The sequence below is a fragment of the Streptomyces sp. NPDC047130 genome (assembly GCF_040643475.1).
In the GTDB taxonomy this organism is placed as follows: domain Bacteria; phylum Actinomycetota; class Actinomycetes; order Streptomycetales; family Streptomycetaceae; genus Streptomyces.
The window spans coordinates 55108-111506 of the sequence record NZ_JBEYUK010000017.1 but is presented as its reverse complement, the minus strand read 5'-3'; the positions used below and the strand labels follow the sequence as shown (position 1 = coordinate 111506).

Annotated in this window: 46 protein-coding genes, 3 pseudogenes and 3 riboswitches (2 of these 52 only partly in view); of the genes and pseudogenes, 21 read left to right on the top strand and 28 right to left on the bottom strand. The window is 73.5% G+C overall.

Annotated features, from left to right (window positions below):
* Positions 1-42, bottom strand: the beginning of a protein-coding gene (locus ABZ836_RS20920) for a trypsin-like serine protease (protein WP_356139063.1). The gene continues 666 nt to the left of window position 1, outside the view; 42 of the gene's 708 nt are visible here — the first part of the coding sequence; the start codon lies at positions 40-42; its stop codon lies beyond the left edge, outside the window.
* Between the two features lie 220 nt (positions 43-262).
* On the bottom strand, positions 263-478 hold the full coding sequence (locus ABZ836_RS20915; protein ID WP_361144249.1) for a hypothetical protein: 216 nt from the start codon (positions 476-478) through the stop codon (positions 263-265).
* Between the two features lie 599 nt (positions 479-1077).
* Here ABZ836_RS20915 and ABZ836_RS20910 point away from each other — a divergent pair.
* Positions 1078-1833, top strand: a complete 756-nt coding sequence (locus ABZ836_RS20910; protein WP_361144246.1) for a Clp protease N-terminal domain-containing protein — start codon at positions 1078-1080, stop codon at positions 1831-1833.
* A gap of 807 nt (positions 1834-2640) precedes the next feature.
* Here the strand turns inward: ABZ836_RS20910 and ABZ836_RS20905 are convergent.
* Complete coding sequence (locus tag ABZ836_RS20905) at positions 2641-4071, bottom strand: vanadium-dependent haloperoxidase (protein WP_361144243.1); 1431 nt, start codon at positions 4069-4071, stop codon at positions 2641-2643.
* 213 nt (positions 4072-4284) lie between these two features.
* Between ABZ836_RS20905 and ABZ836_RS20900 the strand changes: the two genes are divergently transcribed.
* Positions 4285-5379, top strand: a complete 1095-nt coding sequence (locus ABZ836_RS20900; RefSeq protein ID WP_361144240.1) for a GDSL-type esterase/lipase family protein — start codon at positions 4285-4287, stop codon at positions 5377-5379.
* Between the two features lie 83 nt (positions 5380-5462).
* Here the strand turns inward: ABZ836_RS20900 and ABZ836_RS20895 are convergent, their stop codons facing one another.
* Positions 5463-5723 carry a hypothetical protein gene (locus ABZ836_RS20895; protein WP_356139071.1) on the bottom strand — a complete coding sequence of 87 codons (261 nt, stop codon included), beginning with the start codon at positions 5721-5723 and terminating at the stop codon, positions 5463-5465.
* A 238-nt stretch (positions 5724-5961) separates the two neighbouring features.
* Here ABZ836_RS20895 and ABZ836_RS20890 point away from each other — a divergent pair, with 238 nt between their 5' ends.
* The 3 genes and pseudogenes from ABZ836_RS20890 to ABZ836_RS20880 all read left to right on the top strand — a co-directional run bounded on the left by ABZ836_RS20890 (position 5962) and on the right by ABZ836_RS20880 (position 9407).
* Positions 5962-6768: a helix-turn-helix transcriptional regulator gene (locus ABZ836_RS20890; RefSeq protein WP_361144237.1), complete on the top strand. Its 807-nt coding sequence runs from the start codon at positions 5962-5964 to the stop codon at positions 6766-6768.
* A gap of 636 nt (positions 6769-7404) precedes the next feature.
* A pseudogene (locus ABZ836_RS20885) lies at positions 7405-7563 on the top strand (DUF2332 family protein); the annotation flags it as partial.
* Between the two features lie 602 nt (positions 7564-8165).
* Positions 8166-9407, top strand: a complete 1242-nt coding sequence (locus ABZ836_RS20880) for a PQQ-binding-like beta-propeller repeat protein (RefSeq protein ID WP_361144234.1) — start codon at positions 8166-8168, stop codon at positions 9405-9407.
* 125 nt (positions 9408-9532) lie between these two features.
* On the opposite strand, the gene ABZ836_RS20875 is transcribed toward ABZ836_RS20880, so the two are convergent.
* Both ABZ836_RS20875 and ABZ836_RS20870 read right to left on the bottom strand, forming a co-directional pair.
* The gene (locus ABZ836_RS20875) at positions 9533-10039 is read right to left on the bottom strand and encodes a hypothetical protein (protein ID WP_356133336.1); all 507 of its coding nucleotides are present in this window, start codon (positions 10037-10039) and stop codon (positions 9533-9535) included.
* Positions 10040-10086: 47 nt separating this feature from the next.
* The gene (locus ABZ836_RS20870) at positions 10087-11181 is read right to left on the bottom strand and encodes a hypothetical protein (protein WP_361144231.1); all 1095 of its coding nucleotides are present in this window, start codon (positions 11179-11181) and stop codon (positions 10087-10089) included.
* Positions 11182-11511: 330 nt separating this feature from the next.
* Between ABZ836_RS20870 and ABZ836_RS20865 the strand changes: the two genes are divergently transcribed.
* The 4 genes from ABZ836_RS20865 to ABZ836_RS20850 all read left to right on the top strand — a co-directional run bounded on the left by ABZ836_RS20865 (position 11512) and on the right by ABZ836_RS20850 (position 16966).
* Positions 11512-12231, top strand: a complete 720-nt coding sequence (locus ABZ836_RS20865) for a hypothetical protein (protein WP_361144228.1) — start codon at positions 11512-11514, stop codon at positions 12229-12231.
* Between the two features lie 70 nt (positions 12232-12301).
* Positions 12302-14149 (top strand): FG-GAP-like repeat-containing protein, encoded by a 1848-nt coding sequence (locus ABZ836_RS20860; RefSeq protein ID WP_361144225.1) that lies wholly within the window; start codon positions 12302-12304, stop codon positions 14147-14149.
* Positions 14150-14791: 642 nt separating this feature from the next.
* Positions 14792-15310, top strand: a complete 519-nt coding sequence (locus ABZ836_RS20855) for a PDZ domain-containing protein (RefSeq protein ID WP_356133329.1) — start codon at positions 14792-14794, stop codon at positions 15308-15310.
* A gap of 129 nt (positions 15311-15439) precedes the next feature.
* Positions 15440-16966, top strand: a complete 1527-nt coding sequence (locus ABZ836_RS20850; protein ID WP_361144222.1) for an RICIN domain-containing protein — start codon at positions 15440-15442, stop codon at positions 16964-16966.
* Between the two features lie 198 nt (positions 16967-17164).
* Here the strand turns inward: ABZ836_RS20850 and ABZ836_RS20845 are convergent, their stop codons facing one another.
* Together ABZ836_RS20845 and ABZ836_RS20840 are read right to left on the bottom strand one after the other, a co-directional pair.
* Positions 17165-18154, bottom strand: coding sequence for a GNAT family N-acetyltransferase (locus tag ABZ836_RS20845; RefSeq protein ID WP_361144219.1), 990 nt, complete (start codon positions 18152-18154; stop codon positions 17165-17167).
* A gap of 306 nt (positions 18155-18460) precedes the next feature.
* Positions 18461-18829 (bottom strand): peptidase inhibitor family I36 protein, encoded by a 369-nt coding sequence (locus ABZ836_RS20840; protein ID WP_356133325.1) that lies wholly within the window; start codon positions 18827-18829, stop codon positions 18461-18463.
* A gap of 434 nt (positions 18830-19263) precedes the next feature.
* On the opposite strand from ABZ836_RS20840, the gene ABZ836_RS20835 reads away from it, so the two are divergent.
* Positions 19264-20472, top strand: coding sequence for a PP2C family protein-serine/threonine phosphatase (locus ABZ836_RS20835; RefSeq protein ID WP_361144216.1), 1209 nt, complete (start codon positions 19264-19266; stop codon positions 20470-20472).
* Between the two features lie 463 nt (positions 20473-20935).
* A complete protein-coding gene (locus ABZ836_RS20830) occupies positions 20936-21328 on the top strand; it encodes a DCC1-like thiol-disulfide oxidoreductase family protein (protein ID WP_356133321.1) in 393 nt (130 codons plus the stop codon).
* Positions 21329-21752: 424 nt separating this feature from the next.
* Here ABZ836_RS20830 and ABZ836_RS20825 read toward each other — a convergent pair whose 3' ends face one another.
* On the bottom strand, positions 21753-22109 hold the full coding sequence (locus ABZ836_RS20825; RefSeq protein ID WP_361144212.1) for an STAS domain-containing protein: 357 nt from the start codon (positions 22107-22109) through the stop codon (positions 21753-21755).
* Positions 22110-22750: 641 nt separating this feature from the next.
* Between ABZ836_RS20825 and ABZ836_RS20820 the strand changes: the two genes are divergently transcribed.
* Positions 22751-24817, top strand: a complete 2067-nt coding sequence (locus ABZ836_RS20820; protein ID WP_361144209.1) for an Ig-like domain repeat protein — start codon at positions 22751-22753, stop codon at positions 24815-24817.
* Positions 24818-24826: 9 nt separating this feature from the next.
* Here the strand turns inward: ABZ836_RS20820 and ABZ836_RS20815 are convergent, their stop codons facing one another.
* Positions 24827-24997, bottom strand: coding sequence for a hypothetical protein (locus ABZ836_RS20815; protein WP_356133315.1), 171 nt, complete (start codon positions 24995-24997; stop codon positions 24827-24829).
* 127 nt (positions 24998-25124) lie between these two features.
* Between ABZ836_RS20815 and ABZ836_RS20810 the strand changes: the two genes are divergently transcribed.
* Positions 25125-26309 carry a CaiB/BaiF CoA-transferase family protein gene (locus tag ABZ836_RS20810; RefSeq protein WP_356133313.1) on the top strand — a complete coding sequence of 395 codons (1185 nt, stop codon included), beginning with the start codon at positions 25125-25127 and terminating at the stop codon, positions 26307-26309.
* Positions 26310-26339: 30 nt separating this feature from the next.
* Here the strand turns inward: ABZ836_RS20810 and ABZ836_RS20805 are convergent, their stop codons facing one another.
* From ABZ836_RS20805 to ABZ836_RS20790, 4 genes are all read right to left on the bottom strand, one after another.
* Positions 26340-27692: an MFS transporter gene (locus ABZ836_RS20805; RefSeq protein ID WP_356133311.1), complete on the bottom strand. Its 1353-nt coding sequence runs from the start codon at positions 27690-27692 to the stop codon at positions 26340-26342.
* Positions 27693-28094: 402 nt separating this feature from the next.
* On the bottom strand, positions 28095-29054 hold the full coding sequence (locus tag ABZ836_RS20800; protein ID WP_361144205.1) for a sugar kinase: 960 nt from the start codon (positions 29052-29054) through the stop codon (positions 28095-28097).
* Positions 29047-29766 (bottom strand): bifunctional 4-hydroxy-2-oxoglutarate aldolase/2-dehydro-3-deoxy-phosphogluconate aldolase, encoded by a 720-nt coding sequence (locus ABZ836_RS20795; protein WP_361144202.1) that lies wholly within the window; start codon positions 29764-29766, stop codon positions 29047-29049. The genes ABZ836_RS20800 and ABZ836_RS20795 overlap by 8 nt, the downstream gene beginning before the upstream one ends.
* Before the next feature lie 277 nt (positions 29767-30043).
* The gene (locus ABZ836_RS20790; protein ID WP_361144199.1) at positions 30044-30787 is read right to left on the bottom strand and encodes a metallophosphoesterase; all 744 of its coding nucleotides are present in this window, start codon (positions 30785-30787) and stop codon (positions 30044-30046) included.
* Positions 30788-30949: 162 nt separating this feature from the next.
* Between ABZ836_RS20790 and ABZ836_RS20785 the strand changes: the two genes are divergently transcribed.
* Complete coding sequence (locus tag ABZ836_RS20785) at positions 30950-31567, top strand: ABATE domain-containing protein (RefSeq protein ID WP_361144196.1); 618 nt, start codon at positions 30950-30952, stop codon at positions 31565-31567.
* 182 nt (positions 31568-31749) lie between these two features.
* On the opposite strand, the gene ABZ836_RS20780 is transcribed toward ABZ836_RS20785, so the two are convergent.
* From ABZ836_RS20780 to ABZ836_RS20770, 3 genes and pseudogenes are all read right to left on the bottom strand, one after another.
* Positions 31750-34164, bottom strand: a complete 2415-nt coding sequence (locus ABZ836_RS20780) for an excinuclease ABC subunit UvrA (protein ID WP_361144292.1) — start codon at positions 34162-34164, stop codon at positions 31750-31752.
* Between the two features lie 103 nt (positions 34165-34267).
* On the bottom strand, positions 34268-34435 hold the full coding sequence (locus ABZ836_RS20775; RefSeq protein ID WP_361144295.1) for a hypothetical protein: 168 nt from the start codon (positions 34433-34435) through the stop codon (positions 34268-34270).
* A 71-nt stretch (positions 34436-34506) separates the two neighbouring features.
* Positions 34507-34991 (bottom strand): annotated as a pseudogene (locus ABZ836_RS20770) (enoyl-CoA hydratase-related protein); the annotation flags it as partial.
* Positions 34992-35414: 423 nt separating this feature from the next.
* On the opposite strand from ABZ836_RS20770, the gene ABZ836_RS20765 reads away from it, so the two are divergent.
* The 5 genes from ABZ836_RS20765 to ABZ836_RS20745 all read left to right on the top strand — a co-directional run bounded on the left by ABZ836_RS20765 (position 35415) and on the right by ABZ836_RS20745 (position 43581).
* Positions 35415-36833, top strand: a complete 1419-nt coding sequence (locus tag ABZ836_RS20765) for a condensation domain-containing protein (protein WP_361144193.1) — start codon at positions 35415-35417, stop codon at positions 36831-36833.
* A 7-nt stretch (positions 36834-36840) separates the two neighbouring features.
* Positions 36841-36973: riboswitch (cobalamin riboswitch) on the top strand.
* Between the two features lie 41 nt (positions 36974-37014).
* Positions 37015-40596 (top strand): cobaltochelatase subunit CobN, encoded by a 3582-nt coding sequence (cobN, locus tag ABZ836_RS20760; protein ID WP_361144289.1) that lies wholly within the window; start codon positions 37015-37017, stop codon positions 40594-40596.
* Positions 40593-41336, top strand: coding sequence for a precorrin-6A synthase (deacetylating) (gene cobF / locus ABZ836_RS20755; RefSeq protein ID WP_361144190.1), 744 nt, complete (start codon positions 40593-40595; stop codon positions 41334-41336). The genes cobN and cobF overlap by 4 nt, the downstream gene beginning before the upstream one ends.
* A complete protein-coding gene (locus ABZ836_RS20750) occupies positions 41333-42814 on the top strand; it encodes a cobyric acid synthase (RefSeq protein ID WP_361144187.1) in 1482 nt (493 codons plus the stop codon). Before cobF ends, ABZ836_RS20750 begins: the two co-directional genes overlap by 4 nt.
* On the top strand, positions 42811-43581 hold the full coding sequence (locus ABZ836_RS20745) for a cobalt-precorrin-6A reductase (RefSeq protein ID WP_361144184.1): 771 nt from the start codon (positions 42811-42813) through the stop codon (positions 43579-43581). Before ABZ836_RS20750 ends, ABZ836_RS20745 begins: the two co-directional genes overlap by 4 nt.
* Here the strand turns inward: ABZ836_RS20745 and ABZ836_RS20740 are convergent.
* From ABZ836_RS20740 to ABZ836_RS20710, 7 genes and pseudogenes are all read right to left on the bottom strand, one after another.
* Positions 43551-43928: a signal peptidase I gene (locus tag ABZ836_RS20740; RefSeq protein ID WP_356133293.1), complete on the bottom strand. Its 378-nt coding sequence runs from the start codon at positions 43926-43928 to the stop codon at positions 43551-43553. The two genes, ABZ836_RS20745 and ABZ836_RS20740, sit on opposite strands and share 31 nt — an antisense overlap.
* Before the next feature lie 11 nt (positions 43929-43939).
* The gene (locus ABZ836_RS20735; RefSeq protein WP_361144181.1) at positions 43940-44908 is read right to left on the bottom strand and encodes a cobalamin biosynthesis protein; all 969 of its coding nucleotides are present in this window, start codon (positions 44906-44908) and stop codon (positions 43940-43942) included.
* The gene (gene cobC, locus ABZ836_RS20730; protein WP_361144286.1) at positions 44890-45885 is read right to left on the bottom strand and encodes an Rv2231c family pyridoxal phosphate-dependent protein CobC; all 996 of its coding nucleotides are present in this window, start codon (positions 45883-45885) and stop codon (positions 44890-44892) included. Before cobC ends, ABZ836_RS20735 begins: the two co-directional genes overlap by 19 nt.
* A complete protein-coding gene (locus ABZ836_RS20725; protein ID WP_361144283.1) occupies positions 45872-46228 on the bottom strand; it encodes a hypothetical protein in 357 nt (118 codons plus the stop codon). Before ABZ836_RS20725 ends, cobC begins: the two co-directional genes overlap by 14 nt.
* Positions 46198-47490: pseudogene (locus tag ABZ836_RS20720) on the bottom strand (cobyrinate a,c-diamide synthase); the annotation flags it as partial. The gene ABZ836_RS20725 and the pseudogene ABZ836_RS20720, both read right to left, overlap by 31 nt.
* 53 nt (positions 47491-47543) lie before the next feature.
* The gene (gene cobO / locus ABZ836_RS20715) at positions 47544-48158 is read right to left on the bottom strand and encodes a cob(I)yrinic acid a,c-diamide adenosyltransferase (RefSeq protein WP_361144178.1); all 615 of its coding nucleotides are present in this window, start codon (positions 48156-48158) and stop codon (positions 47544-47546) included.
* Positions 48158-50323: a VWA domain-containing protein gene (locus ABZ836_RS20710; protein ID WP_361144175.1), complete on the bottom strand. Its 2166-nt coding sequence runs from the start codon at positions 50321-50323 to the stop codon at positions 48158-48160. Before ABZ836_RS20710 ends, cobO begins: the two co-directional genes overlap by 1 nt.
* A 26-nt stretch (positions 50324-50349) precedes the next feature.
* Positions 50350-50488: riboswitch (cobalamin riboswitch) on the bottom strand.
* Positions 50489-50543: 55 nt separating this feature from the next.
* On the opposite strand from ABZ836_RS20710, the gene cbiE reads away from it, so the two are divergent.
* Positions 50544-51794: a precorrin-6y C5,15-methyltransferase (decarboxylating) subunit CbiE gene (gene cbiE / locus ABZ836_RS20705; protein WP_361144173.1), complete on the top strand. Its 1251-nt coding sequence runs from the start codon at positions 50544-50546 to the stop codon at positions 51792-51794.
* On the opposite strand, the gene ABZ836_RS20700 is transcribed toward cbiE, so the two are convergent.
* The 4 genes from ABZ836_RS20700 to ABZ836_RS20685 are packed head-to-tail and all read right to left on the bottom strand — an operon-like array spanning position 51766 to position 55635.
* On the bottom strand, positions 51766-52533 hold the full coding sequence (locus ABZ836_RS20700) for an SAM-dependent methyltransferase (protein ID WP_356133282.1): 768 nt from the start codon (positions 52531-52533) through the stop codon (positions 51766-51768). The two genes, cbiE and ABZ836_RS20700, sit on opposite strands and share 29 nt — an antisense overlap.
* Entirely contained in the window at positions 52530-54080 is a 1551-nt protein-coding gene (locus ABZ836_RS20695; protein WP_361144170.1) for a precorrin-2 C(20)-methyltransferase, read from the bottom strand. The genes ABZ836_RS20700 and ABZ836_RS20695 overlap by 4 nt, the downstream gene beginning before the upstream one ends.
* A complete protein-coding gene (locus ABZ836_RS20690; protein ID WP_356133278.1) occupies positions 54077-54760 on the bottom strand; it encodes a precorrin-8X methylmutase in 684 nt (227 codons plus the stop codon). The genes ABZ836_RS20695 and ABZ836_RS20690 overlap by 4 nt, the downstream gene beginning before the upstream one ends.
* The gene (locus ABZ836_RS20685) at positions 54757-55635 is read right to left on the bottom strand and encodes a precorrin-3B synthase (protein ID WP_361144167.1); all 879 of its coding nucleotides are present in this window, start codon (positions 55633-55635) and stop codon (positions 54757-54759) included. The genes ABZ836_RS20690 and ABZ836_RS20685 overlap by 4 nt, the downstream gene beginning before the upstream one ends.
* A 63-nt stretch (positions 55636-55698) precedes the next feature.
* A riboswitch (cobalamin riboswitch) is annotated at positions 55699-55904 on the bottom strand.
* A gap of 268 nt (positions 55905-56172) precedes the next feature.
* On the opposite strand from ABZ836_RS20685, the gene ABZ836_RS20680 reads away from it, so the two are divergent.
* A protein-coding gene (locus ABZ836_RS20680) for an FAD-dependent oxidoreductase (protein WP_361144164.1) crosses the window boundary here: on the top strand, positions 56173-56399 show its 5' portion. It continues 142 nt past the right edge of the window; only the first 227 of its 369 coding nucleotides appear in the window; the start codon lies at positions 56173-56175; the stop codon falls past the right edge of the window.

Here is a 56399-nt window from a genome sequence, read left to right as displayed (position 1 = left end):
CACCGACAGCGCTGACAACAGCACCACCATCACCCGACGCACTGCTGCTCCTGCGTGCATTGACGCACCTACTCTCACTCAAGGGGGACAGGCCAGGCGGTGGGTTTCTCCGGGCACGGCCGCTGGAGCCACGTCTGCCGGCAACGTGTGTGCCAGGTCCTGCACGGCCCGGCCGCCGCGCTTCCACCGGACAGGCGCCGGAACAATCCCACCAGCGGCACCATGCCGCTGACACCTGCTCACCTTCCAGCCCAATCGATGCTCAAAAGCCGCTCACCATGGCCACCTCGGTGCAATGGCACGCCTCGACAAGGTGACACGGCACCTCCCCCACGCACGCGACGACGTCGCGCAGCAGGGTGCCGGGTACCTCGGTGCCGAGCTCCTGGTCGCCGCTGATGTCGACGATCGCGCGGTCCAGGCGTTGCGTCTCGCCCGCGGTGAGCTGCGTCAGCCGGGTGAGCGCGGGCTCCACCATGGTGACGCGCGGGCGGCGCGCGCTGTGTTCAGGCGACGCGGGGCTGCTCGTCGGCGAGTCGGGCGAGGTGGGTGTCGCGGTCGGTTCCGCGCAGCATGGCCGTCAAGCGCGGGCGGCCGTGGCAGGACAGTCAGGCGGGCGCGGCAACCGGGCAAGGAGGTGCCGCGCACCTGCCTTGTCGGTGTCCGGGGCGACGGACGGTAGTTGCGGCCGGCCATCGTCATCCGCCATGTCAGCTGCCACTGCCCGACCGCGCCTGCCCGTACCGCCGATCCCGCCGACCTGGTGCGTCGGCGGGTGGCTGTGCCGGGCACCGGCCACCTTGGTCCCTGCTGCAGCAACTGCCGCGCCGTCGCCTACCCGTGCCGGTCAGAACGCTGGGCTGCTGCTGCGCTCGAGCCGTGCTGCCGGCCCCGCAGTTCCCTGTCTGCCGGCGGGCATGACGTTCCCGGTTGCCGCACGGAGCGTCTCGTTCATTTGCTGCATCGCCCCGGCGCCGGACGGGGCGTCATCGGGCAGCGACGCGACGGTGTTTCACCCACCCGACCGAGCGTCAACTTTTGGTTGACAGTCGCGGCGATGCAACCTACGGTTGACACATGTCGACGAATCCGGGCATCACGTCATCCATCCGTCTCGACGACCTGATCACGGCCATCAAGCAGATCCGCACCGAGCCGCTCGAACAACTCCAGGACGCGGTCATCGCCGGGGAGCACCTCGGTGAGGTCGCCGACCACCTGATCGGCCACTTCGTGGACCAGGCCCGGCGGTCGGGCGCGTCCTGGACCGACATCGGCAAGCGCATGGGCGTCACCCGGCAGGCCGCGCAGAAGCGCTTCGTGCCCAAGGAGTCCGCCGACCTCGACGCGAGCCAGGGCTTCAGCCGGTACACGCCCCGCGCCCGCAACGCCGTGATGGCCGCGCACAGCGAGGCCAGGACCGCGCGCAACACCGAGGGCACACCCGAGCACCTCGTCCTCGGCCTTCTCTCCGAGCCCGAGGGGCTCGCCGCGAAGGCCGTCGCCGCACAGGGCGTGCCCATGGACGCGGTCCGTGCGGCGGCCCTCGCCGCGCTGCCGCCGGCCGCCGAGGAGGTCCCGGAACTGGTGCCCTACGGTCCCGCTGCCAAGAAGGTCCTGGAACTCACCTTCCGCGAGGCCCTCCGGCTCGGCCACAACTACGTCGGTACCGAACACCTCCTGCTCGCCCTGCTCGAGTACGAGAACGGCGACGGCGTGCTGAGCGGTCTCGGCCTCCGCAAGAACGAGGCGGAGGACTTCGTCGCCGACGCCTTGGCCCAGTTCGTCGCCACGACCGGCGAGAGCACCGCGCAGGACCCCGCGCAGGGCTGAACCCAGCCGGCCCGGCGGAAGCGCGGAACCCGCTCGCCGGGGTGTCGGTGTCAGTGGCCCAGCGATACCCACGGCGTGGCCGGCGGGCAGGCACTCACCGCGACCGGGACCCAGGTCGGTCCGGGTATCACCGGTCCAGTCCAGCGGGCCGGATCACCGGAGCGGTGGGCGTGCAGAGCCCGGCGCCGAACTGCCCAGCTCGGCGGCAAGCGCGAGGCAGACGCCAGTCGGCCGAGGCCGACGGCCAGGAGAACCGTCCCGGTGAGACGGGGCGGGTGCGGCTTTCGCCCACCACTTCGGGGCACGGCGAGCTCACCGCGGAGCAGCGCGCCGCCTTCACCGCGCTGGGGATGGACTGGACCGGACAACCGCCGGGGCGCTGGCGCACCGTTCCCGCCACGAGCCCGCTCGTCGGGGTCGATGATGTCGGCCAGGAGGACCTGATCCTTCCGACACCATGTCCGCGCCGGCGCCGGCAGGCGCTGCGCGAGTCGGATGCCCTGTCCCGTCCCCACGCGATCGATCTGTCCGACGGATACATGATCCGCCGGCCGGGCTTGCGCCGGGGCGACTTTCCCCTGGTTGTGCCGCAGTACGAGGTCGCGTTCCGGCTGCCGGTGGAGCCGGAGGAAGGAGTTGCCTTCACGTTGCACGTCGAAGCGAACCTCCGGCGGGCGGCGACGGCCAGGTCACCATCACCTGGCACGCCACGCCCGAGCCCCTGCCCGAGTCCGAGTTCGAGCCCGTGCCCGTGCCCGTGCCCGAAGATGAGTAGTCCCGAGAACCCGTCCCCCGCAGTCCCGGTGACTAATGCGCGACCAGCTTGGTCGTGAAGACGTGGTTGGCGATCTTGTCTCCGAGGTCGAGCCCGTCCGTCGCGTCCCACGGGTAGTGGACGCCGAGCCAGACGCGGCTCTGCGCGTCCTCCTGGGCGGCCTGGCTGAAGCTGGTGAACGAGCGCGACCTGACCGGGGACTGCGGGTCGTCGGTGGTCATGGTGAAGGCGATGTTGGCGTTGTCGAAGTAACGCTTCATCACCCCGGCCCACGCTCCGCCGAAGGTGGCGTGTCCGGAGGCCCACGCCGGGAAGCACGGGTTGACGTTGACGCCGGCGCGGGTCTTGAGCAGCGGCTTCCACTGCGGGTCGAGGCCGCCCTCGCGGATGGCGGAGACCGGCCGCCACAGGTCGATGTCCGTCAGGAACTTGACGTCGCGGACCGCGATGCCGGCGTCGGCCATCGCGATCGAGACGAGCGCGAACAGCCGCGCGTTCTGGTAGGTGGAAAGTCCGCGCTGGGTGGCGATGTCACGGGTGGCCTGAAGGAGCTGGCCCGGAGGCTTGTAGGTGCCGTCCTCGTCATTGGCCCAGAACCAGGCGGCCGCCTCCTGGTCGAGGGTGCGGTTGACGACGGGGGTCGCGGTGGTCGGCTCGTCGGCGCCGGCGGACCGGACCGCCTCCACCTGTCGCCGGTAGTCGTCGCTCGCCAGCAGCTTGGCGTACGTGCCGTACAGGCCCGGGGTGGCCGGGCGGAACTGTGCACCGGAGGTGAGGGCGAACGGCCTGACCTGCCCCCAGAACGGGGTCACAGCCTGACTGTCCTGAGTGCAGCCGGGGTCGGCCATGTCGGGGTAGCTGGTGGGCCGCCACGCGCCCGGCACGTTGTCGCCGGTGTAGACCCTGGGATCGTCGGAGCCGTCGTTGGCGCGGGCGGTACGCATCTGCCGCACCATCGGGCCCACCACCGTGGTGTCGAGGATGTCGAACGCGGTGGGCTCGGAACCGAAACGCTCACGGAAACGCGCGTCGAGGTAGTGGACCTGCCCGGGGTAGAGGTCGAGCAGGATGTTGTAGGCGGTGCGGCCGATGACGCGCTCCTCCTCGTCGGCCCCTTCGATGATGCCGGCGTACTTCTGCGCGCCGATGTAGGGCGCCGAGGTGATCTGACCGTGCCACTTCAGCCGGTAGGAGGACTCGGCGTCGTAGACGGCCGCGTTGAGCATGGCCGCGGCCCTCGCCATCGGACCGGGCCCGCCGCCCTCTCTCCTGACGACGCCCAGCAGCACGTCGTTCCAGTAGTGCACCGGATCGGCGATGGTCTGGGGCGGCAGAGCGGCGTACGCCGGCTGCGGTAACGCTGTCAGCGTGGTGCCCGCGGCTGCCAGTACCGCGAGCGCCGACAGCACCCGCCGCCAGGAACCCCTGCGCTGCCTTCGGACGGTTCGGACCTGTGTGGGCATGGCGGTATCCACTTCCGGAGGACTCGGCCGTTCACCGCCCGAGCGGCGGCAGTGTGATCGTGCCGGCGGGGAATCGAGTGACGGTGGTGGGCGGACGGTGCCGGGCTTTGACCGGACTGCCGGACGGCCTTGACGTGCCGTGCGGGGAGTGGCTGGATGGAGGCGGATGGGAGCGCTCCCATCCGCCTCCATCCATGGACAGAAGGGACCGAGATGCTCGGCAACCGATTACGTCTTCCCCTCGTAGGCCTGTTCGCCGTCATCCTGATGACTCTCGGCGGCCTCGCCCCCCACGCCGCGGCCGCGCCGGCGGCCGAGGAGGCGGACCCGGTGCGCGTCATGCCGCTGGGCGACTCGATCACCGGTTCGCCCGGTTGTTGGCGAGCGGTGCTGTGGAACCGGCTGCGGGACGCCGGGTACACGGACGTCGACTTCGTCGGCACCCTCGGCCCGCAGGGGTGCGGCCAGGCGTACGACGGCGACAACGAGGGTCACGGTGGGGAACTGGTGACCAACACCGCCGCGCAGAACCTGCTGCCGGCGCGGCTCGCGGCGACCCGCCCCGACATCGTCGTGATGCACTTCGGGACCAACGACGTCTGGAGCAACATCGCGCCGGACCGCATCCTGGCCGCGTACACCAAGCTGGTGGAGCAGATGCGCGCCTCCAACCCGGACATGAGGGTCCTGGTCGCGCAGATCATCCCGATGTACCCCAGCACCTGCACGGAATGCGCCCGGCGTGCCGTCGAGCTGAACGCGCGGATACCCGCCTGGGCGCAGGCGACCACCACGAGCCGCTCCCCGGTGACCGTCGTCGACCAGTGGACCGGCTTCAGCACGGCCACCGACACCTACGACGGCGTGCACCCCAACGCCGCGGGCGACGCGAAGATCGCCGCCCGCTGGTACCCGGCGCTGGCCGCGCTGCTCGACGCGGGGGTGCCGGAGGAGCCCGGGGAGCCGGAGGAGCCCGGTGGCCCCGGGCCCTCGTGCAGCGCCACCTATCGGGTCGTCTCCAGCTGGCAGGGCGGGCAACAGGGCGAGGTGACCGTCACCAACACCTCGCCGGCGCCCATCGCGGGCTGGGCGGTGAGCGGTGCGCCGTCCGGCGGCGCGCGGATCACCCAGGTGTGGAACGGCAGTCTCACCACCGCCGCGGACGGCACCTTCAAGGTCACCGACATGGCGTGGAACGGCACTCCCGCCCCCGGGGCGAGCGTCACGTTCGGCCTGATAGCCGCCACCACCGGCGCGTCCGGCACCCCGCCGGTGACCCTCACCTGCTCCGCCAGGGCCGCCTCCTGACACGACCGCGGACGACGACGGGCTGCGGTCCACCGCCGGTGGCTCCCCTCGGCCGAGGGGAGCCACCGGCGGCGTGGGGCCGGTCAGCGGTTGGTCCACAGGTTCCAGAAGAAGGTGCCCTCGGCGCACTGGTAGCGGTCCCAGTGTCCGCGCTCGATGCCCTGCTGGCCGGCCGTCTGGCAGCCGCCCAGCGTGACGTACTTGCCGCGGTGGACGTCGAGGCCGTCGCCCGCCCGGACGACGGCCACATCGCCGGGCGCGGCGAGAGCGGGCGCCGCCGAGGCGGCGCCGAGCGCGACCGCGGTGATCGTCGCGAAGGCCGTGAGAGCTGTGCGTACACGCATGGTGCATCCCTTTCGGTGAGGGGTTCGGACGGCCGGGCGCTCACCCTCGGGGGTGATCCGCCAGGCCGGTACGCCGAGTTTGCGCAGGCTGGAGCGCTTTCACCACCGGATCCCGCTTGATTCGCGGATGTCGGGACAAATAGGGTTCTGACCTGCTGGGACGTCCTTCGTCCCGGGAGACGGGACGGCCGTGCGGGACACGTCCTCCCGCTGCTCCGCTCGGCAGAAAGGCCCTTCGATGACCGGTTCGCGGCCGGAGCGCGACGAGGCGGTACGGAGGCTGGCGAACGCACTGCGGGGTCTCCAGCAGAGGTCGGGGTGCACGCTGCGCGGGCTGGAGACGCGGGTCCGCATCAGCGACTCGTCCCTCTCCCGCTACTTCCGGGGCGAGAGCGTGCCGGTCTGGCCCGTGGTGCGGGACCTGTGCCGGGCGATGGGCGCCGACCCGGCCGAATACCGAGCCCTGTGGGAGGCCGCCGACCGCGCCCGCCAGGGGGGCGAGAACGAGGACCGTACGCTCGCCGCCGCCGCGCCGCAGGCCCGTGACCAGGCCTGGTGGCGCCGTCCGACCGGAGGGCTGTCCCGCGCCGGGGTCGTCGCGGTGGCCGTGGCGGCCGCTGTCGCGGGAGGCGTTCTGACCTGGGTGGCGGCTGTCTTGCTCCTCCAGCCCGCCGGGGTGGCCGGGGCCGGTGGCCGGTCGGCCGAGGGCCGGGCGGGCGGGGAGGGCGACGTCGGTGTCGTCGTCCACAACGCGGAGAAGGCGTGCCGGAAGCCGCGCACGCACGACTGCGCCCTCGCCCTGGCCTACGACCCCTACCGTCCCTACGTCCGGTCCAACGCCGCGGGCCGCGTCTGGCACCACGACCTGCTGCAGGCGCACTGCACGGTCGCCGACGGCATCAGCGTCACCGACGAGAACGGGAAGCACAGCACCATCTGGATCCAGGTCACGCACCACCGCGACCAGGTCTGGCTTCCCGGAATCCGCGTCACCCCCGACGACCTCGACCAGCTCGCCCGGCTGCTGCCCCACTGCGCCCCGTGAGCGCCGCGGTGGCCGCCGCCGCGACGCCGCTGCGGTCCTGTGGAGGCGGCGCCGGCGCGCGGCGGCGGTCCTGCACAGCACGACGAGGGGCGGCCACCCTGGACCTGGCCGGCCAAGCAACCTCCGGGCCGCGTCGGGCGCCCGCACAGCACGGAGCGGCGGCCGGCGCGACCCGCCGCGACGGCCGCGGTGCGGCACGACCGCGAGCCCGACGCCTTGAGCCGGGCCCAGCAGCAGCGTGCCCGCAGCGCGGCATCGAACTCCACCAACCGCGGCCTCGAGCTCCGTCACCGCTCGCGGTCCTCCACGGTAGGCGTCGCGTGGAAGCGCTCCGGCGCCGCGGCTGTCTCCACTCCTCCATGGGGATCATGTGCTCGACCCCGAGTTCACCGGGCCGGCCGACGCCATCGAGGAGTACCCCCACGGGCTGCGCCTGCGTCCCCGCGCCCTCTCCTGACGTCCACGCCCCGGCCCCGGCCCCGCGCCGTCCCGGTCTGGTCCCGGCCGACATCGACTCCGTCAACGTCGACCCGGCAGGTGGACGGGCCCGGTCCTGTCTCCATCCCGGTACGCATCGGCCAGGGCCTCGAACCCCCTACGGCGATGCCGGACATCGTCTGACGCGCGGGCCTCGACCTGAATCCCCTCGACCCGGCGGACCCCGACACCCTCACCTGGCTGCGGGTCCTCGTGTGGCCTGAGCACCAGGACCGCCGCGACCGCCTCACCGCCGCCGCGGCGCTGACCGTGGCCCAGCGGGTACGCGTCCGGCAGGGTGACCTGACCGGCGACCTGGCGGCGCCGGCCGCCGAGGCCCCGGACGACGCCACCCTGGTGGTCGCCCACTCCGCCACTCGCCTACCTCGACGGACCGGCCCGACACCGGGCCGTGGAGCGCATCGCACACCTGGGCGCCCGCCGCATCGGCTTGGCGGGCGGGTGCAGGACCAGGCCGCCGACGTGGTACGCCGGCACCTTCCCGTCCTGGACGTCGACGACCACGAGCGGCCCGTTCTCGAACCGCGGATCCGGGCCTGCCGGGGTGCCGGCCGGGGCCGCCTTCCGCGCCCCCGGGGGGGCGCGACGTGGTCGAGCAGGTCCGCACGCGCCTTGCCTCCGACTTCGGGGAGGCCGGAAAGCGGGCGGCCGATCGCGGCGACGCCGACGCCGCGATGGCCGGCCTGCTGCGCCGGGCCCGCGCCGGTCGGGCTCCTCATCAGCGTCCGCACCGGCGCCGCTCAACGTACCGATTGGTTCACGGCCTCGTCCCGGCCCGGTCCCGGCATCGCCGCGCCCGCACGGCAGCGGCTAGCCTCCCGATCTCGAGAACGTGCACTCGTACGAGCGTGCGGTCCTGCTCAGCCCGTTACCCGCACCACTCCATGGGGGCCATCACCATGCCGAACAACCAGACCGTGCCGGACACCGGGCCTTCCCGGAGAAGGATGCTGCGGCTGTCCGGAGGCGGCCTCGCCCTGGCCGCTCTGGGTGCGGGGGCGAGCGGCTGCCGCGAGGACGTGCCCGACGACCCGGACACCGGGGACGGTGCCGATCAGCCCGGGTCCGCGGACCCGTCGGGCGGCATCTCCCGCGAGGACGAGCAGGCCCCCACGCCCCTGTGGACGAGGACGACCTCTGCGACGACGTACGGGAACAACGACGAGCTGGTGGCCGTCGACGACGTGGTGATCACCAGCGGTGATCCGCTCACGGCCCTCGACACGAAGACCGGCGAGCCGAAGTGGTCCCAACAGGACGGCGCCATTCCCGGAGCGCCGCTGCTGCTCGGCAACAACACCCTGTATCTGGCGAGCAGCAAGTACGACGGCACGGTAGGCGGGTACGAACCGGCGTCCGGGAAGGAGGTCTGGCGCAGCCGCCTGGGCAAGGCGTACCGGCAGCCGAGGCCGGTCGCGGTGGACGGGCAGCAGGTCTACGTCGTTGCCGAGATCCTCGAGGCCGACGGTTCGTCGCACACCAATGTGATCGCCGCGCTGGACAGCGGCACGGGCAAGGTGGCGTGGAGGGAGCAGCGGGATCCGGGCACCGAGCAGAACGGCATCCACGCCGCCGTCCAGGGCCGCCACCTCGTCTACACCGACTTCAGGAAGAACCTCACGGTTCGTGACACCGTCACGGGCCAGCAGGTGTGGACGCGGAAGACGACGCAGACGAACTGGGTTTCCTTCGCCGTTCACCAAGATCTGGTGATCGTCCCGCAGGGGCGGAAACTCCAGGCGTTCCGTCTCTCCGACGGCAGCGAGAAGTGGTCCGTGGAGACCGAAGCATACGGTTCCTTCAAGGTGCCGGCCGTCGTGGAGGGGGTGCTCCACGTCGCCGACAGCGGCAAGACGCTCCGGGCCCTCGAACCGCAGACCGGCAGGGAGATATGGCAGTCCACGGCCCTGGCCGACGCGGGCGTCCACGAGCCCTGGCAGTTCGTCAAGGCTGGTGGCACCCTCTACGGAGCCACCCAGCTCGACGAGGGAGGCGGCGTGCACGCCATCGACGCGAAGACCGGCGAGCTGCTCTGGACGTTCAACGACAAGTCCGGTGACCATCACGCGTGGCTGGTGGCCACCGACGGCAAGCGGGTCTTCGCCCTGCACGGCAAGAAACTCCACGCCCTGCCCGCGTGAGTGGAGTTCGGGCGTCCGGGGCCTTGTCGGCAGGGTGAACCGCGGACTCACGCGGGAGGGGGGCAGGGGCGCTCCCGGCCCTCCCCTCCCCTCCCCCTTCCGCGTGAGTCCGCGGTGGCCGGTTTCTACTCGGACCGGGACGGCTTCTCCGCGGTCGCCTTGGGTGCCTGGGGCGCCTGGGGCGCCTCCGGGGCCTGCGGGGTCCTGGGGGGCTTCGTGAAGTCGCTCTTGCTGGGCCTGTTCCGCAGGTCCTCGTCCTTCTTGAGGTCGCCGTGCTCCTTGACCGTCGCGCTGGCGTGCTGCATGCCCGCGGAGGCCGCTTCGGTGACCGAGCCAGGGTCGCCGGCGTACTGGGCCTGGGCCCCGGCGGACGCCTGGGTGGTCTGGATGAAGGAGCCGAGGAAGCCCAGGACCGCGCGGGCCTCGGGCGAGGTCTCCTGCACGATCTTCGCGCGGGAGGAGGCGCCGTGGATCGCGGTGCTGAACAGGCTGGTGCTGGTGTCGTCGTAGGTGCCGTCGTCGGAGTCCTCGAAGTCGACGTCCTCGCCGGGCCGGGGCTTCGCGCTGTCGGTGGTCACGGAGAACAGCCCCGCACCCCTGCCGGCGGAGTTGAAGATGTTGTCGAACACCATGGTCGTCACCTCGGGTCGTCTCGGTTCGCGGCGGCGGTGCCGCGTGGTCAGGGCTGCTTGTAGAGCGTCTGCTGGCTGACGGTCAGGGCCTCGACGTCCAGCATGGTGTGGTGGACGTCCAGGGCGGAGACGACCTCGGCCAGCCCTTGCATGCGGAAGCCGCCGGGGGCGAGGTCGATGTCGTTGATGTCGCGGGCGACCAGGTGGCTGAGGCCGGGATAGGTGCCGGGCTGCGGAGGAGCAAGCACCGCCACCGGCACGGCGTACTGCACGGCGATCAGTCCGGAGAAGGTCACCGGGATCTCGTAGGTGTACTGCTTGCGGGTGCGCCGCTGGCTGACGACGGTCTGCACGCGGGAGTTCGCCGGCACCTTGCCGGAGATCTGCGACTTCGAGGCCCAGCTGGTGTTGAGCGATCCCCCGACGGTGGCGGCGATGCCCAGGGCCAGCTGGGCGTTGAGGGACGCGTTGCCGGTGGCGCTGCCCGAGGTCGTGAACCCCACCGAGTTGGTCATCGTGTTCGACGAGGAGTTCGTAGCGGAGCTGCTCGTGGACGTCTCGGTGGTGTTGGCGTTGTCGACGCCGACGCTGTCCTTGCTGTTCTTGTTGGTGACCGTGTTGGCGTTCTTGTTCGCCGTCCCGTTCTGGCACGAGGCCGCGAGCTGCGACTGCAGGTCCAGGCGGAGCTGGTTCTGCAGCTGCAGCTGCAGCGAGGCACCGACGCTGCCGCCGAAGGTGAGTTTGGCGTCGCCGTGCAGTGACCAGGTGACCCCGTTGGAGACGGTGAAGTCGACCGAGTCGGTGAAGGTCATCTCATCGCTGCTGCGGTTGACGTAGGTGCGGGAGGAGAACGTGTCGGGCGGGGGCTGGGCGATGTCACCGCGCACCTCGATCAGCGGCTCCCCGAGGTTCATGTAGGCGAGCCAGCCCCGCTCGAACGCGGTCCCGGAGAAGGTGCCGAAGCTCGACTTGTTCACGGAGAACCCGACGGGCTTGTGCTGCACACCGGAAGGGTCGGCGTAGACCAGGTTGGGGTGGCTCAGGATCGACTGCCAGGCCTGCTCGATATTGAGTTCCCGCAGGTTCTTCTTCGTCAGTGGCTGACGCCTGGCGTCTACCAGGCTGTATGCGGTGGAAGGCATCTACCCGTCCTCGAATAATTCCGGCCGAACCGCGCTCGATGTCATGCAAACAGAAGTCTGCGCACGTTCCGCCGAGCGAAATTACCGCGACAACTCCCGTACAGGAAGGGCAGATTCACATGTCACGCTCAATCGAGTGATCGGTTTTCGGCAATCGCTTCCGAAACGCCGGTGAAGTGACCTTTCAGCATCCCATTCACCCGAACGATTACTTTTCGCCCCCCACTCCCCCGGGTAGCGTGAGCTCGGATGTTGCCATGGATGGAATTCCACGTTCAGCCATGGAACGGATTTCCGTTCTCTCCCGTTCGGAACAGGTGAGGTTTCTCGATGTACACACAAGAACGCACAGCGATGTCGAATTTGGTCGTCGGCGGCCCGGTGGCGGTGAACAGCTACGACAACGCGATCGTGGCGGCGCTGGTCGAAAACCGTCCGGTGATGCTCGTCCATGCCTTCAACGGCGGCTACCTGCGGCCCACGGAGCTGGGCGAGGCGAGCCACGACAAGGGAGTTCAGCTGGCCACCGCCCTCGACGAGACCGTCAAGGAGGCCAACGGCCACCTCTGGCACATCACTCCTGCCGGCTTCTTCGGGCAGCGTCCCCTGTACTTCATCGAGAGCGCCGCCGGCCAGGCGGTGGCCCAGCCCGCCGTCGCGGGCGGAACCGACGCAGGACGGGGCGACGACGGCGCGCCGAAGCCGCAGCGCAGGCGCATCACCGTCCACCAGGACGCCCCCAAGAGCACTGCCGACACCGTCCAGGTCGGACTGCCCGGCAAGGTCGGCGACAAATGGCGGGGGAAGAACGGCGCGCCCGAGGACACCCAGCTCTGGGTCGTCACCGTCACGCCGTGGGGCGGCATCACCTTCGTGCCCATCACGCACCCCGACACCATCCTCGGCTTCAAGGACCACTCGGTGACCGCCGACAGCGAGGTCAGGCTCACCTACAACTGGGGCGGGGACTTCACCGGGACGGTCATCAACACGTTCTACCCCCGCCTGCCGAACGAGTGGAACGTCCCGTACCACCACGTCTTCACGTGAACGGCGGCGCGCACCGCCGCACTCCGCCCGTCCCGAGTCACCGTCCGCACCGCCTGGAAGAGGCACCACGATGCCCGTGCCCACGCAAGAAGTGAAACTGGAGATCGTCAACGCCGCCACGGGGAAGACCCTCGGCCCTCGAACCGTGCCCGGCACGGGCGGGGTGCTCGTCGTCCGCGAGTTCCCCGAGGACGGCCCGGCCCGGCAGCAGTGGCAGATCGTCCCCGTGCTACCGGCGCGCGACGAGCAGGTCTACGTGATCCGCAGCACGGGAGACAGGGAAGTGCTCGAGCAGCCCGCCGCCGCGGGCGGCGGCGTCCGGCGCGAGGCCCCCACCGGCAGAACCACTCAGCAGTGGCGCCTCGTTCCCGTCGACGGCGAAGCCGCCCTCTACGTGATCGAGAGCGCGGCCGACGACACCGTCCTCGACCTTGACCTCGACGCGGATCCGGGCACGTCCGTCGAGGACGCCGTCCCGGTCGTCGTGCGGGCCTACGACGAGGACGCGGAGAGCCAGCGGTGGCGTCTCGTGCCGGCCGAGCCCGAGCGGGTCAGCGATCCCGCACTGCGCTGGGCCCGTCTGGCGCACTGGAACGGACGGCAGTCCTGGCGGCTGTCCTCCTCGGCGGCGCTGCGGCCCGCACCCGGCGCGACACCCTCGTTCAGCGACCTGCTGCTGGTCCTCGACCGGTTCGGCAGCGACCAGGAGGCCGGCGGCTGGGAGACCGAAGGGGCCGCGCCCCACCCGGGCGCACAGCCGGGCTCGTTTGCCGGGCTCGGCGCGCGCTTCGTCGCCGGAACCGCCGGAACGGCACCGGCGGACATCGTCGCGCTCGAGCCGGCCAAGGGGGTGGTGTCAGCGGCTGCCAGGGGTGACGGCACGTTCGAGGACGAGGAGCGCGTCCTGCTCTCGCCCGCGCCCTCCCCGAACCCCGCCGACCTGTGGACCCTCGCGGACATCACGGGCGAGGGAAGGCCCGGCATCGTGGTCCTGACGGCCGCCGGTGTCCGGGTGTACTTCCAGGAGGAGGACGGGACGTTCAGGGCCGCGGCCGACGGGCCGGCCCTCCAGGCGTTCGGCCACGGCGACCAGGCCGGCGGATGGCGTGTGGACAGGCATCCCCGCTTCCTCGCCGACACCACCGGCAACGGCCGCCTCGACATCGTCGGCTGCCACGACGACGGCGTCTGGATCTCCCTCCAGGACGCGGACGGCAAGTTCGCGCTCCTGGCCGACGCGCCCGCTCTCCGTGCGTTCGGCCACGGCGAGAAGGCCGGCGGGTGGCGCGTGGACAGGCATCCCCGCTTCCTCGCCGACACCACCGGCAACGGCCGCCTCGACATCGTCGGCTGCCACGACGACGGCGTCTGGATCTCCCTGCAGGACGAGGACGGCGTCTTCGCCGAACCCTTGTACGTCCTGGACGAGTTCGGGACCGACCAGGGATGGACCTCGTCCGAGGAGCACCCCCGGTTCCTGCTGAAGACCATCGGCGACGGGGCCACGGACATCGTCGGCTTCGGCCCCCACGGCGTCGTGGTCGCCCGCGGTCTCGACGACGGCACCTTCGAGCGCTCTCAGCTCGTCCTGAACGACTTCGGCACCGCCCAGGGATGGACGGCCCGTAAGCACCTGCGCTTCTTCGCCGATGTGACCGGCGACGGCAACCCCGACATCGTCGGCTTCGGCGACGAGGGAGTCTGGGTGGCGCACAACCGCGGCGACGGCATGTTCGGACAGGCCCAACTGGTCTGCCGGGGCTTCGGATACGACGACGACGCCGGCGCATGGCGGGTCGGTCACCACCCCCGCTTCCTCGCCGACATCACCGGCGACGGACGCGTCGACATCATCGGCTTCGGAGGACCGGGCGTGTACGTGGCCCGCAACCTCCACCGCCGTTTCCGAACCCGGTGAACCGTGGGCGAGGGTGACGGCGACGACGGGATCGCGGCAATGGGTTACCGGACCGCCGTCCTGTGGAGGGCGTCCGGATGCGGCCCCCGGCGCGGAGCCCCGGGGGCCCCGGCCGGCCCACCGCTCCGGCACGGTTCGTCATGGTTGGGCTCGGTTCAGCACGGTTCGTCCGGCCGGAGCGTCTCGCTGCCCGCGCGAACCGGGAACCGCTCCCACGGGCGACGGGCCCGGGGCACAGCGCTCCCGGCAGTTCGCCGGTGACCCACCGCCGGAGCCGTTGCCCGACCCAGGGCGCACCACTCCTGCTCGGCACTCCCGCTGCCGCAGTGCACGACCCGTGGCGTGCTCGAGGACGTCCGTCCGCGCATGCGCCCAGCCAGTGCAATCGATCGATCAACCACACCGCGTTAGCAGAGGAGAGAACTCATGCGTAGGTCCATGGCGGCATGCACGGTGCTCGCGCTGGCGAGCTTGTTGCTCGGAGGGCTGGCACCCGTGGCCACTGCCACGGCCGCCCCTGCCGGGGTCACGACGCTTCAGGCGCCGACGCCTCCGACGTCCGTCCCTGACCTCGATGCCCCGGGTCCGGCCAGGACGGTCGAGTTCCCGCCGGACGGGCGGGTCCGCTCAAGTCCGGGGCATGTGCAGATCCAGGCTCCGCAGTACACGCGCATCGTCCGGGTGGACCCCTGGTGCAGCGGCATGAGCTGCCCCGTGTCCATCGCCCCCGACGGCTCGTCCGCCAACTTCTCGTTGGGCGGCAACAACTGGATCTGGAGCCGCCCCTGGAAGGTCGACGTGGTCGCCACGGACGAGGCCCCGATGGCGGGTGGCCGGTACACCGGCACTCTCACCTTCGAAGGGGTGACGGTGGACTGGAGCGTCACCATCACCCAGGGCACTCCCGGAGCGTTCGGCGGGTACGTCAGCAGCGTCCCCGGCGGAGGAGGCGCCCGGGTCCGTTTCGTCGACCCGGATCTGAACGCCGCCGCCGCGGGGTTCCAGGACAAGGACGTCATCACCTCGGTCGACGGTCAGCCCGTCACGTCGGCGGCAACCCTCGGCGCCGTCCTCGCCGGCAAGCGCGCCGGAATTCCGGTGCCCGTGGGCATCACCCGCAACGGCACCCCGATGACCTTGCAGTACACGGTCGACGAGTGATCGCCACGACGTCCACGCGCGGGCGCACCTGCCGCCTGCCAGTTCCGCGGTCCTCGGACACGAGCGGTCTTCGCACACGGTCGGCAGGGCCGTCGTCCTGGCCGACCGTCACACGGTGAGGGGTTGACGATGAGCAAGGCACAGACAGCAGTGGGGGGCGAAGACCTCGCCCCACGGATCACCACGGTCGCCGGCACCGGAGATGCCGGGGCCGGAGGAGACGACGGTCCCGCCGTCGCAGCCCGCCTCGACCGTCCCTACGGCCTGGCGATGGACAGCACGGGCACCCTCTACCTCTCCGACCACAACAACCACCGAGTCCGCAGGATCACCACGGACGGCAGGATCCGCACGGTGGCGGGCACCGGCACCGCCGGGTTCGGAGGCGATCACGGCCCGGCCCTCTCGGCACAGCTGGACTGCCCGCGTGAGGTGGCGGTGGATCGTGCCGGGAACCTCTACATCGCCGATTCCGAGAACCACCGGATCCGCAAGGTCACGGCCGACGGACAGATCCACACGGTCGCCGGCACGGGCACTGCCGGGTTCAGCGGTGACGACGGACCCGCCACCTCCGCCGAGTTGAACTGCCCCTACGGGGTGGCGGTGGACAGCAGCGGCAACCTCTACATCGCCGACACCGACAACCACCGGGTCAGGCAGGTCACACCGGACGGACGGATCCGCACGGTCGCCGGAACCGGAACCCCGGGCTTCTCCGGCGACGGCAGCCCTGCCGCCGAGGCGCGGCTGAACGGCCCGTACGGCCTTGCGGTGGACGCCGCGGGCGACCTCTACATCACCGACGCCGACAACCACCGGGTCCGGAAGGTCGCCGGGGACGGCACGATCAGCACGGTCGCCGGCACGGGAACCGACGGCTTCAGCGGTGACGGCGGTCCCGCCACCTCCGCCCGACTGGACTTCCCTCTGGGCGTGGTGGCCGACCACACCGGTGCCCTCTACGTCTCCGACCACAACAACCACCGGGTCCGCAAGGTCGCCGGGAACGGCACGATCAGCACGGTCGCCGGCACGGGAACCGACGCCTTCGGAGGTGACGGCGGCCCCGCCACCTCCGCCCGGCTGAACTTCCCGTTCGGGCTCGCGGTCGACTGCGTGGGCGCCCTCTACATCGCGGACTACGTCAACAACCGCGTCCGGAAGGTCGCGGCGGCCGCCATGGCAGGACTGCCCGCGTCAGGCACGGTGGTCTCCTGGACGAGCATCCGCAGCCGGCTGCGGATCGGGGTCACGCGCGAGTCGCTCAAGGACGGGGCCCCGATCCGGCAGTCGCTCGCCGCTCCCCGCCGGTCGCAGCGATGGCGACTGCTGGTGGCCGGGAAGAGCGACAGCGGCGACACGGTCTACACGATCGAGAACGTGCGCAGCGGGAAGGTTCTGGAGGTCGACGAGGCCCGGGTGGCGGCCGGCGCGGTGGTCGCGCAGCGCGCCTACGAGGGTGACGAGGCGCATCATCAGCAGTGGCGGCTGATCCCGGTGGATACCGTCGCCGATGGCTGCCTGGTGTACGAGATCGCGAACCGGAGCAGCGGCCTGCTGCTGGGCGTCGGAACCAACGCGCCCGTGGTGATCACGCAGCGCTGGGCGGAGGGCGACCACCGGGGCCGGCAGTGGCAGTTGCTGCCGGTGTGACACACCAACGGGGGCGAAGATCGCGACGCTGCCCTCGGGTGGAGGGGGCGTGTCGCGGTCGGAGTAGCGGCAGGCGACGCCAGGGGCGGGGCGTGCGGGGCTGGCCTGGGCGCGGGCCGTACTGCGCATGCCCCCCCAACCCAGGCCATCGCGAGAGCTGGACGGTCAGGGTGACCCTGCCGTCGGCCAACTCGGCGCTCACGGCGTGAGGGTGTACACGACCTCGGTGCGGGCGACGGTGAAGCCGACGCGCTCGAAGAGGCCGACCGCCTCACGGGAATCGGTGTCCACGTCGAGGCTGACCCGGTCGAAGCCGGCGTCACGCGCGGCCCGCAGGGCATGGCTGAGCAGCGCGGAGGCGACTCCGCGGCGGCGACAGGCGGGGCGGGTGCCGACCCGCATGAGATGGAGGTCCCGGACACCGGTCGCCTCGGTGTCCGCGTCCCAGGAGAAGGCCAGCAGCATGCCGACACCGGTGCCGATACCGATGCCTGTGTCGCCGCCGGTTCCACGCAGCAGGAAACTGAGGGCGGGGCGGAAAGCCTGCCAGCCGAGCAGGCCGCGCCACTGCTCCAGGGACTGCGGAACCCCGCCCCTCCTCTGGAGGAACGCCTCGTTGCTCACCGCGAAGAAGTCGGAGTCGTTGTCCTCGGTATACGCCTCGATCGCGTACCCCTCGGGGACCGCGGTGTCGACGACGGCGGCGCCAAGTGGATGCCGCATGTGCGATGACGACCTGGACGGCGTCATGCCCGCCGCCCGGTAGCAGGCGAGGGCGCCGGCGTTGCGCACGTTGTTCTGGACGTCGACGGCCAACTCCAGACCGGGGTGGTGGATCGCGTGGAGTGCCTTCGCGCACGCGATGCCCGCCGCGAGCAGCTCGGTGCCGAGTCCCCGTTGCCGGTATTCCGGGTGAACGCCGCCGCTCAGAGTCACCCGGTGCACCCCCTCGGCCCGTTGCTTGTGCGCTGCGGAGGAATAACCGACCATCGCCTCTCCGTCGAACACGCCGATCGTGCCGCGCTCCAGGTCCAGCACCGGCGCAGTGATCTGCTCCACGGCGTCCGCCTCGGAGTAGTACTCCCCGAAGACGTCGACGACTTCGATGGCGTTGAGCAGCTTCGACAGGGCGGCGGCGTCCGACAGGGCGATCGGTCGGCGGGTGAGGTGCGCAGAGGAGGGAGACACCTGAGCGAAGGTAGAGGGTACGGACCTCGACGTCACTCCCATTTCTGCGACGCTGCCGAACGCGTACGCCGTGAGGGAGCCGCCCTGTCTCCCAGGGAGGTGTACGGCATCAGCACGGCGGGAGTGCAGGGAGCTTCCTCCCGCGTTTGCCGTGCGCGGCTCGAGCGGACAGCTCCTGAAGTAGCCATGAAGGAGAACGGCCCCGACGGCCGGACCGGTGACAGTGGGCTCGACGGCTGCGGGTCGCAGCGGCGAAGCGAACGACCCGGACCGGACGCCTGCGGCTTGGTCGGCCCGGCGGTCGGCTCAGCCTCCGCAGCCGCTGACCGAGATGGAGGACACCGCGTTGTCGTAGAGGAACAGCAGCTCCTGCTTCGCTCCCGCGGGAATGCTGAAGTAATAGCCGCGGTGGTCGATGTCGGTCCAGATGCAGACCTGATCGTTGCTGAGGTTCCACACCGAGCTCGCCCGGTCGTTCCACGCCCAGCCGATGTTGAGGATGTCGGCCGGCTCCAGCTGCAGCACGTCCCCGGTGTTGTTGTGGCCGTCGAAGAGGTAGATCTTCCCCGCGACGAAGCCGTCCTTGGGGTCGGCCGACGCAGTTCCCGGAGCCGCCAGTACGACGGTGGAGGCGATGGTTGCCGCTACCGCGGCGGCCTTCAGTGTCAGTTTCATGAGGACCCTTCCGGTCGTGTCCCTGAAAAGCGCGATCGTGGCCGCCCGCGTCCGGCTTTCGCTTGTCGCAGGCACCCGGTCGTAGGACGCCGCCCCGCGCTCAGCAGTTCGCACAGATGACGATGATCACAATTTCCCGGATGGGCGAGCGCGTCGGCTCTCTGACGGTTACCTCGATCGTTTCGGAACCGTCCCCGAGGCAGCAGGTCGAGTCCCGCCTTGCTTCGGACGGTCCGCGGGTTGCAGGAAGTGTCGCGGCTGGACCTCGTGCGCGTGCCGTCGTTCCGCACTGTCACATCACGCGCGGCAGGAACTCCCGCCGGTCGGAGCCGAGGGAGGCATGCCTCCGGATGGTGGGCATCCTGGTTGGGGCATTGGAGGGCTGGCGCGCGGCTTGGCCGGGCGTCGGACCGGGCGATCGGCAGACTGGGCCCATGGATCGATCATCATCGGCTGACGCCCGTCCGAGAGGCGGGGGTTCTTCGGAGGCGGTCCCGCTCGGCCAGGACGGACGGCAGGGACCTCTTCTGCTGCGCCTGGCGCGGTGGGGATGGCTGGTACCCGGGGCGTTCCTCGTCGTGGTGATGACGCTCGGCCTCTGGCTGGGGCCGACTCCTGACACCGAGAACTGGCTGCTGATGGTCCCCCTCCTGGCCGCAGCCCTGTGCTCGGGGAGGGTGACCGCCCTCTTCGGGTGCGCCGTCCTGCTGATCAACCGCCTCCTCACGGTCGTCGTGCCAGGGCAGGCACTGCGACTGAGCGGGTTCCTTCTGGATCTGTGCGTGGTGCTTCTCGCGGTACTGGTCGCCGTGCTGCGTTCCCGCACCCGGTCGTACATGGTTCGGCTGCAGAACGCGCTCCTCGCGGCCCGCGAGGTCGTCGTGCGGCCCATCCCCTACGGCTGGGGCGGCCTGGAGACCTCCACCGCCTTCCTCCCCGCCGACACCGAGTCCCGGATGAGCGGCGACTTCTACGACATCCTGGCGTCCCCTCACGGCACACGCGTCGTCCTGGGCGACGTCCAGGGCAAAGGGCTGGCCGCGCTGTCGACGGCCGGAGCGGTGGTCGGGGCCTTCCGGGAAGCCGGCTACCACGAAGCGGACCTCGCGGTGATCGCCGCACGGATGGAGGACAGCCTGCGCCGCCACAACCAGCTCATGGCCGCGGTCGACGCCACCCACGAACCACGCTTCGTCACCGCCGTCGTCATCGGCCTCTCCGAGGACGGCATGCACGCCGACGTGATCAACTACGGCCACGAAGGCCCGCTCGTCTTCGGACCCGGCGGAGTGCGCCAGCTCCCGCAGGAACGGAACCCTCCCATGGGTCTGGGAGAACTCACCGGCGCCGAGACAGGGATCGACCGCGTCCGCCTGGAGGAGGGCGAAACCGTCCTCCTCGTCACCGACGGGGTCACCGAGGCCCGCAACAGCCAGGGCGAATTCTTCCCTCTCACCACCTGGGCGGAACAGCTGACGACCTCAGCCCCCGGCGACACCACGCCCGCACCGCACACCCTGCTGCACCGACTCGTCGACGCACTCACCGACCACTCCGCAGGCCACCTCGACGACGACGCCACCCTCCTCGCCCTCCGCCGACTGGACCAGAAGGCCGCGCAAGCGCTCGACACACCTGCGTAGAGCTCACCGACCCGACCGCCCGTCGGCAAGCCGAGGACCACGGATCACCGCCCGCGCGCTGGGCACGCTCGACCACACCATCGTGAACAAGCCGGTCGAGGTCCGCGTCACCCGGCCGCTGGAGGGGGCCATCGCCGCGGCCTCGCGGAACCGCCGGCGCCCGTCGGTGGCGTGGGAGCGTAGCCGCCGACCGCCCCGTCCCGGGCGAGGCCGAGCGACCCGGCGCGACCCGGCGGTGCCTCGGCGAGCAACCTGCCCGGCCCAGAAGCGTCTCGCGGTGGTCCTCGCTGCGGCTCGCGGCGTGATGCCCGGGGCGGCCGGAGCGGCGGGCGGGCGTGGCCCGTCCGACGGCCCCGTTCACCCTCCCGGCCACCACCGCGGCTGCGGACGGCGCCGGTCCCTGCGCATCGGTTCCGGCGCGGGGGCAGCGGTGCCGCCGCTGCGGCAGGATGGAGATATGGGCATGGCTTCGGTGCCGGTTCTGGTCTTCGACGGCGACTGCGGTTTCTGCACCTCCTCGGTGCGCGTCATCGAGCGGTGGGTGCGGCCGCGGTGCGTCTCCGTGCCCTGGCAGCGCGCGGACCTCACCGACCTCGGCGTCTCCCGTGACCGCGCGCAGCGCGAGGCGCTCTGGGTGACACCGGCGGGGACGGTGTACGGAGGCGCGGAGGCCGTGGCGCGGATCCTCCGGAGCGCGGGCGGCGGGTGGGCGCTGTGCGGGGCGGCGATGGCCCGGCCGCCGCTGAGCTGGGCGGCCCGTGCGGCCTACCGGATCATCGCGGCGAACCGGCGGCGCCTCCCCGGCGGCACCCCCGCCTGCGCCTTGCCCCCGCCGGGGGACGGCACGCCGCCGTGACCGCCTCCGGGAGGAGATCAGCCCTACAGCTCCAGCGCGCCGGTCGTGGCACCACGGTGGTGAAGGGGCAGGGATCCGTGCCCTTCCCGCCGTCCCGATCCGGAACGGGCTGGTGGGTGCGCAAAACGTCGTCGTAGACGCTTTCGACGAGCGGAATCCGGTCGGCCCGGCGGCACTGCGAGGGCACATCCTGGCTGACTCGCACCGCTTTGCGGCCGTCACGTCAGGGAGGCGACCTGCGCGGCGTCCTCCGCCGTGGCCGGCACCTCGGCGAGCCAGATCCGTTCGTCCGTCGTCCGCGCCTGCCAGCGTGTGTCCTGTCCCCTGTCCTGGCAGCCTGTCCGGCTCGTCCTCACCGGCCGCGGTACCGGCGTTTCCGCCGGCCGGCCGCGCGGCCCCGGCACGACGCGTCAGCAGTGACGTTCTACGGGCAGGGGTGGACCGTCCAGGGCGTGATGCCGGAGGGCGTGTCCGGCATCAGGCGGGTGAGGTCGAAGGAGACGGGGTCCGTCTCGGCGGCCAGGAGGAGCAGGCGCAGTGGCTGGGGGTGCAGGTTGACGACGGTGGTGCGGAGGCCGGGGTGGTGCGGGGTGGAGTCGAAGAGGAGGTGGAGGCCGGCGATGTCCATGAAGGTGGTGTGGTGCATGTCCCACTGCAGTTCGGTCACGTGTGGGGGCAGGGCGCGGGCCGCGGACGTGAGCGGGGGAAGGCTGTCGTGGTCGATCTCTCCGCGTGGGGTGATGCGGGCGCGGGTGCCGTCGGTGGTGACGATGGGGTTCATGCTGGGCAGGCCCCCTTTCCGGGGGTTGGTGAGCCCAAAGGCGCAGTACCCCTTCGTCTCGTCCGGAGAGGGGCTGCGACGGTGGCCGGGGCCGGGTGCCCTGGGTGAGGGCAACGCCCGGCGTCCCGGAAGGCCGCCACCCCGGAGGTCGGGGGCCGGCCTGTCTCGTTGTCCGTCCACCGTCGCACATCACCGCTCCCGACCACGACCCTCCTCGGGCGGCCTGCCCGCTCCAGTCCGACGACGACCCAACCGCGACCTCCCGGCACAGCGGTGGGCGAAGGCCGGACATCACGTGGTTCGCCGTGCCGGCCCTCGGGTGATCTCACGCCGGTTGCGGAGGGACCCAGGGACGGGCCGGAACCCGTGTGCAGTTGTCCGGCCCGCCGAGACGATGCTGCAAGAACCGCGTTGCCCTGCCTGCGCACGTCCGCCGACCGCGGCCTCGATCAGAGGGAAGAGCACGAGGGCTGGCCCCGAGGGGAAACCGGTGACGCGCTTGTTCCGGGCACGACATATGCTTCCTTGCGGCAGTCGCGCCCCCGCGTGGCATGCGCCCGTCTCGAGGGCGATGTCACGCGTGTGTTTTCGCGCGCTCCTCGCGCCCGGCGATCACCGGGTTTTCTCTGGGGGTAACACCTGTGCGTGGGCGCGGCATCTCCGCAGCGACGGCTCTCACCGTCCTCTTCAGTTCGGCGGCACTGACCGTTGCCGCGGCCGGCAACGCCTCGGCCGCCGCCGCGAGCGTCACCACTCCCGGCGGCCTGGTGGCCGACGCGGCACACCGGCGCGTCTTCGTGGGTGACCCCGTCAACAGCAGCGTCGCTGTCGCCGACTGGTCCGGCAACCTGGTCAAGCGCGTCTACGGCATCCCCAGCGTCTCCGCTCTCGCACTGTCGGACGACGGTGCCACGCTGTACGCCGCCGCCCCTGCGAGCCAGGAGGTCATCGCTCTCGATGCGGGTACGCTCGCGGTCAAGGACCGGTGGTCCGTCTCCGCCGACCGGGGTCCTCAGGATGTCGCCTTCTCCGCGGGCAGGGTCTGGTTCACCTACATCGACGAGTCGAGCGGCAACCTGGGCTCCGTCGACCCGGACTGGGCCCCGTCGGCTGATCCGACTCCGGAGCCCAACGGGTCCACCGTGGAGCCGACGGCCGAGCCGACGCCTGAGCCCACCCCGGTGCCGGCCGGCCCGGCGACGCTCGCCGCGGCCTCCGCCACGGCGGACGGCCCCGTCCGGCTCGGGTTGCTGCCCCGCGGCAGCTGGGACGGCGCGGCCATCGTCGACACCGACCCCTCCTCGCCCGGCCTTCTGGCCGTGGGCGAGATCAACGCCGGCTCGGGCTCCATGACGGTCCTGGACGTCTCGTCCGGCACTCCGCGGGAAGTCGCCCACCAGCAGGGCGACCACTCGCTGACCCGCTACATCACCGACCTCGATCTGGTCCCCGGCCACACGGAGCTGCTCGTCGCCGGCCGGCAGCGGGACGCGTACGCGAACGGCGTGTTCCGCGCCGCCGGCGAATACCCGGCGCGCGGGTCGCGGGCGGACGTCAACGCCCAGGGCACCGTCGCCAACTTCACCTACGACTACATCAACCTGTTCAGCACCATCTCGGTCTTCAGGCCGAACGGCACCATGCCGCTGCGCACCATCACCATGGACGGCGAGGCGGCCGACCTGGTGTGGGGCGACTCCTCCCGGCTCTTCGCCCTGGTCGGCTCGTACGGCTCCTACACCCTGACGACGTACACCGGTGCCAACCTCAACACACCGACACTGACCGTGAACGCCCCCGCCAAGGGCACCATCGGCACCAAGCTGACGGTCACCGGCAAGATCACGGCGACGGAGCCGCTGCCGACCGGCGTCAGGCTGACCGTGACCCGCACCGACGTGGCCAGCCCCAACGGCAAGGCGCTGCCGAGCGTAACGGCCAAGGCGGACGGCACGTTCAGCTTCAGCGACACCCCGCCGACCGGCGACAACGTCGTCTACCGCGTCGCCTACGCGGGCGACGCCGCCCACACGGCGGTCTCCAAGACGGACACCGTGGTCGTCCCACGTGCCAAGCCGACGCTGACGCTGAACAACAACGGCAAGGTCTACTCCTACGGCAAGGACGTCACGTTCACCGCCCACCTGGGCAAGACGTACTCCAACCGCACGGTCGAGATCTGGGCCAACCCCTACGGCTCCGACAAGCCCAACAAGCTGATCAGGACCGGCAAGGTCAACTCCAGCGGCAACCTCTCCGCGGTCGTCGACATGAAGCGCGACACCACGGTGACCGCCGTCTTCAAGGGCGACACCAAGTTCGCGCCCAGGACCGTGAAGTCGATCGGCTACGCCAAGGTCAGCATCTCCAACACGGTCTCCGGCCACTACAGGACCGGCACCATCGGCTCGCGCAACTACTACTGGTTCCGCAAGACCAAGGACGCGCTCGTCAGCACCACGATGAGCCACTACCCGCGCCGCGAGGTGTGGTACGAGTACGAGGTCTACGACGGCGGTGCCTGGCGGCGCACCGCTACGGGGTACTTCGAGCTCGGTTCGACCGGCAAGGTCACCGTCGACGTCGGTACGCCCGGCGTGGCCGGCATCAAGGCACGCGTCCGGACGAGTTACATCAACGACCCGTCCGGCGACGACGTCAACACCACGACGCGCGGAGCCTGGAAGTACCTGTACTTCACCAACTGATCCGTCGAACTACCGCTGCGACGCCGTGCCCCCCAGGACTCCGGGGCGCGGCGTCGCGCCGTTGGCGGCACGCTGGCCCAGCGCGCGAACCGCGGGGGCAGCACCGAACTCTTGCAGGGTGGCCACCCATCGGGTGACGGCCGGCGTAACCGCGCGGTCGGCGCCGATGAACTCGGTCATGGGCATTTCATAGCACGGGTGGGCGATGTCCACGGCCGGACGGTGAGGGGGTGGTGGGGGTTGACGGGAGGGCGGGGTGGTTGGGTGGGGGGCCGGTACCGGGACGAGTGGTGTGGAGGACGGGTTCTTGAGTGCGCTGCCGCTGGAGGGGATCACCGTGGTGAGTCTGGAGCAGGCGGTCGCCGCTCCGTTCGCCACCCGTCAGCTCGCCGATCTCGGCGCCCGGGTCGTCAAGGTCGAACGGCCGGGGACCGGGGACTTCGCCCGTGGCTACGACCGCACGGTGCACGGCCAGTCAAGCCACTTCGTCTGGCTGAACCGGTCGAAGGAGTCGGTCACGCTCGACGTGAAGTCCGCCGGTGGACGGGAGGTGCTGGACCGGCTGCTGGAGCGGGCCGACGTGTTCGTGCAGAACCTCACGCCCGCCGCGGTCGGCAGGCTCGGGCTGACCTGGGAGGAGCTGAACCGGGCCCATCCCCGGCTGGTGGTCTGCGAGATCTCCGGCTGGGGCAGTGACGGGCCGTGGGCCGACCGGAAGGCGTACGACCTGCTGGTGCAGTGCGAGACCGGGCTGGTGTCCGTGACCGGGACGCCGGAGGAGGCGGTCAAGGCCGGGATCGCCGTGGCCGACATCGCCGCCGGGATGTACGCCTACTCGGGCATCCTCGCCGCGCTGCTGCGGCGGGCCACCACCGGACGGGGAACGGCCGTCCAGGTGTCGCTGTTCGAGGCACTCGCCGAGTGGATGGGGTATCCGGCGTACTACACGGCCTACAGCGGGCGGCAGCCCGCGCGGGCCGGCGCCTCCCACGCGACGATCGCCCCCTACGGGCCGTTCACCGCGGCGGACGGGAGCACGGTGCTGGTCGCGGTGCAGAACGAGCGGGAGTGGGCCTCGCTGTGCGAGGTGTTCCTGGGGCGGCCGGAGGTCGCGGTCGACGAGCGCTTCGCCACCGGGCCGGCTCGGGTGGCGCACCGGGGTGAGGTGGACGCGCTCGTCGCCGCGCGGTTCGCCGAGCTCGACGCCGCGGACGCGGGCGAGCTGCTCGGGAAGGCCGGGGTCGCGCATGCGCGGATGAACTCCGTGCGGGACTTCTGGGACCACCCGCTGCTGGAGGCGCGGGACCGGTGGCGGGAGGTCGGCACTCCCGGGGGCGTCGTGCGGGCCCTGCTGCCGCCCACCGGCCTGAGCGGAGTGACGCCGCGGATGGACCCCGTGCCCGCGGTCGGCGAGCACACCCAGGAGCTTCTCGTGGAGCTGGGGTACAGCCGGGACGAGATCGGGCGGCTACGCGAGCAGGGGGCCGTCTGAGGAGGGCCGGGACACGGCCCTGGAGTGTGGTCACTTTCTGGCGTGGTTGCGCCGGTTGGAGCCGAGGCGGGGATGAGGGACGCGGGTGCGCGTGCGGTGCTTGCGGGGGACGACCGGCTCCTCCTTCTCGCCGGGGAGCCGGCGCAGGTGGTGGAGCCATGCGGCGCCGGCCGCGGACAGGAGGCCGACGGCGGTGCAGCAGAGCCAGGGCAGCCAGGTCCGGCCGGTGCGGTCCCCGAGGTCCATCGCCCAGCCGACGGCGCTGGTGCAGGCGGAGGCGGCGACGCCGGAGATGACGTAGAAGAAGCCGAAATAGGTGCCGACCAGGCCGTCGGTGGCGTGGCGGGTGACCAGTTCGAGGGCGGACGGCTGGGTGGTCATCTGGCCGAGGGCGAGGAGGAAGGCGCCGGCCGCGAGGGGGGTCAGGAGCAGCACGGTGTCGGCGAGACCGGAGGGCGGCGCCGGCGTGGTGAACATGATGACGAGCGGGGGAAGGAAGGCCAGGCCCATGACGGCGAGCCCGGGGGCGATCCAGCCGGGGGGTCCGCCTCTGGCGCGGATCAGGCGGGTCACCCGCAGTTGGAGGGCGAGGCCCGCGGCGGCGACGACCATGGGCATGACGGCGGCTGCGGCGGGTTCGCCGGACACGCCTTGGGCGGTGTGCACGAAGAGGAGGTAGATCTGGTTCTCCAGGGCCGTGAGGGCCGTCATGGTGAGCGAGAAGGCCAGGAACCCCCTGTCGTGCAGGACGAGCAGGCAGCCTCGCAGGACGGACCGGCCTCGGCGTTGGCGGTCTCCTCTTCCGTGTCGGGCATGGGCGGGCAGCGCGAAGAGCTGGAGCATGGTCATGGCCGCCAGCACGGCCGCCGCGGTGACCGCGGCGGCCCGGAAGTCGATCATGCAGAGCACGCTGCCCAGTGCGAGGCCGATGAGGCCGCCGGTAGCGGTGAAGACGTTGAGCATCGCGAACACCTCTGCCCTGCGGTCGGGCGGGGCCGCCTGGGCGGCGCAGGCCCGCATCGCCGGGTAGAGCAGCGCCCCGCCGACGCCCGTGAGGACGGAGGCGACGAGCACCGCGTGGAGGGTGTCCACGACGGCGATCAGGGCGAAGCCGGCCAGGCGGAGCACGCATCCGATCGGGATGACGCGGAAACCGCCGAGCCGGTCGGAGGCCGTGCCGCCGAGCACGACCAGCCCTTGGTGGCTGAGCTGGATCGTGCCGAGGATCGCCCCGACGAGTGCCGAGGACAGACCCAGGTTCCCGCCGAGGTGGCCCGCCAGGAAGGGGAAGAGGAGGAACGTGCCGACGTCGATGCCGAGTTGGTTCACCATCAGGAACCGGACGGTCGCGGGGAAACTGCGGACCGTGCGGAATGTGTCCATGGAGCTTCCTTGCGCACGGCCCGTCGGACTGGCCCGGTGCGCAGGGAGGTCCGTGCATATGCCATTCACGATAGGGAATGGCAAGTGTCGGTTTGCCCGGATCGGGCGGACAAGAACTCCTTCGAGCGACGCGGTTCATATCGCCGCACCATCAGGTCGTCCGACGCCTGTGCGCGGGCTCGTTCGCTCGCCCCTGGTGGTGCGCTTCTGCGCCCCTACCTGGGGCTCCTGGCGGCCGACAGGTTCGGTGCCGGGAGTTTCGGCTGATGGGGAGGCGGGCGGCGCCCCGGGCGGGGAGGGCGCACGCGCGGGTTGCCGGAGGGCGGTTCCGGGTGCGAAGCGTTGGACCGGGTCACGTCAGGGATCTGCGCCTGCGAACGATCCGGAACCGCCCGGGAGGGGTCAGCGGGCGACGTTCTCGGTGACCGTCAGCAGGGACAGTTCCTCGCGCGTCGGCAGTCCTTCCCAGTCCCCGGGGACGGTGCAGGCGAACGCGCCGGTGGCGACCGCGGTGCGCAGCCGCCGCTCCAGCGGCTTCCCGGCGAGGAGTTCGGCGAGGTAGCCGGCCACGAAGGCGTCGCCCGCCCCGACCGTGTCGACGGCGTCGACGGGGACGGCGGGCACGGTCAGCCGTTCCCCGTCGGCCACGGCGGCGCAGCCGTCGGCGCCGAGCTTGACGACGGCCTGGGAGGGCCCGAGGGCGCCGAGGGCCGCCGCGGTCTCCAGCGGGTCGTCGTGCGGGGCGACGAAGAGTTCCGCCTCCTCGGGGCCGGCGAAGACGATGTCGGCGGCGGCGACGAGGGGGGCGAGCTCTTCGGCCGCCCGGGCCGGACTCCAGAGCTTCGTGCGGAGGTTGACGTCGAAGGAGACGAGGACGCCGCGGTCCTTCGCCGTGTGGACGGCGTGGCGGACCGCGTCGGCGGCGGTGGCCGAGAGGGCGGGGGTGATGCCGGTGACGTGGAGGAGGGCGGCTCCGCCGAAGGCGTCGTCGGGGACGTCCTCGGGGGCGAGCCGGGATCCGGCGCTTCCCGCACGGTAGTACCAGACGCCGGTGGTGCGGGCGGTCCGGCGTTCCTTGACCATCAGCCCGGTGGGAGCTCCGGTGTCCACCCTGACGCGCAGGTCGAGGTCCTCGGCGCGCAGGTGCCGGGTGACGCTGCGGCCGAAGGGGTCGTCGCCGACGCGGCCGATCCAGGTGGCGGGGACGCCGAGGCGGCGCAGTCCGATGGCGACGTTGCTCTCGGCGCCTCCCACGGACAGGGCCATGCCCGGGACGTGGGCGAGGGCGCCGACACGGTCGGGGGTGAGCAGGGCCATGGTCTCGCCGAGGGTGACGACGCGGGTGGGCCGGGTGTCAGGCACCGGAGACCTCCTGGGCGGCGTCGCGGATGTCGCGCAGGACCTCGCGGGCGCGTCGGCGCAGGGCGGTGAGGTCGCCGCCGTTCAGGGCGTCGCCGAGGAGGGGACCGCCCAGGCTGACGGCGGGGCAGCCGACGCGGATCCAGTCGCCGACGGCGGAGCGGTCCACTCCCCCGGACGGGATGACGGGCATGCCGGGGAAGGGCCCGTGCAGGTCCTTGACGTAGCGGGGCCCGACGGCGGAGGCGGGGAACAGCTTCACGGCGGAGGCGCCGGCGGCCCAGCCGGTGCGCAGTTCGGTCGGGGTGAGGCCACCGGGCACGATGGGGACGCCGTGGGCCACGGCGGCGCGGATCAGTCCGGGGTCGGTGTGCGGGGTGACGACGTACCGGGCGCCTGCCGCGACGACGGCGTCGAGGTCGTCGGTCGACAGGACGGTTCCGGCGCCGACCTCGGCGTCCTCGCCGAGCGCCTCGGCCAGCTCGGCTATGGCGGCCACTCCGCCCGCCGTGGTGAGCGTGACCTCCATGCTGCGGATGCCTTCCTCGGCGAGCGCCTCGGCGGCGGGGCGCAGGTGGCGGGCGTCCGCGGCGCGCAGGACGGCGATCACCCTGGTCTCGCGCAGGATGGGGCTCAGCGGCTGGGGCCGGGCCTGCTGCCCGGGCCGGGACCGGCCGGGCTCGGCGTCGGGGCGGACCGTGTGGGCCGTGTTCACGGGGTGGCTCCTCATGGGTGCGGGTGCGGGTGCGGGTACGGGTGCGGGGGGTGGAGGTGGCGCGGCGCGCGGTGGCCGGGTCAGGTGCCGCGGGCGGGCGGCGGGCGGCGGGCTGCCTGCGGGTCCGCCGCGGCCCTCGGCGCGGAGGGCCCGGGGGCCGTTGCCGGGCCGCCGGGCGCAGGTTGCCGCACGCCGGGCGCACAGGACCCCCGCGCGACAGGAGGCTGGGCACCGGACGCCGGACACCGAGCGCCGGACGCCGGACCGGGGAACGCCCTCAGAGGACCACCCGGTAATGGGTGGTCAGGCGGCCGGTGTCGTCGAGGACGTGGTAGGCGATGCCGGGCGGCTGCTCGCGGTCGGCTGGGGCGTCGCCCTCCCAGGACATGCGCAGGGTCCAGGTGACGGCCGGGCCGACGATCAGGGGGCGGCCGGCGAAGACCGAGGCGGCCGCGGTGTGGGCGTGACCGGTGAGCACGGCGGCGACCCGGGGGTGGGCTTCCAGGAGGGCGGCGAGCGTGTCCGGCTGCTGGAGTCGGCAGGAGTCCGGCAGGGGGTGGTGGAGGTCGACCGGCGGCTGGTGGAAGGCGAGCAGCGCGGGGGTGCCCTCCGGCAGGGCGGTGAGTTCGGCGTCCATCCAGGCCAGGGTCTCGGCGTCGAGCAGGCCTTCGTCGCGGCCGGGAAGGGTGGAGTCGCACATGAGGACGGCGGTCCCGGCGACGTGGTGGAGGCGGTTGACGGGGCCCGGGCCGGGCTCCTCGCCGAGCAGGGCCTTGCGGAAGGCCGGGCGGGAGTCGTGGTTGCCGGGACAGGTCAGCACGGGGAAGGGGGCGGCCAGGATCCGGGCGGCCTCCTCGTACTCGGCCTCCGCGCCGTGGTCGGCGATGTCCCCGGTGACCAGGAGGGCGTCGACCGGTCGGGGCAGGGACCGCAGGTGGTCCATGACGCGCTCGGCGCGGCGGGTGGCCCGTCCGCCGCCGTCCAGGTGGAGGTCGCTGATCTGCGCCAGCAGCACCGTCATCGTCGCACCCTCTCGTGGCGGCCCCCGGCCGCCGGTCGGCGCCCGCGGCGAACCGGCCGCCGCGCGCTGCCTAACGGTGGATTCCTCGTTTACCGTGAGGACAGTAGACTGCCGGGCGGTCCGTCAGCAAGGGGCTGACGGCGGGGAGGGCGGGGGGCGCTGATGGAGCGTCGGCTTGCGCTGGAGCTGGCGGGCACGATCCGGCACGACGGCGTCGGCGGTGTCGCGGACGACCTCGCCACGCTGCCCGGTACGACGGAGTGGCTGCGGGAGCGGTCGGACGCGCTGGCCGGTCTTCCGCCGGACGGGATCACGGCGGACGACCGGCTGCGGGGCGAGGTCGTGGAGCTGCGGCGGGCCGTCCGTGCCCTGTTCGCGCGGGCGGCGGGTCCGGCCGGCCCGGCCGGCCCGGCGGACGCGCGCCGGCTGATGCCGGTCGACGAGGCCGTGGCCGCCCTGAACGCGGCCGCCGCGCGGGCGGCGGTCGTCCCGCGGCTGGACTGGCTGCCAGGGGACCCGCCCGCCGCCCGGACGGTGCCGGTCGGCGGGGATCTCACCGCGCGGGTCGTCGCGGCCCTGGCCGGGGACGCCATCGCGTTCCTGGGCGGGCCCGATCGGGACCTGCTGCGGGCCTGCCCGGCGCCGCGGTGCGTGCGGTACTTCGTGAAGAGCCACGGCCGGCAGGAGTTCTGCAAGGCTTCCTGCGGGAACCGGGCCCGGGCGGCCCGCCACTACCGGCGCCGGCGCGCGGACGCGGAGGACGGGACCGGCCGGTCCTGACCCCGAGTGGACCCGCCGGTCCTGAGGCCGCGTGCACCCGCCGGAGCTGAACCCGAGTGTGACCCGCCGGTCTGAGGCCGCGTGGGCCGGCCGGTCCTGAACCCGAGTCCGTCCCGGCCGCAAGGGCTCCCGGGCCCCGGGCCCCGGGCTCCGCGCGGACGGGCCGCCGCCCGGCCCGCGGTTCAGACGGTGGGGCCCGCCGCGTATGCGGCCAGGTGCTCGGCGGTGAGCGTGGACCCGGCGGCGACCAGGTCGGCGGGGGTGCCCTCGAAGACGACCCGCCCGCCCTCGCGGCCCGCCCCCGGGCCGAGGTCGATGATCCAGTCGGCGTGCGCCATGACCGCGAGGTGGTGCTCGACGACGACGACCGACTTGCCGGAGTCCACGAGCCGGTCGAGGAGGGCGAGGAGCTGACCCACGTCGGCGAGGTGGAGGCCGGTGGTGGGTTCGTCGAGGACGTAGACGCCTCCCGACTCCCCCATGTGGGTGGCCAGCTTCAGTCGCTGGCGTTCTCCGCCGGAGAGGGTGGTCAGGGGCTGCCCCAGGGTGAGGTAGCCGAGGCCGACGTCGTCGAGCCGGGAGAGGACGCGGTGCGCGGCGGGTGTGCGGGCCTCGCCGGCGGCGAAGAAGTCCAGGGCCCGGGAGACCGGCATGGCGAGGACCTCGCTGATGTCCTGTCCGCCGAGGCGGTACTCGAGGACGGCCGGCTGGAACCGCTTGCCCTCGCAGTCCTCGCACGGCGTGGCGACGCCCGCCATCATGGCCAGGTCGGTGTAGACGACGCCCGCCCCGTTGCAGCTCGGGCAGGCGCCCTCGGAGTTGGCGCTGAACAGGGCCGGCTTGACGCCGTTGGCCTTGGCGAAGGCCTTGCGGATCGGCTCGAGCAGGCCGGTGTAGGTGGCGGGGTTGCTGCGCCGGGAGCCGCGGATCGGGCTCTGGCCGACGGAGACCACGCCGGTCTCGGCCCCCAGCGGGGTGCCGACCAGGGAGCCGTGGACGAGGGAGCTCTTGCCGGAGCCGGCGACGCCGGTGACGACGGTCAGCACGCCGAGCGGGATGTCGACGTCGACGTCCTGGAGGTTGTGCGCGGCGGCGCCCCGGATCTCGAGGTGGCCGGTGGGGGTGCGGACCTTCTCCTTGAGGAGGGTGCGGTCCTCCAGGTGGCGTCCCGTGACCGTGGCGGACTCGCGCAGCCCGTCGACGGTGCCCTCGAAGCAGACCGTGCCGCCCGCGGTGCCCGCGCCGGGGCCGAGGTCGACGACGTGGTCGGCGATCGCGATGGTCTGCGGCTTGTGCTCGACGACCAGGACGGTGTTGCCCTTGTCGCGCAGACGCAGCAGCAGGTCGTTGACGCGCCGGATGTCGTGGGGGTGCAGGCCGACGGTGGGCTCGTCGAAGACGTAGGTGACGTCGGTGAGGCTGGAGCCGAGGTGGCGGATCATCTTCACCCGCTGGGCCTCGCCGCCGGAGAGGCTGCCGGTGGGCCGTTCGAGGGAGAGGTAGCCCAGGCCGATCTCGACGAAGGAGTCGAGCAGGCCCCGCAGGGAGCCGAGGAGGGGCGCCACCGAGGGTTCGTCCAGCTCGCCGGTCCAGGCGGCGAGTTCGTCGATCTGCAGGGCGCAGAGGTCGGCGATGTTCCGGCCGCGGATGCGGGAGGAGCGGGCGGCCTCGCTCAGGCGGGTGCCGTCGCACTCGGGGCAGCGCACGAAGGTGACCGCGCGGTCCACGAACTCGCGGATGTGCGGCTGCATCGCCTCGCGGTCCTTGGAGAGGATCGACTTGCGGAGCTTGGGGATGAGCCCTTCGTAGGTGAGGTTGGCGCCCTCGACCTTGACCTTGACCGGCTCGTGGTGGAGGAAGTCCTCCATCTCCTGGTTGGTGAACTCGCGGATGGGCTTGTTCGGGTCGAGGAAGCCGGAGGCGGCGTAGGTCCTGACCGTCCACCAGCTGTCGGACTTCCAGCCGGGGATGGTGAAGGCGCCCTCGGCGATCGACCTGGAGTCGTCGTAGAGCTGGGTGAGGTCGATGTCGGAGACCGTGCCGCGGCCCTCGCAGCGGGGGCACATGCCGCCGGTGCGGGAGAAGGTCTGCTTGACCGCCTTGGCGTTGCCGCGTTCGACGGTGATGGCGCCGCTGCCCCGGACGGAGGGGGTGTTGAAGGAGAAGGCGCTGGGAGGCCCGATGTGGGGGTCCCCGAGGCGGCTGAAGAGGATCCGCAGCAGGGCGTTGACGTCGGTGACGGTGCCGACGGTGGAACGGGGGTCGCCGGCGATGCGTTCCTGGTCGACGACGATGGCGGTCGTCAGGCCTTCGAGGACGTCGACGTCGGGGCGGGCCAGGGAGGGCATGAAGCCCTGGACGAAGGCGCTGTAGGTCTCGTTGATCAGCCGCTGGGACTCCGCGGCGACGGTCTCGAAGACCAGGGAGCTCTTCCCGGAGCCGGAGACGCCGGTGAAGACGGTGAGCCTGCGCTTGGGGATGTCGACGCTCACGTCGCGGAGGTTGTTGACCCGGGCTCCGTGGACGCGGATCAGGTCATGAGCGGTGCGGGCCGGGGTCTCCGGCCGGTTGACGCCCTGGGGCTCGGCTTCGGTCATGACGTCCTCCAACGCGGCGTACGGTGGGCGGGCACGACCGCGTCCGGGCGCACCGGGGCCAGGGCCCCCGTGCTCGCCCCCTGGAGCGGCCACGCGGGCAAGACTAGACGTCACCACCGACAACGCCGCCGCTCTGCCCCCGCACCGTGGTGGACGTCGCGGACGTGCGGGGCGGGGCGGCCCGTCCGGGGGCCTCGTCCTCCGGGAAGCGGCCGTGCCGGCCGGCGCCGGCGGCGAACCGGGCGGCCCCGGCGACGCCCTCGCGTTCCACGACGGGGACGCCCGCCGCTCCTTCCGCCCGCAGCGCGTCCGCGAGGGGCAGGTCCAGGCCCGCGTAGACGGATCCAGGGCGCGGCCGAAACCGACGATCCCGGGCAGGCGGGCGGTTCCGCCGTCGATCAGGGGCACCCCCAGCGCCGGCAGAAGACGCCCATCACGGCGTCGCGTTCGACGACGCGGAGGTCGGCGAGCAGGGCCAGTTCCAGGCCGCCGGCGACGGCGTGCCCGGCGACGGCGGCGATCAGCGGCTTGGTGAGGTGGGTCCGGGTGGGGCCCATGGGGCCCGGTGCCGAGCCGTCGGGGGTGAGCTCGTTGCGGCGGGCGGGGTCGGCGACGGCGGTGAGGTCGGCACCGGCGCAGAAGGTGCCCCCTGAGCCGGCCAGGACCGCGACCTTCCGGTCCGGGTCGGCCTCGAACTCCTCGAAGGCGCGCAGCAGTTCGGTGGCCATGGGACCGTCCACGGCGTTGCGGCGCTCGGGGCGGTCGAGCCGGATGGTGGTGACGGGGCCGTCGGTGTCGACCCGTACGTCGGGCACGGGTACCTCCAGTCTTCTCGGGGTGGGCGAACCGTGCGGCGGACCGTGTGACCAACCGTGTGCGGCTCGGACGTGGGCAGCGGACGGGCCCGGTGACAAGCGGTCGGGCCCGGCGACAAGCGGTCGGGCCCGGTGACAAGCGGTGTCCCCCTGCTGATCGCGGTGGGACCCGGCCCCGAACCGGCGCGCCGGTCACGGTAGTTGGCGGCTGTGGTGTCGGACGCGGGACCGTGTGCCGTGGTTCCGGGCTGGCGTTCGACCCGTTTCCTCGCTCTCGCCCGCCTCGTTGGGCATGCGTCGAAGAAGCCCGGGCGGACGAGGCTTTGCAGGCGGGCGGCGGGACGAGGGCTGGTGTTCGCCGTCGGGGGCCGGGCCGGTGCAACGGGCCGACGTGTGGTGCCTCCCTCTCCGCCCCCTACGAAGGGAAACGCCCCGGTGCGAGTGACCGACATCCAGCGATGCGACGTGCGCCCCGGACTGCTCGTCGAGTGGACGCTCAGTCCGGACACCGTCGAGGCGGCCGCCCGCCTGCCGGAGGACGCGCGTCCTCCGGCGTACGTGCAGGAGTCGCACATCAGGACGGCCCGGTCGGTGCGCGAGGACGGTCTGTTCGTCCCGACCTGGGTCGGAGCGGCGTTCGACGTCCCGGGGGCGGTGGACCTGGACGCGCTCCAGCACGCCCTGCACACCTGGACGCTGCGGCACGAGACGCTGCGCAGCGGGTTCCGCTGGGACGGCGGCGCCATGCGCCGGTTCACGCTGGACGCCGACGCGGTGCGCCTGCGGCGCGAGGTGGTCGGCGAGTTCGGCGACCCGCGGCGGCTGGCCGGCCACCTGCAGGACCGGTTCGACGTCGCCGCGGACGCGCTGGACTGGCCGAACTTCATCTACGCGGCGGTGGTCCGGGAGGACTGCGCCAGCGTCTACATGGCCTTCGACCACAGCAACGTGGACGCCTACTCGCTGCACCGCATCCCCGCCGAGGTGCACGAGTTCTACGCGGCGGCCCTGGAGGGCCGGACGGTGGAGCAGCCGCCCGCGGGCAGTTACGTCGACTTCTGCGAGGCGGAGCGGGCGGACGCGGACCGGGTGGACGACGGCCACGAGATCGTGGCGCGCTGGCGGGAGTTCGTGGCCCGGTGCGACGGGCGGCTGCCCGGCTTCCCGGTCGACCTGGGGCTGGAGGCGGAGGGCAAGCTGCCCACGCAGAAGCTGATGCAGGACATGCTGGGCGGGGCCGGTGAGGCGGCCGGGTTCGAGGCGTACTGCCGGCCGTTCGGCGGTTCCCTGGTGGGCGTGCTGGCCGCGACGGCGGTCATCGTGCGGGAGATCTCGGGCACGGACGTGTACCGGACGGTGGTGCCCTTCCACACCCGGGCCAAGTCGCAGTGGCAGGACTCCGTGGGCTGGTACGTCGGCGGGGTGCCCATCGAGGTGGACCTGTCGGACGGGGCCGGGTTCGAGGAGGCGCTGCGGCGGGTGCGGTCGGCGCTGCGGGAGAACCGGCGGCTGGCGCGGATGCCGATCGCGCGGGTGCTGCGGCTGCTGGGGGCGGAGTTCCGGCCCACCTCGCCCGACCTGTACTCGATCGTGTCGTTCGTCGACGGCCGCACGGTGCCCGCGTCGGAGCGGTGGGACGAACTGCACGCGTACGGGCTGCTGCGGGTGTCGTACGGGGACCAGGTGTGCGTGTGGGTGAGCAGGGTGCACGAGGGGCTGCAGTTCGCCGCCCGGTACCCGGACACCGGTCCGGCGCTGCGGAGCATGGAGCGGTACCTGGAGCGGCTGCGGGAGCTCGTCGCGGAGGTCGCCCGGGCGTCGGCCGGGGCGCGGGAACCGGGGGCCCTGGTGTGAGACGGGCGCCGTCCGGATAGGGTGAGGCTCCACCGACTCGTGGTGCAGGAACCCGGTGCGATTCCGGGGCGGTTCCGCCACTGTGACGTTCCCCTGTCCGGGGACGCAGCCAGACACTGGCCACGGGTTGTCCGACCGTCGTACGGGGCGAGAACCCCGAGGGAGGATCACGGCCTTGACCGTGCCTGTTGCCCTGCTGTCCACGTCCGACACCGATCTGCTCTCCGCGCGGGCCAGTGGCGCCGCGTACGTGTGGGCGAATCCGTCCCGGGCCTCCGACGAGGAACTCGCCGCCGCCGTGGAGGGCGCCGCCCTGGTGGTGGTGCGGCTGCTCGGCTCCCCGCACGACCTGTGGCCCGGGCTGGCCGCGGTCCGGGAACGGGGGACGCCGCTGGTGGTGCTCGGCGGCGAGCTCCAGCCGAGCGCCGAGCTGATGGAGCACTCGACCGTGCCGGTGGGGGTGGCCGCGGACGCGCACCGTTACCTGGCGGAGGGCGGCCCGGCCAACCTGCGGCGGCTGCACGCCTTCCTCTCCGACACCGTGCTGCTGACCGGAGAGGGCTTCGAGCCGCCGGAGGCCGTGCCGCTGTGGGGGTTCGCCGAGCGGGAGCCGCGGGACCCGTCGCTCCCCCGGGTGGGCATCCTCTACTACCGGGCGCACGAGGCCGGCGGGAACGCGGCGTTCGCGCACGACCTGGCGGACGCGGTGGACGCCACCGGTCACGCGGTGGGCGTGCCGGTGTTCGCGGGGTCGCTGCGGTCGGCGCCGGACGAGCTGTACGCGGCGCTCGGCGGGTTCGACGCCCTGGTGGTGACCGTGCTCGCGGCGGGCGGCAGCGTCCCGGCGTCGGCGGGCGCCGGGGGCGACGACGAGGCGTGGGACGTGGAGCGGATGGCCGCTCTGGACGTCCCGGTGCTGCAAGGGCTCTGCCTGACGAGTTCGCGGGCCGAGTGGGAGGCGTCGGAGGACGGCGTCACGCCGCTGGACTCGGCGAGCCAGATCGCCATCCCGGAGTTCGACGGGCGGATCATCACCGTGCCGTTCTCCTTCAAGGAGATCGACCGGGACGGGCTGCCCCGCTACGTCGCGGACCCCGAGCGGTGCGCCCGGCTGGCGGGGATCGCGGTGAACCACGCCCGGCTGCGGCACGTCCCGAACGGGGAGAAGCGGCTCGCGGTCGTGCTGTCGGCGTATCCGACGAAGCACTCCCGGATCGGCAACGCCGTCGGCCTGGACACACCCCGCTCGGCGGTGCGGCTGCTGCGCCGTCTGCGGGAGGAGGGCTACGACCTGGGCGCTCCCGGTGAGCTGCCGGGGCTGGACCTGCCGGACGACCAGGAGGCCGGTGACGCGCTGATCCACGCGGTGATCGCGGCGGGTGGGCAGGACGAGGAGTGGCTGACCTCCGGGCAGCTCACCGACGCCCATGTGCGGATCACCGCCGACGAGTACGCGGCGTGGACGGCGGACCTGCCCGAGGCTTTGCGGGAGGCGATGGCCGAGGCGTGGGGTCCCGCCCCGGGCCGGCTCTTCGTCAACGAGGCCGGCGAGATCGTGCTGGCCGCGTTGCGGGCGGGCAACGTGGTGGTGCTGGTGCAGCCGCCGCGCGGCTTCGGGGAGAACCCGGTGGCGATCTACCACGATCCGTCGCTGCCGCCGAGCCACCACTACCTGGCCGCCTACCGCTGGCTGGAGAACGGTTTCGGCGCGCACGCGGTCGTCCATCTGGGCAAGCACGGTTCGCTGGAGTGGCTGCCGGGCAAGAACGCCGCGCTGTCGGCGGAGTGCGCCACCGACGCGGCGCTGGGCTCGCTGCCGCTGGTCTACCCGTTCCTGGTGAACGACCCGGGCGAGGGCGCGCAGGCCAAGCGGCGTGCGCACGCCACCGTCGTCGACCACCTGATCCCGCCGATGGCACGCGCCGAGTCCTACGGGGACATCGCGCGGCTGGAGCAGCTGCTGGACGAGCACGCCAACATCGCGTCGATGGACCCGGCCAAGCTGCCGGCGGTCCGGGGTGAGATCTGGTCGCTGATGCGCGCGGCCGAGATGCACCGGGACCTCGGGCTCGAACAGCGCCCGGACGACGAGGAGTTCGACGACTTCCTGCTCCATGTCGACGGCTGGCTGTGCGAGATCAAGGACGCGCAGATCCGGGACGGCCTCCATGTGCTGGGCGAGGCCCCCGAGGGCGAGGCCCGGGTCAACCTGGTGCTGGCGATCCTGCGGGCCGCCCAGGTGTGGGGCGGGGTCGGCGGGGCGGTGCCCGGGCTGCGCAAGGCTCTGGGCCTGAAGGACGACGAGCGGCTGGAGACGGTCGACGGCGTGGAGGCGCGTGCGCGCGCGCTGGTCGAGCGCATGGAGGCGGCCGGCTGGAGCCCCGGGGCGGCGGCCGCGCTGCACGACGATCCCGAGGTGCGGCGGGTGCTGGAGTTCGCCGCCGAGCAGGTGGTGCCTCGGCTGGCGCGGACGACGGAGGAACTGGACCACGTCGTCCACGCGCTGGCCGGCGGGTACGTGCCCGCGGGCCCCTCGGGGTCGCCGCTGCGCGGCCTGGTGAACGTGCTGCCGACCGGGCGGAACTTCTACACCGTCGATCCGCGGGCGGTGCCGTCGCGGCTGGCCTGGCAGACCGGTCAGGCGATGGCCCGCTCGCTGGTGGAACGGCACCTCGAGGAGACCGGGGAGTATCCGAGGTCGGTCGGCCTGTCGGTGTGGGGGACGGCGGCGATGCGGACCTCCGGCGACGACGTCGCGGAGGTGCTGGCACTGCTGGGCGTGCGGCCCGAGTGGGACGAGGCGTCCCGGCGGGTGTCGCGGCTGGAGGTGGTGCCGGCGGAGGAGCTGGGCCGCCCCCGGATCGACGTGACGGTGCGGATCTCCGGCTTCTTCCGGGACGCCTTCCCGCACGTGGTGGCGATGCTGGACGACGCGGTGCGGATGGTGGCCGCGCTCGACGAGCCCGACGAGAGCAACTTCGTGCGGGCGCACGCCCGGGCGGACCTCGCGGAGCACGGCGACGAACGCCGCGCCACCACGCGGATCTTCGGCTCCAAGCCGGGCTCCTACGGCGCGGGCATCCTGCAGCTGGTGGAGTCGGGCAGCTGGCGTGACGACCGCGACCTGGCCGAGGTGTACACGGCGTGGGGCGGGTTCGCGTACGGCCGCGGTCTCGACGGCGTGCCGGCGGCGGACGACATGCGCGCCAACTACCGCCGGATCAAGGTGGCGGCGAAGAACATCGACAGCGCCGAACACGACATCGCGGACTCCGACGACTACTTCCAGTACCACGGCGGCATGATCGCCACCGTGCGCGCGCTGACCGGCGCCGACCCGAAGGCGTACGTGGGCGACTCCACCACGCCGGACGCGGTGCGCACCCGCACGCTCGCCGAGGAGACCGCCCGGGTGTTCCGGGCGCGCGTGGTCAACCCGCGGTGGATCGCGGCGATGCGCCGCCACGGCTACAAGGGCGCGTTCGAGCTGGCGGCGACGGTGGACTACCTCTTCGGCTTCGACGCCACGGCCGGGGTGGTGCACGACTGGATGTACGAGAAGCTGGCCGCCGAGTACGTGCTGGACGAGGAGACGCAGGAGTTCCTGCGCCGTTCCAACCCGTGGGCGCTGCACGGCATCGTGGAGCGGCTGCACGAGGCGGCGGAGCGGGGCCTGTGGGCCGAGCCCGACCCCGCGACGCTGCAGGCGATGTCCGAGGTGTACCTGGAGGTCGAGGGCGAGCTGGAGGAGCGGTCCGAGTGAGCGTGGCGGTGCGGGTGCGGATCCTCGGCATCGGCATGGGTCCGCGCCACCTGACGGCCGAGGTCGTGGAGGCGCTGCGGGCCTGCGACTACGCGGTGGCGGCCCGCAAGTCCGAGGACGACGGGCTGCTGGAACTACGGCGCGCGGTGTGCGCGGCGCAGGGCGTGGAGCTGGTGGAGGTGCCCGACCCGGAGCGGGACCGCCGCGACCCGAAGGACTATCCGGGGGCGGTGGCGGCCTGGCACGAGGCGCGGGTCGCCGCCTACGAACGGGTGCTGGCCGCCCGCGGCGGCACGGCGGCGTTCCTGGTGTGGGGCGATCCGTCGCTGTACGACTCGACGGTGCGGATCGTGGAACGGATCGCCGAGCGGGCCGTGGTGCCGGTGGAGTACGACGTGCTGCCGGGGGTGAGCGCGCCGCAACTGCTGGCGGCGCGGCACCGGATGGTGCTGCACGAGGTGGGCCGGCCGGTGCAGGTGACCACGGCCCGCCGGCTGGCCGAGGCGGTCGCCGCCGGGCAGGAGAACATCGTGGTGATGCTCGGGTCCGAGCCGCGGTTCGAGGGGCTGGAGGACTGGCGGGTGTGGTGGGGCGCCAACCTCGGCACCGACAGCGAGGAGTTGGCGGCCGGCCGGGTGGGCGAGGTGCTGCCGGAGATCGTGCGGGCGCGGGCCCGGGCCCGGGAGAGCGCCGGCTGGGTGATGGACGTGTGTCTGCTGAGGAAGGACGCGGCGCGATGAGCGGGCTGCTGGTCGCGGGGACCACCTCGGACGCCGGGAAGTCCGTGGTGACGACGGCGCTGTGCCGGGCGTTCGCGCGGCGCGGGCTGCGGGTGGCGCCGTACAAGGCGCAGAACATGTCGAACAACTCGATGGTCTGCCTCGGCCGGGACGGCGTGGCGGCGGAGATCGGGCGGGCCCAGTGGGTGCAGGCGCTGGCGGCGCGGGCGGTGCCGGAGCCGGGGATGAACCCGGTCCTGCTGAAGCCGGGCACGGACCGCCGCAGCCATGTGGTGCTGATGGGGCAGCCGGCCGGGGCGGTGTCCTCGGCGGACTGGGAGGCGGGGCGCCGGCACCTGGCCGAGGCGGCGCACGCCGCCTACGACGACCTGTCCGCCCGGTTCGACGTGGTGGTGGCCGAGGGCGCCGGCAGCCCGGCGGAGATCAATCTGCGGGCGGGCGACTACGTCAACATGGGGCTGGCCCGGCACGCCGGTCTCCCCGTGGTGGTGGTCGGCGACATCGACCGGGGCGGGGTGTTCGCCTCGATGTACGGCACGGTGGGCCTGCTGGAGCCCTCCGACCAGGCGCTGGTCGCCGGGTTCGTGGTCAACAAGTTCCGCGGTGACGTGGGGCTGCTGAGGCCGGGGCTGGAGGATCTGGAGCGGATCACCGGGCGCCGGGTGTTCGGTGTGCTGCCGTGGGACCCGGGGCTGTGGCTGGACTCGGAGGACGCCCTGGACCTGGAGGGCCGGCGTGCCCGCGGGGACGCCGTGCGCCGGGTGGCGGTGGTGCGGCTGCCGCGGATCAGCAACTTCACGGACGTGGACGCGCTCGGTCTGGAACCGGACCTGGACGTGGTGTTCGCGTCGGGCCCGCGGGACCTGGCGGACGCGGACCTGGTGGTGCTGCCGGGGACCCGGTCGACGCTGGCCGACCTGGAGTGGCTGCGGGCGCGGGGCCTGGACCGGGCCGTGGTGGACCACGCGCGGCGGGGGCGCCCGGTGCTGGGGATCTGCGGCGGCTTCCAGATGCTGGGGCGGGTCGTCCTCGACCCGGACGGGGTCGAGGCCGGCCCGGGGGCGTCCGCCGAAGGGCTGGGACTGCTGGACGTGCGCACGGACTTCGCGGTGGACAAGACGCTGCGGCTGCCCGAGGGGTCGGCGCTCGGCGCCCCGGCGTCCGGGTACGAGATCCACCACGGGCGGATCACGGTGGGCGGCGGGGCCGTGGAGTTTCTGGGCGGGGCCCGGTCGGGCAACGTGTTCGGGACGATGTGGCACGGCAGCCTGGAGGGCGACGCGTTCCGGGAGGCGTTCCTCGCCGAGACGCTCGACCTCGCGCCCTCGGGCGTGCAATTCGAGGAGGCCCGCGAGGCGCGCGTCGAGCGGCTGGCGGACCTGGCGGAGAAGTACCTGGACGTGGACGCGCTGGAGGTCCTGGCGCGGGACGGGGCGCCTCAGGGGCTGCCCCTGCTGCCGCCCGGAGGTGTGCGGTGAGGCTGCTGCTGCTGGGCGGGACGTCGGAGGCGCGTGAGCTGGCGGCCCTGCTGGTGGACGCGGGGGTGGACGTGACGTCCTCCCTGGCGGGGCGGGTGGCGCGGCCCCGGCTGCCGGTGGGCAGGGTGCGGATCGGCGGGTTCGGCGGGGTGCCGGGACTGGTGGCGGCGCTGGACGGATTCGACGCGGTGGTGGACGCCACCCATCCGTTCGCCCGCGGGATGACCGCCAACGCGGTTGCCGCCTGCGGGAGTTCCGGGGTGCCGTTGCTGCGGCTGGAGCGCCCGGGCTGGGACCCGGATCCGGCGTGGACGTATGCCGACTCGCACGAGGAGGCCGCCGAGGTGGCCGCCCGGCTGGGCAGGCGTCCCTTCGTGACGGTGGGGCGGCAGGAACTGGCGCGGTTCGTGCCGGCCCTGCGGACGGCGGCCGTGCTGGCGCGTGTCGTCGACGTGCCGGAGCTCGAACTCCCCGCCGCCTGGCGCCTGGTGACGAGCCGGGGGCCGTACTCGCTCGACGGGGAGCGGGAGTTGTTCCGGGAGCACGCCGTGGACGTGCTGGTGACCAAGGACTCCGGCGGGACCTACACCTGGCCCAAGATGGCGGCGGCCCGCGAACTGCGGGTGCCGGTGGTGCTGGTGCGGCGGCCGGCCGACGGGCACGGCGTTCCGGTGGTGCACGACGTGGCCGAGGCGTTCGCCTGGGTGCGCGAGGCGGCTCGGGGGACGGCGGCCGGTCAGGCGGTCTCCGGGGCGGGTACCGCGTAGCCGGGCAGGGACGGCCAGCGCACGGTGAGCACCACCGACTCCTCCTCCGCCACCCAGGAGTGGTCGACGCCCTCCCCCCAGACGACGTAGTCCCCCTGTCGTTCCAGCACGACGCTGCGGCCGGGGAACTCCACGCGGAAGCGGCCGCTGACGAGGACCTGGAGGGCGGTGCGGCGCTCGCCGCGCACCCATTGCGCGCGCCGGTCGCCCTTGGGGTGGACGCCCCATTTGATCTCCACGGCCTCGCTGTGCCGCGGGTCGCCCTCGTCCTTGAAGTGCCCGAGCAGCCAGCCGCGGTCCAGGGCCGCGTCCTGGCCGGCGTTGCCGACGTACACGCTGTCGTCCATGTGCCCGGACCCTAACAGCCGCGCGCCCCGGACCTGCGGCGCAAGGCCGAGGCACCCGCGGCGCCCGCGGCGGCGGTGATCGCGGCGGCCAGGCAGACGCGGCGGGCCAGGGCGGTGGCACGGGGGATGTCGGCGGGGGCGGGGGGCGGTCCGTCGCCCATCACGGCACGCTGCTCGGTGCGGGCGCCGTACCGGTTGGTGCCGCCGAGGCGGATGCCGAGGGCGCCGGCGAACGACGCTTCCACGACGCCCGCGTTCGGGCTGGGGTGCGCGGCGGCGTCCCGGCGCCAGGCGCGCAGCGGCGCCGCTGGACCGGCCGGGGAGGTGACGGCGGTGAGGACGCCGGCGAGGCGGGAGCCGGGGAGGTTGAGCAGGTCGTCGAGGCGGGCGGAGGCCCAGCCGAAGCGCTCGTGACGCGGGGTGCGGTGGCCGACCATGGCGTCGAGGGTGTTGGCCGCCCGGTAGGCGAGCAGGCCGGGCACCCCGGCCGCCGCGCCCCAGACGAGCGGGGCGACCACGGCGTCGGAGGTGTTCTCGGCGACCGACTCCACCACGGCGCGGGCGATCTGGGCCTCGTCCAGGGTGGTGGTGTCCCGGCCCACCAGGGAGCGGAGGCGAAGACGGGCAGCGGGCAGGTCGGGTGCGGCGAGGCGGGTGTGGACGGCCGTGGCCTCGCGTTCCAGGGTACGGCCGCCGAGGACGGCCCAGGTGGCGGCGGCGGTGACGGCGAGGTGAGCGGCGGGGTGGCGGGCGGCGGCCCGCTCCACGGTGACGCCCAGGGCGGCGGCTCCGCCGACCAGCAGGGCCGTGTAGGCGGCCCCGCGGGCACGGGAGTCGGCGTGCGTCCGCTCCTCCAGCGCGGCGGCGACGGTGCCGAAGCCGGCCACCGGGTGGAGGCGGCGGGGGTCGCCGAGGAGCCGGTCGGCCAGGTGGCCGAGCAGGAGGCCCGCGGCGCGGGTGTTCAGGCGCGAGGGGCGCATGCCCGTACCTCCGCGAGGGCGTCGAGGAAACGGCGGCTGGTCTCCGGCGGGCGGACGGCCAGGCGGATCCACGACGGGTCGAGTCCGGGGAAGGTGTCGGCGCGCCGGGCGGCGACGCCGTGGGCGCGGAGCAGACCGTGCACCCCCTCCCCCGGGCGGGCCAGCACGAAGGGCGCGGCGGAGGGGACGAACGGGACGCCGGCGTCGGCGAGGCCGTCCTGGAGGTACTGCCGCCAGGACGTCAGCAGGCGGGCGCGCGTGTCGGCCTCGGGCAGGGCCTGCGGGGCCGTGCAGGCGACGGTGGCGGCGACGGCCGGGGAGGACAGCGACCACGGGGTCTGGGCCCGGGCGAGCTCCCGCACGACGGCCGGGTCGCCGACGACATAGCCGGCGCGGATGCCGGGGATCGACCAGTGCTTGGTGAGGCTGCGGATGACGAGGAGCCCGTCCGAGCGGTCGTCGGCCAGGGATTCCGGCTCGCCGGGAACGGCGTCCATGAACGCCTCGTCGACGACGACCAGCCGGCCGCGGCGGCGCAGGGCCCGCACGGTAGCCGCCGGGTGGAGGACGCCGGTCGGGTTGGTGGGGTTGCCGACGACCACCAGGTCGGCGTCCTCGGGCACGGCGGCCGGGTCGAGGGCGAAGCCGTCGGCCTCGCCGCACAGCACGGTGGTGACGGTGTGTCCGGCCTGTTCCAGGGCGGCGTGGGGCTCGGTGAACTGCGGGTGGACGACGACCGGACGCCGCCAGGGCCGGAGCCGGGCGACCAGGGTGAAGGCCTCGGCCGCCCCCGCGGTGGGCAGCGCCTCGGCCGGCGGGCGCGCGTGGCGGCGGGCGACGGCCCGGCGGGCGGGTTCCGGGTCGGGGTACGCCGCGGCCTCGGCGATGCCGGCGTGCAGGGCGCGCTCGAGCCAGTCGGGGCGCTCGCCGGAGTAAACGTTGACGGCGAGGTCGAGGAGTCCGTCACGGGCCTCCACGTCGCCGTGGTGCCGCAGCGGGTCCGCGACGGGGGTCGCGGGGGCGCCCGCGGGGGCTGCGGGCGCCGCCGGTGCCGCGGGCTCGACCGGTGCCGGGCCCGCCGACGGTACCGAAGCGGGCACCGGGACCGATGCGAACACCGGGGCCGATGCGGACACCGCGGCCGACGCGGGCACCGGGGCCGACACGGGCACCGGGGCCGACACGGGCACCGCGGCCGACACGGGCACCGGGGCCGTCGCGGGCACGGCTCCGACGGTCCGCGGCCCCGGGACGGGCGCCGCCGTGGTCCCGGTCGCCGCTTCGGCGAACCGCTGCGCGAGGCGGGGGTGGCCGGCCCAGTGGACGTGCAGGTAGGAGGCGTGCAGGGACGGTGAGGCGAATCCCTCGGGCAGGCCGTCGATCTCCCAGGCGGGGGTGGCGTCCGAGGCGGCGGGCGCGGTGGCGGTGCGGTGGAACTCGTGTCCGGTGACCCGCTCCCCCGCCCGGGTGAGGAGGGTGTCGCCGGGCGAGAGGGCCCGCGGGTAGCGCAGGGTGAGGCGTTCGGTCATCCGGGCGTGGGCCGGGACGGCGCCGGCCATGGCGGTGTCGTCCAGCGTTTCCGCCAGGTAGAGCAGCCCGGCGCACTCGGCGACGGTCGGCACACCGGCCCGGACGGCCTCGCGGATCTCGGCCAGCAGCGGCGCGTTGGCGGCGAGTTGCCCGGCGTACACCTCGGGGAAGCCGCCACCGAGGTAGAGGCCGCGGGTCCCGGCAGGCAGGGCGGGGTCGGTGAGCGGGTCGAAGGGCACGACCTGGCAGCCCGCCGCGGTGAGGAGTTCGTCGGTCTCGGCGTAGCGGAACGTGAACGCGCGGCCGCCCGCGACGGCGACGACGGGGCGGGCGCCCCCGGCCGGGGCGGTGACCTCGTCGGCCGGGTCCCAGGCGCGGGCACCGAGCGGCGGCGCGCTCCGGGCGAGGGCGAGGATCGCGTCCAGGTCGACCTGGCGGCCGATGCGCTCGCCGAGGCGTCGCACGGCCTCGGCGGAGTCGGCGCGTTCCGAGGCGGGGACCAGGCCGAGGTGCCGGGAGGGGGCGGCGATGTCCTCGTCGCGGTGGACGACGCCGAGCACGGGCAGGCGCAGCGCCCGGCGTATCTCGGCGACGTTGCGCTGCGAGCCGGCCTTGTTGAGGATGACGCCGACGACCTCGACGGACGGGTCGTAGGCGGCCATGCCCTCGACGATCGCGGCGGCCGAGCGGGACATGCGGGAGATGTCGACGACCAGGACGACGGGGGTCCGGGTGAGGGCGGCGACATGGGCGGTCGAGGCGAAGCCGTCGCCGCCGATGCGTCCGTCGTGCAGGCCCATCACGCCTTCGACGACCGCGAGGTCGGCGCCCCGAGCCCCGTGGAGGAGGAGCGGCGCCACCCGTTCCTCGCCGACGAGGTGGGGGTCGAGATTGCGGCCCGGGCGGCCGGTGGCGAGGGCGTGGTAGCCGGGGTCGATGTAGTCGGGCCCGGTCTTGTGGCCGCTGACGGTGTGCCCGGCGTCGCGGAGGGCGGCCATCAGGCCGGTGGCGACGGTGGTCTTGCCCTGTCCGGTCATGGGGGCGGCGATCATGATCCGCGGCAGGCGCCCGTCCGGCGTGTCCCGGGGCCCGGTGGGGTCGGAGGTCACCATTCGATGCCCCGCTGGCCCTTCTGGCCCGCGTCCATGGGGTGCTTGATCTTGGTCATCTCGGTGACGAGGTCGGCCGCTTCGAGCAGTTCGGGGGCGGCGCGGCGGCCGGTGATCACCACGTGCTGGCGGCCCGGGCGCTCGCGGAGGGCGGTGACGACGTCCTCGACGTCGATCCAGCCCCAGGCGATGGGGTAGGTGAACTCGTCGAGGACCAGCAGGTCGTAGGTCTGGTCGGCGAGGCGGCGCTTGATCTCGGCCCAGCCTTCGACGGCGGCCGCGGCGTGGTCCTCGCCGTCGCCCTGCTTGCGGGTCCAGGACCAGCCGGAGCCCATCTTGTGCCAGTCGACGGGGCCGCCCTCGCCGGTCTCCTCGTGGAGCCGGCCGAGGCGTTCGAGGACGGTCTGCTCGCCGATGCGCCACTTGGCGGACTTGACGAACTGGAAGACGCCGATGCGCCAGCCCTGGTTCCAGCCGCGCAGGGCGAGGCCGAAGGCGGCGGTCGACTTGCCCTTGCCGTCGCCGGTGTGGACGACGAGGAGGGGCTTGTTGCGGCGCTGGCGGGTGGTGAGGCCGTCGTCAGGGACGACGGCGGGCTGTCCCTGGGGCATCAGGCGGCCCTCTCTCGGACGGCGGTGCTCAGCGCGGCGGCGCTGACCTCGCGGACGGGCAGGTGGTCGGCGTGCAGGCGGGCGGCCAGGTGCGCGGCGAGGCCGAGGCGCAAGGGCCCGGACTCGCTGTCGACGACGACGGTGCTGACGCCGAGGGAGGCGACCTGGTCGGCGGCGTGCAGGGAGCGGGCGACGGCGTCCTTGCCCCCGGTGGCGCGGCCGTCGGTGACCACGACCAGCAGGGGCCGCAGCCGTGGGTCGCGGCGGCGTTCGCGGGCGACGACGCGGGCGGCCTCGAGCAGGCCCTCGGCGAGCGGGGTCCGGCCGCCCGCCGGGAGGTCGTCGAGGCGGGCGGCGGCGATGTCGACGGAGTGGGTGGGCGGGAGGGCGAGTTCGGCGGCGGTGCCGCGGAAGGTGATCAGGCCGACCTTGTCGCGGCGGCGGTAGGCGTCCAGGAGCAGGGACAGCACGGCGGTCTTGACCTGGACCATGCGCCTGCGCGCGGCCATGGAGCCGGAGGCGTCGACGCAGAACAGGACCAGGTTGGCCTCGCGTCCCTCCCTGACGGCGGTGCGCAGGTCCTCGGGGCGCAGGCGCAGGCGGCCGCCGGCCCGGTCGGTCGCGGTGCGGGCGGAGGCGGCGCGCACGGTCTCGACGAGGTGGAGGGGCCCGCGGGCGTCGCGGCCGGGCCGGGCGGTGCCGACGCGGCGGCCGCGGGTGCCGATGGCGCGGCTCCGGCGGCCGTCGGTGCCCTCGCCGGTGCCGCGGACGGTGAGGAGGCGGGGGCGGTAGGGGGCGGTGGCCTGGACGGTGCTGGTCCGGCCGTGGGCCTGGGGCCCGGTGTCGCCGGGCTTCCCCCCGTCGTGGGCGGCGGGCGTGTCGAGGGGGGCGGCGTCGCCGGAGGGGTCGGCCGTGCCGTCGGTGCCGGGCGTGGCGCCGGCGGAGGTGTGCGGCTCGTCCCGGCCCGGCGGGCGGGCGGCGTCCTCCTGGTGGGGTCCGCCGGGCTCCTCCGCTTCCGGGTCGTCACCGGGGGCGTCGTCCTGCGGGCCGTCCCGGCCGGGGGCGTCGTCCGGGCCGTCCTGCCCGTCCGGCCCTCCGGACCCTGGTGGGGTGGGCGGGTCCGGCGGGAGTTCGTCGTCGCCGAGGATCCGGTCGAGCAGGTCCTCGTCGAGGCCGGGCGCGTCGAAGGGGTTGCGGCGCCGGCGGTGGGGCAGGGCGAGCCGGGCGGCGCGGCGGATGTCGGCGCGGGTGACGGTGGTCCGCCCGGCCCAGGCGGCGTGGGCGACGGCGGTGCGGGCGGTGACGATGTCGGCGCGGAGCCCGTCGACGTCGAACGCGGCGCATATCTCGGCGATCTTGCCGAGGGCGGTGTCCGACAGCGTGACCCGGGACAGCCGTGCGCGGGCGGCGGCGACACGGGCGGCCAGGGCCTGCTCCGCCGGCCGGTGGCGGGCGGCGAAGGCTGCGGGATCGGCGTCGTAGGCCATCCGGCGGCGCACCACCTCGGCGCGGGCTGCCGGGTCGCGGGGTGCGGCGACCTCGACGGTGAGGCCGAACCGGTCGAGGAGCTGGGGGCGGAGTTCGCCCTCCTCGGGGTTCATGGTGCCGATGAGCAGGAACCGGGCGGCGTGCTCCATGGAGAACCCGTCGCGTTCGACGGTGACACGGCCGGTGGCGGCGGCGTCGAGGAGCAGGTCGACCAGGTGGTCGGGCAGGAGGTTGACCTCGTCGGCGTAGAGGATGCCGCGGTGGGCGCGGGCCAGCAGGCCGGGTTCGTAGGCCACCTTGCCGTGCGAGAGGGCCTGTTCGAGGTGGAGGGAGCCGAGGACGCGGTCCTCGGTGGCGCCGACGGGGAGTTCCACCAGGCGGACCGGGCGGCTCTCCAGGGGCGTGCCGGGCTCGAAGGGGCCGTCCGGGGAGTCGTCGTCCGGGTCGGCGGGGTCGGTGGAGAACCGGTCCTGGGGGTGGACGTCGACGGGCGGCAGCAGGGCGGCCAGCGCGCGGGCCGCGGTGGACTTGGCGGTGCCCTTCTCGCCGCGGACCAGGACGCCGCCGATGGCCGGTGAGATGCCGGTCAGCACCAGGGAGAGGCCGAGGTCGTCGAGTTCGGCGGCGTCGCAGCCGACGATCGCGGAAAAGGGGTAGTGCGTACGCACCAATGGCATGTGAGGCTCCCGCTCGTTTCGCCATCCGTAAGGGGCGGGCGCGAGGCCGGTCTTCGGACTTGCCGAGTCCTCGTGAGCGAGGCTCGGTTCACCGCAGCGGGCCTGTGCCGGATTCTCACCGGGCTTCCCAGATTCTCCCCGTGGACCGTCCTCACCGTTTCCGATGGCTGGGCCGTAGGGGCACCTCGTGCCTGTGATCGACCACGATAGCGTCAGGGGTATGACGATCGGCACGCCCCCTCCCCTCCTTCCCGAAATCGCGGCCCCCCGCGTCACCGTCGTCGGCGTGGCCGCCGACGGATGGGCCTCGCTGCCCGAGCGGTTGCGGCGCGTTGTGCTGGGGGCGGACGTGGTGCTGGGCGGGCGGCGGCACCTGGCGATGCTGCCGGAGGTGGCGGGGCAGCGCCGGGAGGCGTGGCCCTCGCCGCTGCGGGAGGGGCTGCCGGCCCTGCTGGAGTCCGCGGGCGGGGCGCGGGTGGTGGCACTGGCCTCCGGCGATCCGCTGGTGTCGGGGATCGGCACGACGCTCCTGGACCTGCTGGGGGCCGGGGCGGTGCGGGTCGAACCCGCGGTCTCCTCGGTGGCGTTGGCGCGGGCCCGGATGGGCTGGCCGTCGGAGCGGTGCGCGGTGGTGACCCTGGTGGGCCGTGATCCGCGGCTGCTGCTGCGGGAGTTGGCGCCCGGCCACCGGGTGCTGGTGCTGTCCTCGGACGCGCGGACGCCGGACGCGGTGGCGGCGCTGCTGGCGGGCGCGGGGTACGGGGCGACCGTGATGACGGTGCTCGGTGATCTGGGCGCGTCGACGGAGTCCCGGCTGGCGGCCACGGCGGACGCCTGGCTGGCGTCGCCTCCCCAGGACGTGCCTGAACTGCACGTGCTGGCACTGGAGTTGGCGGGGCCGCCGGCCTACGGTCTGGTGGCGGGGCTGCCGGACGACGCGTTCGAGAACGACGGTCAGCTCACCAAGCGCGATCTGCGGGCCTCGGCGCTGGCCCGGCTGGCGCCCGCGCCGGGGCAGCACCTGTGGGACGTGGGCGCGGGCGCGGGCTCGGTGGGGATCGAGTGGATGCGGGCGCACCCGACCTGCCGCACCACGGCGGTGGAGGCGGACGCAGGGCGGGCGGAACGGGTGGCGCGGAACGCGGGCCGGCTGGGCGTGCCGGGGCTGCGGGTGGTGACCGGGCGGGCGCCCGGCGCGCTGGACGGGCTGCCGGCCCCGGACGCGGTGTTCGTGGGCGGCGGGGCGACCCGGCCGGGCGTCCTGGAGGCCTGTCTCGGGGCGCTCCCGCCGGGCGGCCGGCTGGTGGTGCACGGGGTGACGCTGGAGACCGAGGTGATGCTGGCGGACGCCTACCGCCGCCATGGCGGGGAGTTGACCCGCCTGGCGGTGGAGACGACGGCGCAGATCGGCTCGTTCACCGGGTGGACGCCGTCGCGCACGGTCACCCAGTGGAGCCTGACGGTGGGCTGAGGCGGGGACGGGCGGGGTCGTAGAGGAACGACTCCCCGCCGGGGGCCGGGTCGAGTGCCCGGCCCACCAGGATGACCGCGGCCTGCCGCAGTCCGGCCTCCTCGACGGCGTCGGCGATGTCGGCCACGGTGCCGCGGAGCACCGACTCCTGCGGCTGGCTCGCCCGGTGGACGACGACGACCGGGCAGTCGGGGCCGTACTCGGGCTCGATCTCCGCCATCAGGTCGCGGATCCGGGTGATGGCGAGGTGGAGCACCAGGGTGGCGCGGGTGGCGGCGAACGCGGCGAGCGACTCGGCACCGGGCATCGGCGTGGACCGGGCCCGGGTGCGGGTGAGGACCACCGACTGGGCCAGCAGCGGCACGGTCAGCTCCCGCCCCACCACGGCGGCCGCGGCGGCGTAGGCGGGCACGCCGGGGGTGACGTCCCAGGGCACTCCGTGCGCGTCGAGGCGGCGGGTCTGCTCGGCGAGCGCCGAGTAGAGCGAGGGGTCGCCGGAGGTCAGCCGCACGACCTGCTCCCCCGCCCGGTGGGCGGTGACCAGGTGCTCGGTGATGCGGTCGAGGTCGAGCCGCTGGGTGTCCACCAGCCGGGCGCCCGGGGCGCAGTGGTCGAGCACCTTCGGGTCGAGGTAGGTGCCCGGGTAGAGGACGGTGCCGGCCTCGGCGAGCAGGCGCACGGCGCGGACGGTGAGCAGGTCGGCGGCTCCGGGGCCGGCGCCGACGAAGTGGACGGTCATGGCTTCACCCACCGCGGGGTCCAGACGCGGCCGGTCGCCGAGACGCGGGTGCCGGAGGCGCCGACGACGAGCAGGCACCGCATGTCGATGGTGGCCGGGTCGAGTTCGCCGAGCGTGGTGACGGTCAGTTCCTCGCCGGCGCGTCCGACGTCGCGTCCCACCACGACCACGGTCTCCGGCTTGCGGTGTTCGAGCAGGACGCGGCGGGCGGTGGCGATCTGCTCGGTCCTCGACCGGGAGGCCGGGTTGTAGACGGCCAGGACCAGGTCGGCCTCGGCGACGGCGCGCAGCCGGCGTTCGACGACCTCCCAGGGCTTGAGCCGGTCGGAGAGGCTCATGACGGCGAAGTCGCCGCCGATCGGCGCCCCGGCCCGGGCGGCGACGGCCTGGACGGCGCTGACGCCGGGCAGCACGCGCACCGGGACCTCCTGGTAGGCGGGGTCCTCGGCAGCCTCCAGGACGGCGGTGGCCATGCCGAAGACGCCGGCGTCGCCGCCGGAGACCACGGCGACCCGCTCGCCGTTCCTCGCCAGTTCCAGTGCCAGGCGGGCGCGGTCGATCTCGACGGTGTTGCCGGAGGCGTGCCGGGTCAGTCCGGGGCGCTGCGGCACGCGGTCTACGTAGGGGCCGTAGCCGACGACGTGGTCCACCTCGGCCAGCGCCGCGGTGGCCTCGGGGGTGAGCCATGCCTCGGGGCCGGGACCGAGTCCGACGACCAGGAGTTCGGCGGCGGGCACGGCGGGGTGGGCCTCCGCCCCTTCCGGGGTCCGGTCCTCGGCGCGGGCCGGGGCCGTGTCCTGGTCGCCGTGCCGCCGTGAGCGGGTGCCGTTGCGGCTGTCGCCGGTGACGAGGATCAGGGAGAAGTACGGCACGGTGTCCGGGTCGACCTCGGCGACGGGCATCCGCCGTTCGCCCTCCATCGAGGCGCGCTCCACGTACACGGCGTGCTCCAGCCGTCCGGCCGCCTCCAGGGCGCGGCGGACGGCGGGGAAGGTGCGGCCCAGTTTCATCACCACGGCGGCGTCGGTGTCGGCGAGGCGGCGGGCGAGTTCGGGTTCGGGCAGGGTGCCGGGGAGGACGGTGAGCACGTCGGTCTGCCGGACCAGGGGCGCCGCGGCGACCGCGGTCGCGGCGGCGAACGCGGGGACGCCGGGCACGATCTCGGTCTCGTACCGCTCCGAGAGACGGTCGTGCATGTACATGTACGACCCGTAGAAGAGGGGGTCGCCCTCGGAGAGGAGCACCACGTCGCGTCCGGCGTCGAGGTGGGCGGCGAGACGGGCGGCGGACTCCTCGTAGAAGTCGGCCAGGGCGCCCGCGTAGCCGCCGGGGTGGTCGGTGACGCCGGTGGTGACCGGGTAGACCAGCCTCTCCTCGACGGCTGTGGGGGGTATGAGCGAGGCCGCGATCCGCCGGGCGTTGGACTCCTTGCGGACGCCGGCGTGGTAGGCGACGACGTCGGCGGAGCCGATCAGCCGGGCCGCCTTGAGCGTGATCAGTTCGGGGTCTCCGGGGCCGACGCCGACACCGTGGAAACGTCCGGTCACTCCTCCTCCTTGGCGAGTGCGTTGAGGGCAGACGACGTCATGGCGGATCCGCCGCGGCGGCCGTGGACGGTGACGTACGGGATGTCGATGCCGTGCCGGTCGGCGAGTTCGGTGAGGGCCTGCTTGGACTCGGCGGCGCCGATGAAGCCGACCGGGCAGCCGACGATCGCCGCGGGCCGGGGTGCTCCGTCGATCAGCATCTCCAGCAGGTGGAACAGGGCGGTGGGCGCGTTGCCGACGGCGACGACCGCGCCCTCCATCAGCGGCTCCCACAGGGAGACCGCCGCGGCGGTGCGGGTGGTGCGCCAGCGGCGGGCGAGGCCGGGTACGCGTTCGTCGCCGAGGAGGCAGACGACATCGTTGTCGGCGGGGAGCCGGCCGCGGGTGACTCCGGTGGCGACCATGGTGACGTCGCAGAGGATCGGGGCGCCCGCCCGCAGGGCGGCGCGGGCGGCGCCGACCAGGCCGGGGTGGATCACCAGGTCGTCGGCCAGGTCGACCTGTCCGGCGCCGTGGATCATGCGGACGGCGAGGCGTTCGGCCTCGGCGGGGATGTGGTCCAGGCGGGCCTCGCGGCGGATGGTGGCGAAGGAGTCGACGTAGATGGCCGGTCCGTCGGCGATGTAGTCGTAGTGGCGGTCGGGTCGGCGGGGCGTCGGGGCCCCCGTGGTGGTGGTCATGCGGCGGCTCCCGGGACGATCACTCCGCGCCAGGGGGTGACGGTGAGTTCGCCCGCGCCGGCGGCGCGGGCCTCGTCGACCAGTTCGGCGACGAGCTGCGGGGACATGCCCGCGTCGGTGACGGGGACGTGCCGGCCGCCCTCGGGGAGCGGGCCCGGCGGCAGCGGTGGCCCGGGGCTCGGCAGGCCCCGGTCCGGAGGCACGGACTCGCTCAGGGGGACGTCCAGTTCGACGACGTGCCAGGGCGCCGTGGGGCCGATCCCCCGGGCGTCCACGAAGTCCCGGGCGAGGCGGGTGAGGGCGGCGGCCGCCCCGCCGAGCGGGACGACCGGCCCCCAGGCGTCGCCGACGCGCAGCTGCGCGCCGTCGGCGTCGAGGGCCACCAGGCCGAGGTCGCAGGGGCGGGTCATCAGGTCGCCGCGGCCGTCGTCCAGGACGAAGAGGAAGCGGGCGGGCAGCGCGGCGAGGGCCGGGTCGGCGCAGAGCAGCCGGTCGAGTTCCCCGGCCACCGGCCGCAGGTCGGCCCGGCCGCCGGTCACGCCGGTGCGGGGCGAGACCATCACGTTCCTCACCAGTTCGTGGGTGCGCGAGGGCAGCAGGCCGGTGTCCTCGATCGCGGCGAGGACGGCGGTGCCGAGGCGGCCCTGGTGGCCGGGCAGGGCGCGGATCTGGAGGTTGGCGCGTCCGGTGACGTGGACGCGGCCGTCGCCGTGGCGTTCCGCGACGGCCGAGAGGGCGGTGAGGGAGTCGGTGGGGAGGCGGCCGCCGACGAGGCGGAGACGGACCAGGAGGCCGTCGTCGGCCGGCCAGGGGCGGAGCACGCCCGGGCAGCGGTCGCGGCGCGCGCGGCGTGCGGAGCTGAACGCGGAATCCATCGGGGACACACGAGTCCTTCGAGGTCAGGGACCCGTTCGCGGGGCCCGCGGTCGACCTGGCGGCCCGTCACCGCCAGCGCCAGCAGGTCTTCGGACTCGGGTTCCTCCGGTACGGGCGCCTTCCCGGAGCGTCGCTCCAGTGGCTGCGCTGCGCTCACCGCGCCCACGCGTGCCCGACCGTCACCCTCACCGCTGCGCGTCAGTCCCGGAGTCGCACCGGGTTCCCTGACCCCACCTCGTGGAGTTCGACTGGCCCGATGAGCCTACCGTGCCGTTCCGGGGCCGTGGGCGGGGGCCTGCTCCGGGGTCGCCGTCGCGCCGGCGGACCCCGGCGCCGAAACGAGCCCGCGCCGGTACCGCCCCGCACGGCGATGCCACGGCACCGGCGCCGCCGCCGGCCCCGGCCGCTCCCGTCGGTCCTCGTCACGGGGCGCGGGCCCGCCGAGCGGGCCTCGGCCGCGCTGATCTGCCGCAGGGGTTCGATCCCGGCCCGGTGCAGGTCCTCGATGGTCGACTGCCAGGATCCGCGCTGCGCCGGTGAGGAGGCGGCCCACATCCACGGACCCCGGCGGGTTCACCGGCCTGTGGACCGCCCTGGAGATCCTGCGCCGGGCGCCCGGCACCGACATCGTGCTCCTCGGGGCCGACATCCGCGGTGGCGGGGCCAGCGGAGCCGACGCGGACTACCTGATGCCGATGTGGGCGCGGTTCAGCAGTCTGCTGGCCCTCGGCGGCCCCGAGGAGGCCCGCCGGATCGGTGAGGC

Bases quoted from the DNA above. Each gene is read 5' to 3' on its own strand.
- ABZ836_RS20915 (WP_361144249.1), bottom strand. From the start codon at position 478: ATGGTGGAGCCCGCGCTCACCCGGCTGACGCAGCTCACCGCGGGCGAG.
- ABZ836_RS20910 (WP_361144246.1), top strand. From the start codon at position 1,078: ATGTCGACGAATCCGGGCATCACGTCATCCATCCGTCTCGACGACCTG.
- ABZ836_RS20905 (WP_361144243.1), bottom strand. From the start codon at position 4,071: ATGCCCACACAGGTCCGAACCGTCCGAAGGCAGCGCAGGGGTTCCTGG.
- ABZ836_RS20900 (WP_361144240.1), top strand. From the start codon at position 4,285: ATGCTCGGCAACCGATTACGTCTTCCCCTCGTAGGCCTGTTCGCCGTC.
- ABZ836_RS20895 (WP_356139071.1), bottom strand. From the start codon at position 5,723: ATGCGTGTACGCACAGCTCTCACGGCCTTCGCGACGATCACCGCGGTC.
- ABZ836_RS20890 (WP_361144237.1), top strand. From the start codon at position 5,962: ATGACCGGTTCGCGGCCGGAGCGCGACGAGGCGGTACGGAGGCTGGCG.
- ABZ836_RS20880 (WP_361144234.1), top strand. From the start codon at position 8,166: ATGCCGAACAACCAGACCGTGCCGGACACCGGGCCTTCCCGGAGAAGG.
- ABZ836_RS20875 (WP_356133336.1), bottom strand. From the start codon at position 10,039: ATGGTGTTCGACAACATCTTCAACTCCGCCGGCAGGGGTGCGGGGCTG.
- ABZ836_RS20870 (WP_361144231.1), bottom strand. From the start codon at position 11,181: ATGCCTTCCACCGCATACAGCCTGGTAGACGCCAGGCGTCAGCCACTG.
- ABZ836_RS20865 (WP_361144228.1), top strand. From the start codon at position 11,512: ATGTACACACAAGAACGCACAGCGATGTCGAATTTGGTCGTCGGCGGC.
- ABZ836_RS20860 (WP_361144225.1), top strand. From the start codon at position 12,302: ATGCCCGTGCCCACGCAAGAAGTGAAACTGGAGATCGTCAACGCCGCC.
- ABZ836_RS20850 (WP_361144222.1), top strand. From the start codon at position 15,440: ATGAGCAAGGCACAGACAGCAGTGGGGGGCGAAGACCTCGCCCCACGG.
- ABZ836_RS20840 (WP_356133325.1), bottom strand. From the start codon at position 18,829: ATGAAACTGACACTGAAGGCCGCCGCGGTAGCGGCAACCATCGCCTCC.
- ABZ836_RS20835 (WP_361144216.1), top strand. From the start codon at position 19,264: ATGGATCGATCATCATCGGCTGACGCCCGTCCGAGAGGCGGGGGTTCT.
- ABZ836_RS20830 (WP_356133321.1), top strand. From the start codon at position 20,936: ATGGCTTCGGTGCCGGTTCTGGTCTTCGACGGCGACTGCGGTTTCTGC.
- ABZ836_RS20825 (WP_361144212.1), bottom strand. From the start codon at position 22,109: ATGAACCCCATCGTCACCACCGACGGCACCCGCGCCCGCATCACCCCA.
- ABZ836_RS20815 (WP_356133315.1), bottom strand. From the start codon at position 24,997: ATGACCGAGTTCATCGGCGCCGACCGCGCGGTTACGCCGGCCGTCACC.
- ABZ836_RS20805 (WP_356133311.1), bottom strand. From the start codon at position 27,692: ATGGACACATTCCGCACGGTCCGCAGTTTCCCCGCGACCGTCCGGTTC.
- ABZ836_RS20790 (WP_361144199.1), bottom strand. From the start codon at position 30,787: ATGACGGTGCTGCTGGCGCAGATCAGCGACCTCCACCTGGACGGCGGC.
- ABZ836_RS20785 (WP_361144196.1), top strand. From the start codon at position 30,950: ATGGAGCGTCGGCTTGCGCTGGAGCTGGCGGGCACGATCCGGCACGAC.
- ABZ836_RS20780 (WP_361144292.1), bottom strand. From the start codon at position 34,164: ATGACCGAAGCCGAGCCCCAGGGCGTCAACCGGCCGGAGACCCCGGCC.
- ABZ836_RS20750 (WP_361144187.1), top strand. From the start codon at position 41,333: ATGAGCGGGCTGCTGGTCGCGGGGACCACCTCGGACGCCGGGAAGTCC.
- ABZ836_RS20740 (WP_356133293.1), bottom strand. From the start codon at position 43,928: ATGGACGACAGCGTGTACGTCGGCAACGCCGGCCAGGACGCGGCCCTG.
- ABZ836_RS20735 (WP_361144181.1), bottom strand. From the start codon at position 44,908: ATGCGCCCCTCGCGCCTGAACACCCGCGCCGCGGGCCTCCTGCTCGGC.
- cobO (WP_361144178.1), bottom strand. From the start codon at position 48,158: ATGCCCCAGGGACAGCCCGCCGTCGTCCCTGACGACGGCCTCACCACC.
- ABZ836_RS20710 (WP_361144175.1), bottom strand. From the start codon at position 50,323: ATGCCATTGGTGCGTACGCACTACCCCTTTTCCGCGATCGTCGGCTGC.
- cbiE (WP_361144173.1), top strand. From the start codon at position 50,544: ATGACGATCGGCACGCCCCCTCCCCTCCTTCCCGAAATCGCGGCCCCC.
- ABZ836_RS20700 (WP_356133282.1), bottom strand. From the start codon at position 52,533: ATGACCGTCCACTTCGTCGGCGCCGGCCCCGGAGCCGCCGACCTGCTC.
- ABZ836_RS20690 (WP_356133278.1), bottom strand. From the start codon at position 54,760: ATGACCACCACCACGGGGGCCCCGACGCCCCGCCGACCCGACCGCCAC.
- ABZ836_RS20685 (WP_361144167.1), bottom strand. From the start codon at position 55,635: ATGGATTCCGCGTTCAGCTCCGCACGCCGCGCGCGCCGCGACCGCTGC.